This window comes from Pseudomonas sp. R1-18 (assembly GCF_051132095.1).
Taxonomy (GTDB): Bacteria; Pseudomonadota; Gammaproteobacteria; order Pseudomonadales; family Pseudomonadaceae; genus Aquipseudomonas.
Window position 1 is genome coordinate 3,669,478 of record NZ_CP071658.1, and the last position, 57,671, is coordinate 3,727,148.

At 62.2% G+C, this 57,671-nt stretch carries 50 protein-coding genes (2 of these 50 only partly in view); 20 read left to right on the top strand and 30 right to left on the bottom strand.

Annotated features, from left to right (window positions below; genetic code table 11):
- From map to J3P77_RS16830, 7 genes are all read left to right on the top strand, one after another.
- Nucleotides 1-614: the 3' portion of a type I methionyl aminopeptidase gene (map, locus tag J3P77_RS16800; protein WP_434677715.1), read on the top strand. Its footprint begins 172 nt before the window's first position; the window shows 614 of its 786 coding nt (coding positions 173-786); the start codon falls outside the window, past its left edge; its stop codon occupies nt 612-614.
- 57 nt (nt 615-671) lie between these two features.
- Complete coding sequence (locus J3P77_RS16805; protein WP_434677716.1) at nt 672-3,371, top strand: [protein-PII] uridylyltransferase; 2,700 nt, start codon at nt 672-674, stop codon at nt 3,369-3,371.
- A gap of 62 nt (nt 3,372-3,433) precedes the next feature.
- On the top strand, nt 3,434-4,624 hold the full coding sequence (dapC, locus tag J3P77_RS16810) for a succinyldiaminopimelate transaminase (protein WP_434677717.1): 1,191 nt from the start codon (nt 3,434-3,436) through the stop codon (nt 4,622-4,624).
- Between the two features lie 276 nt (nt 4,625-4,900).
- On the top strand, nt 4,901-5,251 hold the full coding sequence (locus J3P77_RS16815) for an ArsC family reductase (RefSeq protein ID WP_434677718.1): 351 nt from the start codon (nt 4,901-4,903) through the stop codon (nt 5,249-5,251).
- A gap of 45 nt (nt 5,252-5,296) precedes the next feature.
- On the top strand, nt 5,297-6,331 hold the full coding sequence (gene dapD / locus J3P77_RS16820) for a 2,3,4,5-tetrahydropyridine-2,6-dicarboxylate N-succinyltransferase (RefSeq protein WP_434677719.1): 1,035 nt from the start codon (nt 5,297-5,299) through the stop codon (nt 6,329-6,331).
- Between the two features lie 59 nt (nt 6,332-6,390).
- Nucleotides 6,391-7,596 (top strand): aminotransferase class V-fold PLP-dependent enzyme, encoded by a 1,206-nt coding sequence (locus J3P77_RS16825; RefSeq protein ID WP_434677720.1) that lies wholly within the window; start codon nt 6,391-6,393, stop codon nt 7,594-7,596.
- A complete protein-coding gene (locus tag J3P77_RS16830) occupies nt 7,593-8,000 on the top strand; it encodes a SufE family protein (protein WP_434677721.1) in 408 nt (135 codons plus the stop codon). The genes J3P77_RS16825 and J3P77_RS16830 overlap by 4 nt, the downstream gene beginning before the upstream one ends.
- On the opposite strand, the gene tcdA is transcribed toward J3P77_RS16830, so the two are convergent.
- Entirely contained in the window at nt 7,991-8,836 is an 846-nt protein-coding gene (tcdA, locus tag J3P77_RS16835) for a tRNA cyclic N6-threonylcarbamoyladenosine(37) synthase TcdA (RefSeq protein WP_434677722.1), read from the bottom strand. The two genes, J3P77_RS16830 and tcdA, sit on opposite strands and share 10 nt — an antisense overlap.
- A gap of 198 nt (nt 8,837-9,034) precedes the next feature.
- Between tcdA and dapE the strand changes: the two genes are divergently transcribed.
- From dapE to J3P77_RS16865, 6 genes are all read left to right on the top strand, one after another.
- The gene (gene dapE, locus J3P77_RS16840) at nt 9,035-10,186 is read left to right on the top strand and encodes a succinyl-diaminopimelate desuccinylase (protein ID WP_434677723.1); all 1,152 of its coding nucleotides are present in this window, start codon (nt 9,035-9,037) and stop codon (nt 10,184-10,186) included.
- Nucleotides 10,186-10,995 carry a putative RNA methyltransferase gene (locus tag J3P77_RS16845; protein ID WP_434677724.1) on the top strand — a complete coding sequence of 270 codons (810 nt, stop codon included), beginning with the start codon at nt 10,186-10,188 and terminating at the stop codon, nt 10,993-10,995. Before dapE ends, J3P77_RS16845 begins: the two co-directional genes overlap by 1 nt.
- Nucleotides 10,996-11,014: 19 nt before the next feature.
- A complete protein-coding gene (locus J3P77_RS16850) occupies nt 11,015-11,392 on the top strand; it encodes a hypothetical protein (protein WP_434677725.1) in 378 nt (125 codons plus the stop codon).
- Between the two features lie 459 nt (nt 11,393-11,851).
- A complete protein-coding gene (plsB, locus tag J3P77_RS16855; protein WP_434677726.1) occupies nt 11,852-14,347 on the top strand; it encodes a glycerol-3-phosphate 1-O-acyltransferase PlsB in 2,496 nt (831 codons plus the stop codon).
- A gap of 62 nt (nt 14,348-14,409) precedes the next feature.
- A complete protein-coding gene (locus tag J3P77_RS16860) occupies nt 14,410-14,814 on the top strand; it encodes a YbaY family lipoprotein (protein ID WP_434677727.1) in 405 nt (134 codons plus the stop codon).
- Nucleotides 14,815-14,885: 71 nt separating this feature from the next.
- Nucleotides 14,886-15,575, top strand: a complete 690-nt coding sequence (locus tag J3P77_RS16865; protein WP_434677728.1) for a DUF4197 domain-containing protein — start codon at nt 14,886-14,888, stop codon at nt 15,573-15,575.
- 464 nt (nt 15,576-16,039) lie between these two features.
- Here J3P77_RS16865 and J3P77_RS16870 read toward each other — a convergent pair whose 3' ends face one another.
- Both J3P77_RS16870 and J3P77_RS16875 read right to left on the bottom strand, forming a co-directional pair.
- Nucleotides 16,040-19,108 carry an efflux RND transporter permease subunit gene (locus J3P77_RS16870; RefSeq protein ID WP_434677729.1) on the bottom strand — a complete coding sequence of 1,023 codons (3,069 nt, stop codon included), beginning with the start codon at nt 19,106-19,108 and terminating at the stop codon, nt 16,040-16,042.
- A 4-nt stretch (nt 19,109-19,112) separates the two neighbouring features.
- The gene (locus tag J3P77_RS16875) at nt 19,113-20,213 is read right to left on the bottom strand and encodes an efflux RND transporter periplasmic adaptor subunit (RefSeq protein ID WP_434677730.1); all 1,101 of its coding nucleotides are present in this window, start codon (nt 20,211-20,213) and stop codon (nt 19,113-19,115) included.
- Between the two features lie 91 nt (nt 20,214-20,304).
- Here J3P77_RS16875 and J3P77_RS16880 point away from each other — a divergent pair, with 91 nt between their 5' ends.
- Nucleotides 20,305-20,937: a TetR/AcrR family transcriptional regulator gene (locus tag J3P77_RS16880; RefSeq protein ID WP_434677731.1), complete on the top strand. Its 633-nt coding sequence runs from the start codon at nt 20,305-20,307 to the stop codon at nt 20,935-20,937.
- A 13-nt stretch (nt 20,938-20,950) separates the two neighbouring features.
- On the opposite strand, the gene J3P77_RS16885 is transcribed toward J3P77_RS16880, so the two are convergent.
- Complete coding sequence (locus J3P77_RS16885) at nt 20,951-21,745, bottom strand: class I SAM-dependent methyltransferase (RefSeq protein WP_434677732.1); 795 nt, start codon at nt 21,743-21,745, stop codon at nt 20,951-20,953.
- 96 nt (nt 21,746-21,841) lie between these two features.
- Between J3P77_RS16885 and J3P77_RS16890 the strand changes: the two genes are divergently transcribed.
- The gene (locus tag J3P77_RS16890; RefSeq protein WP_434677733.1) at nt 21,842-22,468 is read left to right on the top strand and encodes an energy transducer TonB; all 627 of its coding nucleotides are present in this window, start codon (nt 21,842-21,844) and stop codon (nt 22,466-22,468) included.
- On the opposite strand, the gene J3P77_RS16895 is transcribed toward J3P77_RS16890, so the two are convergent.
- The 7 genes from J3P77_RS16895 to ppc all read right to left on the bottom strand — a co-directional run bounded on the left by J3P77_RS16895 (nt 22,465) and on the right by ppc (nt 29,746).
- On the bottom strand, nt 22,465-23,154 hold the full coding sequence (locus J3P77_RS16895) for an extensin-like domain-containing protein (protein WP_434677734.1): 690 nt from the start codon (nt 23,152-23,154) through the stop codon (nt 22,465-22,467). The genes J3P77_RS16890 and J3P77_RS16895 overlap by 4 nt on opposite strands.
- 2 nt (nt 23,155-23,156) lie before the next feature.
- Nucleotides 23,157-23,990, bottom strand: coding sequence for an isocitrate lyase/PEP mutase family protein (locus J3P77_RS16900; RefSeq protein ID WP_434677735.1), 834 nt, complete (start codon nt 23,988-23,990; stop codon nt 23,157-23,159).
- A 51-nt stretch (nt 23,991-24,041) separates the two neighbouring features.
- Entirely contained in the window at nt 24,042-24,911 is an 870-nt protein-coding gene (locus tag J3P77_RS16905) for a DUF72 domain-containing protein (protein ID WP_434682041.1), read from the bottom strand.
- The gene (locus J3P77_RS16910; protein WP_434677736.1) at nt 24,908-25,219 is read right to left on the bottom strand and encodes a hypothetical protein; all 312 of its coding nucleotides are present in this window, start codon (nt 25,217-25,219) and stop codon (nt 24,908-24,910) included. The genes J3P77_RS16905 and J3P77_RS16910 overlap by 4 nt, the downstream gene beginning before the upstream one ends.
- A gap of 199 nt (nt 25,220-25,418) precedes the next feature.
- Nucleotides 25,419-26,093: a tRNA (adenosine(37)-N6)-threonylcarbamoyltransferase complex dimerization subunit type 1 TsaB gene (tsaB, locus tag J3P77_RS16915; RefSeq protein ID WP_434677737.1), complete on the bottom strand. Its 675-nt coding sequence runs from the start codon at nt 26,091-26,093 to the stop codon at nt 25,419-25,421.
- An 89-nt stretch (nt 26,094-26,182) separates the two neighbouring features.
- Nucleotides 26,183-26,830: an adenylate kinase gene (gene adk, locus J3P77_RS16920; protein WP_434677738.1), complete on the bottom strand. Its 648-nt coding sequence runs from the start codon at nt 26,828-26,830 to the stop codon at nt 26,183-26,185.
- A gap of 279 nt (nt 26,831-27,109) precedes the next feature.
- Nucleotides 27,110-29,746 carry a phosphoenolpyruvate carboxylase gene (ppc, locus tag J3P77_RS16925; protein WP_434677739.1) on the bottom strand — a complete coding sequence of 879 codons (2,637 nt, stop codon included), beginning with the start codon at nt 29,744-29,746 and terminating at the stop codon, nt 27,110-27,112.
- Nucleotides 29,747-29,982: 236 nt separating this feature from the next.
- Here ppc and J3P77_RS16930 point away from each other — a divergent pair, with 236 nt between their 5' ends.
- From J3P77_RS16930 to J3P77_RS16940, 3 genes are all read left to right on the top strand, one after another.
- Nucleotides 29,983-30,327: a pilin assembly protein gene (locus J3P77_RS16930; RefSeq protein ID WP_434677740.1), complete on the top strand. Its 345-nt coding sequence runs from the start codon at nt 29,983-29,985 to the stop codon at nt 30,325-30,327.
- A 275-nt stretch (nt 30,328-30,602) separates the two neighbouring features.
- Entirely contained in the window at nt 30,603-31,016 is a 414-nt protein-coding gene (locus J3P77_RS16935; protein ID WP_434682042.1) for a DUF4398 domain-containing protein, read from the top strand.
- 55 nt (nt 31,017-31,071) lie between these two features.
- A complete protein-coding gene (locus tag J3P77_RS16940) occupies nt 31,072-31,854 on the top strand; it encodes an OmpA family protein (protein ID WP_434677741.1) in 783 nt (260 codons plus the stop codon).
- Nucleotides 31,855-31,943: 89 nt separating this feature from the next.
- On the opposite strand, the gene J3P77_RS16945 is transcribed toward J3P77_RS16940, so the two are convergent.
- From J3P77_RS16945 to J3P77_RS17020, 16 genes are all read right to left on the bottom strand, one after another.
- Nucleotides 31,944-32,243: a hypothetical protein gene (locus tag J3P77_RS16945; RefSeq protein ID WP_434677742.1), complete on the bottom strand. Its 300-nt coding sequence runs from the start codon at nt 32,241-32,243 to the stop codon at nt 31,944-31,946.
- 238 nt (nt 32,244-32,481) lie between these two features.
- Nucleotides 32,482-33,360 (bottom strand): alpha/beta hydrolase, encoded by an 879-nt coding sequence (locus J3P77_RS16950; RefSeq protein WP_434677743.1) that lies wholly within the window; start codon nt 33,358-33,360, stop codon nt 32,482-32,484.
- A gap of 91 nt (nt 33,361-33,451) precedes the next feature.
- Nucleotides 33,452-34,729 (bottom strand): flavohemoglobin expression-modulating QEGLA motif protein, encoded by a 1,278-nt coding sequence (locus tag J3P77_RS16955; RefSeq protein ID WP_434677744.1) that lies wholly within the window; start codon nt 34,727-34,729, stop codon nt 33,452-33,454.
- Nucleotides 34,730-34,882: 153 nt separating this feature from the next.
- Complete coding sequence (lysS, locus tag J3P77_RS16960; RefSeq protein ID WP_434677745.1) at nt 34,883-36,385, bottom strand: lysine--tRNA ligase; 1,503 nt, start codon at nt 36,383-36,385, stop codon at nt 34,883-34,885.
- 91 nt (nt 36,386-36,476) lie between these two features.
- Nucleotides 36,477-37,572, bottom strand: a protein-coding gene (gene prfB, locus J3P77_RS16965; protein ID WP_434677746.1) for a peptide chain release factor 2 whose coding sequence is annotated in 2 segments (ribosomal slippage) — nt 36,477-37,499 and nt 37,501-37,572 — 1,095 coding nt in all. Because the reading frame shifts where the segments join, the coding sequence is not laid out codon by codon here.
- Between the two features lie 119 nt (nt 37,573-37,691).
- Nucleotides 37,692-38,699 (bottom strand): diguanylate cyclase, encoded by a 1,008-nt coding sequence (locus J3P77_RS16970; RefSeq protein ID WP_434677747.1) that lies wholly within the window; start codon nt 38,697-38,699, stop codon nt 37,692-37,694.
- Nucleotides 38,700-38,744: 45 nt separating this feature from the next.
- A complete protein-coding gene (locus J3P77_RS16975; protein WP_434677748.1) occupies nt 38,745-39,755 on the bottom strand; it encodes a chemotaxis response regulator protein-glutamate methylesterase in 1,011 nt (336 codons plus the stop codon).
- A complete protein-coding gene (locus J3P77_RS16980) occupies nt 39,752-42,064 on the bottom strand; it encodes a hybrid sensor histidine kinase/response regulator (protein ID WP_434677749.1) in 2,313 nt (770 codons plus the stop codon). Before J3P77_RS16980 ends, J3P77_RS16975 begins: the two co-directional genes overlap by 4 nt.
- Nucleotides 42,061-42,753 carry a chemotaxis protein CheW gene (locus J3P77_RS16985; RefSeq protein WP_434677750.1) on the bottom strand — a complete coding sequence of 231 codons (693 nt, stop codon included), beginning with the start codon at nt 42,751-42,753 and terminating at the stop codon, nt 42,061-42,063. The genes J3P77_RS16980 and J3P77_RS16985 overlap by 4 nt, the downstream gene beginning before the upstream one ends.
- Nucleotides 42,750-44,021: a CheR family methyltransferase gene (locus tag J3P77_RS16990; RefSeq protein ID WP_434677751.1), complete on the bottom strand. Its 1,272-nt coding sequence runs from the start codon at nt 44,019-44,021 to the stop codon at nt 42,750-42,752. Before J3P77_RS16990 ends, J3P77_RS16985 begins: the two co-directional genes overlap by 4 nt.
- Entirely contained in the window at nt 44,018-44,554 is a 537-nt protein-coding gene (locus J3P77_RS16995) for a chemotaxis protein CheW (protein ID WP_434677752.1), read from the bottom strand. Before J3P77_RS16995 ends, J3P77_RS16990 begins: the two co-directional genes overlap by 4 nt.
- Before the next feature lie 9 nt (nt 44,555-44,563).
- The gene (locus J3P77_RS17000) at nt 44,564-46,186 is read right to left on the bottom strand and encodes a methyl-accepting chemotaxis protein (RefSeq protein WP_434677753.1); all 1,623 of its coding nucleotides are present in this window, start codon (nt 46,184-46,186) and stop codon (nt 44,564-44,566) included.
- Nucleotides 46,187-46,392: 206 nt separating this feature from the next.
- The gene (locus J3P77_RS17005) at nt 46,393-47,130 is read right to left on the bottom strand and encodes a tellurite resistance TerB family protein (RefSeq protein WP_434677754.1); all 738 of its coding nucleotides are present in this window, start codon (nt 47,128-47,130) and stop codon (nt 46,393-46,395) included.
- 399 nt (nt 47,131-47,529) lie between these two features.
- On the bottom strand, nt 47,530-48,636 hold the full coding sequence (locus J3P77_RS17010; protein ID WP_434677755.1) for an NADH:flavin oxidoreductase/NADH oxidase: 1,107 nt from the start codon (nt 48,634-48,636) through the stop codon (nt 47,530-47,532).
- A 90-nt stretch (nt 48,637-48,726) separates the two neighbouring features.
- Nucleotides 48,727-50,442 carry a single-stranded-DNA-specific exonuclease RecJ gene (gene recJ, locus J3P77_RS17015; protein WP_434677756.1) on the bottom strand — a complete coding sequence of 572 codons (1,716 nt, stop codon included), beginning with the start codon at nt 50,440-50,442 and terminating at the stop codon, nt 48,727-48,729.
- A 52-nt stretch (nt 50,443-50,494) separates the two neighbouring features.
- Nucleotides 50,495-51,037, bottom strand: coding sequence for a YaeQ family protein (locus J3P77_RS17020; RefSeq protein ID WP_434677757.1), 543 nt, complete (start codon nt 51,035-51,037; stop codon nt 50,495-50,497).
- Between the two features lie 286 nt (nt 51,038-51,323).
- On the opposite strand from J3P77_RS17020, the gene J3P77_RS17025 reads away from it, so the two are divergent.
- Nucleotides 51,324-52,160, top strand: coding sequence for a TIGR02285 family protein (locus J3P77_RS17025; protein WP_434682043.1), 837 nt, complete (start codon nt 51,324-51,326; stop codon nt 52,158-52,160).
- Between the two features lie 198 nt (nt 52,161-52,358).
- Here J3P77_RS17025 and J3P77_RS17030 read toward each other — a convergent pair whose 3' ends face one another.
- The gene (locus tag J3P77_RS17030) at nt 52,359-52,655 is read right to left on the bottom strand and encodes a DUF3509 domain-containing protein (RefSeq protein ID WP_434677758.1); all 297 of its coding nucleotides are present in this window, start codon (nt 52,653-52,655) and stop codon (nt 52,359-52,361) included.
- 332 nt (nt 52,656-52,987) lie between these two features.
- Here J3P77_RS17030 and J3P77_RS17035 point away from each other — a divergent pair, with 332 nt between their 5' ends.
- Nucleotides 52,988-53,650, top strand: a complete 663-nt coding sequence (locus J3P77_RS17035; protein ID WP_434677759.1) for a response regulator — start codon at nt 52,988-52,990, stop codon at nt 53,648-53,650.
- On the opposite strand, the gene J3P77_RS17040 is transcribed toward J3P77_RS17035, so the two are convergent.
- On the bottom strand, nt 53,623-54,888 hold the full coding sequence (locus J3P77_RS17040) for an EAL domain-containing response regulator (RefSeq protein ID WP_434677760.1): 1,266 nt from the start codon (nt 54,886-54,888) through the stop codon (nt 53,623-53,625). The genes J3P77_RS17035 and J3P77_RS17040 overlap by 28 nt on opposite strands.
- A 95-nt stretch (nt 54,889-54,983) precedes the next feature.
- On the bottom strand, nt 54,984-57,671 hold the 3' portion of the coding sequence (locus J3P77_RS17045; RefSeq protein WP_434682044.1) for an ATP-binding protein. 867 nt of this gene lie beyond the right edge of the window; only the last 2,688 of its 3,555 coding nucleotides appear in the window; its start codon lies off the right edge, out of view; the stop codon is at nt 54,984-54,986.

Genomic DNA, 57,671 nt, shown 5'->3' on the forward strand with positions numbered 1-57,671 from the left:
CGCCGCTCAACTACAAGGGTTTCCCCAAGTCGATCTGCACCTCGATCAATCATGTGGTGTGCCACGGCATTCCTGGTGAAAAGAAACTCAAGGAAGGCGACACCCTTAACATCGACATCACTGTCATCAAGGACGGTTACCACGGCGACACCAGCCGGATGTTCCACGTCGGCAAGGTGCCGGAATGGGCCGAACGCCTGTCGCGCGTCACCCAGGAATGCCTCTATAAAGGCATCGAAGTGGTCCGCCCCGGCGCGCGTCTGGGGGATATCGGCGCGGTGATCCAGAAGCACGCCGAAAAGAACGGCTTCTCGGTGGTACGCGAGTTCTGCGGCCACGGCATCGGCAAGGTCTTTCACGAAGAACCTCAGGTATTGCATTATGGCGAAGCCGGTACTGGCATCGAGCTACTGGAAGGCATGACCTTCACCATCGAGCCGATGATCAACCAGGGCCGCGCCGACACCAAGATCCTGGGCGATGGCTGGACCGCGATCACCAAGGACCGCAAGCTTTCGGCGCAGTGGGAGCACACTCTGCTGGTGACGGCCGACGGTTGCGAGATCTTCACACTGCGCAGCGATGACACCATCGCTCGCACGTCGGCCTCGTAACGCTGGCGTACCGCTCGACATTCAGCCCGCATCGCCCGACATAAGGAAAGCTGTTCCATGCCGCAGGTGGATCCAGATTTGTTCGATCGCGGCCAGTTCCAAGCCGAACTGGCATTGAAGGCAAGCCCTATCGCTGCCTTCAAGAAAGCCATCCGCAATGCGCGGGAAGTCCTCGACGAGCGCTTCAGATCGGGCCGCGACATACGTCGCCTGATCGAGGATCGCGCCTGGTTCGTGGATAACATCCTGCAACAGGCCTGGGACCAGTTCCAATGGAGCCGCGACGCGGACATCGCTCTGCTGGCGGTCGGTGGCTACGGGCGAGGTGAACTGCATCCGTATTCGGACATCGACCTGCTGATCCTGCTGGATAATGCCGATCACGAAATCTTCCGCGACTCCATCGAGCGTTTTCTCACACTGCTGTGGGACATCGGCCTGGAAGTCGGCCAGAGCGTGCGCTCGGTGGATGAATGTGCTCAGGAAGGCCGCGCCGACCTGACCGTGATCACCAACCTGATGGAAAGCCGCACTATTGCAGGCCCCGAAAGGTTGCGCCAGCGCATGCTCGAAGTCACCAGCCCGCGCCATATGTGGCCGAGCAAGGACTTCTTTCTTGCCAAGCGCTCTGAACAGCGAGCCCGACATCACAAGTACAACGACACCGAGTACAACCTGGAGCCGAACGTCAAGGGCTCGCCTGGCGGGCTGCGGGATATCCAGACCATTCTGTGGGTCGCGCGTCGGCAGTACGGCACGCTGAATCTGCACGCCTTGGCTGGGGAAGGTTTCCTGCTGGAAACCGAGAACAATCTGCTGGCCTCCTCCCAGGAATTTCTCTGGAAGGTGCGCTACGCGTTGCACATGCTGGCCGGTCGTTCCGAAGACCGCCTGCTGTTCGACTATCAGATCCGCATCGCCGAGCTGCTGGGCTATCGCGACAACGATGCCAAGCTGGCCATCGAACGCTTCATGCAGAAGTACTACCGCGTAGTGATGAGAATCGCCGAGCTGAGCGATCTGATCATCCAGCACTTCGAAGAAGTGATTCTCGCCGAAGACGACAGCGGCACCACGCAACCGATCAACTCCCGCTTCCAGCTGCACGACGGCTATATCGAAGCGACTCACACGAACGTATTCAAGCGCACGCCGTTCGCCATGATCGAGATCTTCGTGCTGATGGCCCAGCATCCGGAGATCAAGGGCGTGCGTGCCGACACGATCCGCCTGCTGCGTGAACACCGTCATCTGATCAACGATGATTTCCGCAACGATATTCGCAACACCAGCCTGTTCATCGAGCTGTTCAAGTGCGAAATCGGCATACACCGCAACCTGCGGCGCATGAACCGGTACGGCATCCTCGGGCTTTACCTGCCGGAGTTCGGCCATATCGTCGGGCAGATGCAGCATGACCTGTTCCATATCTACACCGTCGACGCGCACACGCTGAACCTGATCAAGCACCTGCGCAAACTGCAGTACACCGAGGTCTCCGAGAAATTCCCGCTGGCCAGCAAGATCATGGCGCGTCTGCCCAAGCCCGAGCTGATTTATCTCGCCGGCCTGTATCACGACATCGGCAAGGGCCGTGGCGGAGACCATTCCGAGCTGGGCGCGGTAGACGCCGAAGCCTTCGGCATTCGTCACCACCTGCCCGAGTGGGATACTCGCCTGATCGTCTGGCTGGTGAGCAATCACCTGGTCATGTCGACCACCGCGCAGCGCAAGGACTTGTCCGACCCGCAGGTCATCCACGACTTCGCACAGTTCGTCGGCGATGAAGTCCACCTCGATTACCTGTACGTGCTGACCGTGGCGGACATCAACGCCACCAACCCGACGCTCTGGAATTCGTGGCGTGCCAGTCTGTTGCGCCAGCTGTATACCGAGACCAAGCGCGCGCTGCGTCGCGGGCTGGAAAATCCGGTCGACCGGGAAGAGCAGATTCGCCGCACCCAGAGCGCGGCGCTCGATATCCTGGTGCGCAACGGCACCGATCCGGACGATGTCGAACAGCTCTGGTCGGCGCTGGGCGACGATTACTTCCTGCGTCACACCGCGGGCGACGTGGCCTGGCACACCGATGCCATCCTGCAGCAGCCTGCCGATGGCGGTCCTCTGGTGCTGATCAAGGAAACCACCCAGCGCGAGTTCGAAGGCGGCACGCAGATCTTCATCTACGCGCCGGACCAGCATGACTTCTTCGCCGTGACCGTAGCGGCGATGGACCAGCTGAACCTGAACATTCACGACGCGCGCATCATTACCTCCAGCAGCAAGTTCACCCTCGACACTTATATCGTGCTCGACAACGACGGCGGCTCGATCGGTGACAATCCGGAGCGGACCCAGCAGATTCGCGATGGCCTGACCGAAGCCCTGCGCAATCCGGACGACTATCCGACGATCATCAAGCGCCGGGTCCCACGTCAGCTCAAGCATTTCGCCTTCGCGCCCCAGGTCACCATTCACAACGATGCACAACGTCCGGTCACCGTGCTGGAACTGCTGGCACCGGACCGTCCCGGCCTGCTGGCGCGGGTCGGCAAGATCTTCCTGGAGTTCGACCTGTCGTTGCAGAATGCCAAGATCGCCACCCTGGGCGAGCGCGTGGAGGACGTGTTCTTCCTGACCGACGCCGACAATCACCCGCTGTCCGATCCGCAGCTGTGCAGCCGCCTGCAGGAAGCCATCGTCACGCAGCTGAGCGTGGACTCCGAACCGGGCCTGGAACTGCGTATCAGCATCTGAACCTACATATCGATTCAATGGCGTCCGCCAGCGGGCGCCCCGCTCATTGAGAATCCAGCACCATGAATGACGCCATGCAACAGCTTCAGCCCTACCCGTTCGAGAAGCTGCGCGCTCTGCTCGGCAGCGTGACGCCCAACCCCGATAAACGGCCGGTGGCATTGTCGATTGGCGAGCCCAAGCACCGTTCCCCGGACTTCGTGGCAAAGGCGCTGGCCGACAATCTGGACCAGATGGCGGTGTACCCGACGACGCTCGGTATCCCGGCGCTGCGCGAAGCGATCGCCGGCTGGTGCGAGCGCCGCTTCGGCGTGCCGCACGGCTGGATCGACCCGGCGCGCAACGTGCTGCCGGTCAACGGTACGCGCGAAGCGCTGTTCGCCTTCACCCAGACGGTCGTCAACCGCAGCGATGACGGCCTGGTGGTCAGCCCCAACCCGTTCTATCAGATCTACGAAGGTGCGGCGTTTCTGGCCGGCGCACAGCCGCATTATCTGCCGTGCCTCGCGGACAATGGCTTCAACCCGGATTTCGACGCGGTCACGCCGGATATCTGGAAACGCTGCCAGATTCTGTTCCTGTGCTCGCCGGGTAACCCCACCGGCGCGCTGATCCCTGTGGAAACCCTGAAAAAGCTGATCGCACTGGCTGACGAACACGACTTCGTGATCGCCGCCGACGAGTGCTACAGCGAGCTGTACTTCGACGAAGAAACACCGCCGCCGGGCCTGCTCAGCGCCTGCGTCGAGCTGGGCCGCGAGGATTTCAGGCGTTGCGTGGTGTTCCACAGCCTGTCCAAGCGTTCCAACCTGCCGGGGCTGCGCTCGGGCTTTGTCGCCGGTGATGCCCAGATCCTCAAGGCATTTCTGCTGTATCGCACCTACCACGGTTGCGCGATGCCGGTTCAGACCCAGCTCGCCAGCATTGCAGCCTGGAACGATGAAGAACACGTACGCGCCAATCGCGCCTTGTATCGCGAGAAATTCGATGCGGTGCTCGATATCCTTTCACCTGTCATGGATGTGCAGCGCCCCGATGGCGGTTTTTACCTGTGGCCCGACGTCGGTACCGATGACACCGTATTCTGCCGCGACCTGTTCGCCGAACAGCACGTTACGGTGGTGCCGGGCTCGTACCTGTCCCGCGAAGTCAACGGTCTGAACCCGGGGGCCGGCCGTGTGCGCCTGGCATTGGTCGCACCGCTGGCCGAATGCATCGAAGCCGCTGAGCGGATTCGGGATTTTGTCAGGTAAGAGACGGGGCGGAACTGCTGCCGGTTCCCGACAGATCGCGGGCAAGCCCGCTCCTACGCCCTCCGGGCAGAGGCTGTTCGCGTCTAGTATGAAATCTGCTTTTGATTCTGCCCGAAGGGCGTGGGAGCCAGCTTGCCGGCGATGGGCCGCAGAGCGGACCCCAACCCTTGATGAAATGCAATGCTGCCCATTCAGCAGCCTAAGCCGCTCACCCGTGGCATAATTCGTGGCCGTTTTCACAACCGCCTCAAAGGGAGCAGACGAGTGGCAACCGACATGAACACGTTGCACCTTTACGGAATCAAAGCGTGCGACACGATGAAAAAGGCTCGCACCTGGCTCGATGAAAACGCCGTGAGCTACGATTTTCACGATTACAAGACCCAAGGCATCGACCGTGAGCACCTGAATCGCTGGTGCGATGAACACGGCTGGCAAGTGGTGCTGAACCGCGCCGGTACTACGTTTCGCAAACTCGACGACGGACAAAAGGCCGATCTCGACCAAGCCAAGGCAGTAGAACTGATGCTGGCGCAGCCTTCGATGATCAAGCGCCCGGTGCTTGATCTTGGCGACCGTACCCTGATTGGTTTCAAACCCGACCTGTATTCAGCGGCCATTCGATAAGCCCGCGCGCTATCGAAGGCCCCCAAATTCGCAAGAGGTATATGCATGTCCACTTCCCTGTTCAGCCTGGCGTTCGGCGTCGGCACTCAAAATCGTCAAGGCGCCTGGCTTGAAGTCTTCTACGCCCAACCGCTGATCAACCCGTCAGCCGAACTGGTCGCCGCCATTGCTCCGGCACTGGGTTACGCCGGTGGCAACCAGGCTATCGCCTTCACCAGTGATCAGGCTTCAAAGCTGGCCGAAGCCCTGAAGTCGGTTGACTCCACACAAGCAGCGCTGCTGACCCGTCTGGCCGAGAGCCACAACCCGCTGGTCGCCACGCTGCTGGCCGAAGACGCTCCGCTGACCTCCACACCCGAGGCGTACCTCAAGCTGCACCTGCTGTCGCACCGCCTGGTCAAGCCGCACGGTCTGAACCTGGCCGGCATCTTCCCGCTGCTGCCGAACGTCGCATGGACCAGCCGGGGCGCCATCGATCTGGCCGAGCTGAATGAGCGTCAGCTCGAAGCGCGCCTGAAGGGCGAATTGCTGGAAGTCTTCTCGGTGGACAAATTCCCGAAAATGACCGACTACGTGGTGCCAAGCGGTGTGCGCATCGCTGACAGCGCGCGCGTGCGCCTGGGCGCTTACATTGGCGAAGGCACCACCGTGATGCACGAAGGCTTCGTCAACTTCAACGGCGGAACCGAAGGCCCAGGCATGATCGAAGGCCGCGTTTCGGCAGGCGTGTTCGTCGGCAAGGGTTCGGACCTGGGCGGCGGCTGCTCGACTATGGGCACCCTGTCGGGCGGCGGCAACATCGTCATCAAGGTTGGCGAAGGCTGCCTGATCGGCGCCAACGCCGGCATCGGCATTCCGCTGGGCGACCGCAACACCGTCGAAGCGGGCCTCTACATCACCGCGGGCACCAAGGTGGCCCTGCTGGACGAGAACAATGCGCTGGTCAAGGTCGTCAAGGCCCGTGAACTGGCTGGCCAGACCGACCTGCTGTTCCGTCGCAATTCGCAGACTGGCGCCGTGGAATGCAAGACCCACAAGTCTGCCATCGAACTGAACGAAGCTCTGCACGCTCATAACTGATGCCGTGTGCGGGTTCGCGGCTGCCAGCCTCGGACCCGCTTCAACGATCCGGATGAACAATGCCCCTCTTCTCTCCATGGCGCGCTGACTTTCCTGCCATCGACGCCCTGCAACGGCAAGGCCAGACCTATCTGGACAATGCCGCCACCACGCAAAAACCCCAGGCATTGATCGATGCTCTGGTTCATTACTACGCCAGCGGCGCCGCCAATGTGCATCGTGCGCAGCACCTGCCGGGTGCTCACGCCACTCAGGCGTTCGAAGACAGCCGCAGAAAGGTCGCTCACTGGCTCAACGCCGATGACTCTGGCCAGATCGTCTTTACCCACGGCGCCACCGCTGCGCTCAATCTGCTCGCCTACGGGCTCGAACATGAGTTTGTCGCCGGCGACGAAATCGTCGTCAGTGCGCTGGAACATCACGCCAACCTGCTGCCCTGGCAACAACTGGCGCAACGCCGTGACCTCAAGCTGGTGGTGCTGCCCGTAGGTATCGACGGGCTGGTGGACCTGGATGCCGCCGCCACTTTGATCGGCCCACGCACGCGACTGCTGGCGGTCAGTCAGTTTTCCAACGTGCTGGGCGCCTGGCAACCGCTCACCGCGCTGCTGACACTGGCTAAAGCCCAAGGCGCGTTCACCGTGGTGGATGGCGCCCAGGGCGTGGTTCATGGCCGGCAGGACGTGCAGGCACTGGGCTGCGACTTCTATGTATTCTCCAGCCACAAACTGTACGGCCCCGACGGCCTTGGCGTTTTGTACGGTCGCAACGAAGCGCTGCCTAGCCTGGCCCACTGGCAGTACGGCGGGGAAATGGTGCTGACGGCGGACTTCCACCACGCAAAGTTTCGTCCGGCGCCGCTGGGTTTCGAGGCTGGCACGCCGCCGATTGCCGGTGCCATCGGCCTGGGCGCGACGCTCGATTACCTCGACAGCCTCGACGCCCCGGCAGTGGCCGAACATGAGTCGCGACTGCACCGCTATCTGCTTGAAGGCCTGCAACAGCGTGAGGGCGTGAGGATTCTGGGCGCGCCCGAACTGGCGCTGGTCAGCTTTGTGGTGGACGGCGTGCACAACGCCGATCTCGCGCATCTGCTCACTGACCAGGGCATTGCTGTGCGCGCCGGGCATCACTGTGCAATGCCGCTGTTCAAGAGCCTCGGTTTGACGGGTGCGCTGCGCGTTTCGCTGGCGCTCTACAACGATGCGGACGATCTGCAGCGTTTCTTCAGCGCACTGGATCAGGGCCTGGAGTTGCTGCGATGAATTTGCCCACCGATGCGCAAACGGCGCTGGACACCTTCTCCCAGCCGCAGGGCTGGGAGCAGCGGGCACGTTTGCTGATGCAATGGGGCGACCGTCTGCCGCCGTTGAGCGACGGTGAAAAGACCGATGAACATCTGGTTCACGGTTGCGAGAGCAAAGTCTGGTTAGTGGGCGATATCGTTGACGGGCACTGGCAATTCCGCGCCGCCAGCGATGCGCGGCTGATTCGCGGGCTGGTGGCGCTGCTGCTGGCGCGGGTCAATGGTCTGTCGGCTGCTGACCTTGATCAGGTGGACCTGCCTGACTGGTTCCAGCAACTGGGCCTGGCCCGGCAGTTATCGCCGTCGCGCAGCAACGGCCTGAATGCCGTGCTGCAGCGCATGCGCGAAATGGCTCAGGCCTGAGCGCCAGCCGCCGAGGTTGAAGTCTCAGTAACCGGTTTTACACGCTCGGACGGGCGACGGGTACCCGCCACCAGCTTGTCGATTGCCCGGGTTGCCGCGACCATGCCGAATGTCGCGGTTACCATCATCACCGCACCGAACCCGCCTGCGCAGTCCAGCTTGACACCTTCGCCGACAAAACTCTTCTGCAGGCAGATCCCGCCATCCGGCTTGGGGTAGCGCAACTGTTCGCTGGAAAACACGCACGGCACGCTGTAATGCCGATTGGGCGTGCGCGAAAATCCGTACTCGCGACGCAGCGTCGAGCGCACCTTGGACGCCAGCGGGTCGTTGAAAGTACGGTTGAGGTCGGCGATCTGAATCAGGGTCGGGTCGATCTGCCCGCCTGCGCCGCCGGTGGTCACCATCTGGATCTTGCGCCGCTTGCACCAGGAAATCAGCGCCGCCTTGGCGTTGACGCTGTCGATGCAATCGAGCACGAAGTCCAGCTCGGGCGTGATGTAGTCGGCCATGGTTTCGCGGGTCACGAAATCGGTTACCGGATGCACGATGCAATCAGGATTGATCGCGCGGATCCGCTCGGCCATGACCTCGACCTTCGGCCGCCCGACGGTGCTGTCCAGCGCATGCAGCTGACGGTTGCTGTTGCTGACACAGACGTCGTCCATATCGAACAGCGAAATTTCGCCAACCCCGCACCGCGCCATCGCCTCGGCCGCCCATGACCCGACGCCACCGATACCCACTACCGCTACATGCGCGGCGCGCAGGCGAGCCAGCCCTTCGTCACCATACAAACGGGCGATGCCTGCGAAACGGGGATCTGCTGTGCTCATGCTCGTTGCCTCTGATGCGGCGGAAAAACCGGCGCGCATTATAGGCCGTCGGGCCCCTCGAAGCACCCTCACGTAACGGCAATCGGTCTGAAAGCCATGCCCGCTACCGCCATCGTCATATCAAGGCCTTAGTCTCGGCATTTTGCTTTAAGATATCCGCCCTTTCGCGCCCAAAGCCTTGCTATCGGAGTTCTGTACATGACGGCCCCAGCCGACCTATCGCCCACCCTTCAACTCGCCTGCGACCTGATCCGTCGACCTTCGGTAACGCCGGTCGATGCCGATTGCCAGACTGTAATGATGCAGCGTCTGGGCGATGCCGGGTTCAAGCTTGAGCCAATGCGCATTGAGGACGTGGACAATTTCTGGGCGACTCATGGCAGCAGCGATGGCCCGGTGCTGTGTTTCGCGGGCCACACCGACGTAGTGCCGACCGGCCCGACCCACGCCTGGCAGAACGACCCCTTCGACGCCTTGATCGATGAACATGGCATGTTGTGCGGTCGCGGCGCGGCGGACATGAAAGGCAGCCTGGCGTCCATGCTCGTGGCGTCGGAGCGTTTCGTCACCGACTATCCGGACCATAAAGGCACCGTGGCGTTTCTGATCACCAGCGATGAAGAGGGCCCGGCGCACCACGGCACCAAGGCGGTGGTCGAGCGACTGGCCGCACGCAACGAGCGTCTGGACTGGTGCATCGTCGGCGAGCCTTCAAGCACTACGCTGGTGGGCGACGTGGTGAAAAACGGTCGTCGCGGTTCTCTCGGCGCGACCCTGACCGTACGTGGCAAGCAGGGCCATGTGGCCTATCCGCATCTGGCCAGGAACCCGATCCATCTGGCCGCTCCGGCGTTGGCCGAACTTGCCGCCGAGCACTGGGACGCCGGCAACGCGTTCTTCCCACCGACCAGCTTTCAGATTTCCAATCTCAATTCCGGTACCGGCGCCACCAACGTCATTCCGGGCGACCTGGTCGCAGTATTCAATTTCCGCTTCTCCACCGAGTCGACCGTCGAAGGATTGAAGCAGCGGGTCGCGGCGATTCTCGACAAGCATGAGCTGGACTGGACCGTGGAGTGGGCGCTGTCCGGCCTGCCTTTCCTGACCGAACCCGGCGCTCTGCTGGATGCGGTATCGGCCAGCATCAGGGCGGTTACCGGTCGCGAGACTCAGGCGTCTACCAGCGGCGGCACGTCCGACGGTCGTTTCATCGCCACGCTCGGCACTCAGGTCGTGGAACTGGGCCCGGTCAATGCGACTATCCATCAGGTCAACGAGCGCGTACTGGCCAGTGACCTCGATGTGCTGACCGAAATCTACTACCAGACCCTGGTCAAGTTGCTCGCCTGATGCTCACCTGTCCGATCTGCTCAGCCCCGCTCGCCACGGTCGACAACGGCGTGGCCTGCCCGGCCAATCATCGCTTCGACCGGGCGCGCCAGGGTTACCTGAACCTGCTGCCCGTGCAGCACAAGAACAGCCGCGACCCCGGCGACAACCAGGCGATGGTCGAAGCACGGCGTGATTTTCTCAACGCCGGGCACTACGCGCCCGTGGCCCGGCGACTGGCCGAACTGGCCGCCGAACGCGCGCCCGCGCACTGGCTGGACATCGGCTGCGGCGAAGGTTACTACACCGCACAGATCGCCGACGCATTGCCGAACGCTGACGGTTACGCGCTGGATATCTCCCGCGAAGCCGTCAAGCGCGCCTGCCGCCGCAACCCCGGCCTGACCTGGATGGTCGCCAGCATGGCTCGTGTTCCGCTGCCCGATGCCAGCTGCCAATTCCTGGCCAGCGTATTCAGCCCGCTGGACTGGCAGGAAGCCAAACGCCTGCTGACGCCCGGCGGCGGGCTGATGCGGGTCGGCCCGACCAACCAGCACCTGATGGAGCTGCGTCAGCGTCTGTACGATGAAGTGCGCGACTACGCCGACGACAAGCACTTGGCGCTGGTGCCTGAGGGCATGCAGCTGCAACACAGCGAAACCCTTACCTACACGCTCAAGCTGATCGACGGCCAGTCGCGTGCCGACCTGTTGGCGATGACCCCGCATGGCTGGCGGGCCAGCGCCGAACGTCGCACCGCCGTGATCGAACACCCCGGCCCGTTCAAGGTCACCGTATCCATGCGCTACGATTATTTCGTGCTGCAATAAGCATTCAAAAGAGGCACCCATGCGCCAACCCGATATCGAGATTTACCTGAAGGATGAAGACGTCGACCACAAGGCCATCGCCCAATGGCTCGACGGAGCCCTCGGCCCGTGCAGCGAATGGACCCAGAAAGGTCAGACCTGGAAGTGCAAGGCCGGCAACGTGCCTGTCACCTGGCTGCCCAAGGCTGTCGGCAAATGGAACAGCCTGTATCTGGAAAGCGACCAGACGCCGTGGGACGACGACATCGCCTGCGCTCGCGCCGCCTTCGCTGCCCTGAACGTCGAAGTGCGCTGCGCACCGGGCACCTGGGTCGAAGAGGAAAGCGACGACACCGCCGACCGCTGGATGCGCATCAGCGCCGATGGCGAAGAAGAGATCACCTGGCGGACGTCGTAATCGGGGCGCCCGGCCTGACTTATCGCGCAGGCTGATTTTGCTGCCCCTCCTCTCCCACCGCCGTCTGTGGGAGTCAGCTTGCTGGCGATCTGGCGCGTAGCGGCAGCAGTCGATTCATCGCGGCTATCGTGGGAGGGAGCTTGCTCGCGACGACGATTACGCGGTTAGCCTGATTCGCTGGCGGGATCTGCTGCCCCTCCTCTCCCACCACCGTCTGTGGGAGTCAGCTTGCTGGCGATCTGGCGCATAGCGGCAGCAATCGATTTATCGCGGCTATCGTGGGGGAGCTTGCTCCCAACGACGATTACACGGTTAGCCTGATTCGCTGGCGGTATCTGCTGCCCCTTCCCGAACAAGCGGAGTGCCGCCCGGCCCGCGCAGCATTTTTTGCCGATCCCCACGCGATACGTCACACTGACGCCCTCTGGGGCGCTCGCCCTTTCATCCAGCAGAAACCGTATGACTCGTTCCCCGTTCCGTCGCCTTGTGTTCGGCACCCTGCGTCGCTTGCTGTACCTCTGGGTTCGCTCGGAAACCATCAACCAATCGTCTTTCACCCTGAATCTGGACCGCAGCCGGCCCGTGTTCTATGCCCTGCAGTCGCCCGCGATCAGCGACCTGGCGGTGCTGGACGCCGAATGCCGCAAGGCCGGACTACCCCGGCCGGTGCTATCGGTCGCGGTCGGCGAAATGATGGAGCCAGCGGCGTTTTTCTACCTGACGCCGGAGCCGGACTGGCTCGGCCGCCATGACAAGCGCGGCGCACCGCCAACGCTGGAACGACTGGTCGCCGCGGTCGCGCAGAACCCTCAGGAAGACGCGCAGATCATTCCGGTCAGTGTGTTCTGGGGCCAGTCACCCGACCGGGAATCGAGCGCCTGGAAGCTGCTGTTCGCCGACAGTTGGGCGGTTACCGGCAGGCTGCGCCGGCTGGTGACCATCCTGATACTGGGCCGCAAAACCCGCGTCCAGTTCTCCGCGCCCATTCACCTGCGCGAACTGGTCGACCAGAACAAAGGCTACGAGCTGACGCTGCGCATGACCCAACGCCTGCTGCGCGTGCATTTCCGCAACCTGAAAAGCGCGGTGATCGGCCCGGACGTCTCACACCGCCGCAACCTCGTCGAAGGGCTGCTCGATGAGCCGCTGGTCAAACAGGCGATTGTCGAAGAGTCCGAGCGCGAGAGCATTCCCCAGGAAAAGGCGCGTGAGCAGGCCCTGCGTTATGGCAATGAGATTGCCTCGGATTACACCTACTCCGCGATCCGTTTCCTCGAAGTGGTGCTGAGCTGGTTCTGGAACAAGATCTACGACGGCATCAAGGTCAGCCACATCGAGGGCGTCCAGGAAATCGCGCCGGGGCACGAAGTGATCTACGTGCCATGCCACCGCAGCCATATCGACTACCTGCTGCTCTCGTATCTGCTGTTCCGCAACGGTCTGACCCCGCCGCACATCGCTGCGGGTATCAACCTGAACATGCCGGTGATCGGCAGCCTGCTGCGGCGCGGTGGCGCGTTCTTCATGCGTCGGACATTCAAGGGCAACCCGCTGTATACGGCGGTATTCAACGAATACCTGCATACCCTGTTCACCAAAGGCTTTCCGGTCGAATACTTCGTGGAAGGCGGTCGCTCGCGTACCGGGCGCATGCTGCAACCCAAGACCGGCATGCTGGCCATTACCCTGCGCAGCTTCCTGCGCAACTCGCGAATGCCGATCGTGTTCATCCCGGTCTACATCGGCTATGAAAGGGTTCTGGAAGGCCGCACTTATCTGGGCGAACTGCGTGGCGCAGCCAAGAAGAAGGAGTCAATCTTCGACATCTTCAAGGTCATCGGCGCGCTCAGGCAGCGCTTCGGCCAAGTTTCGGTCAACTTCGGCGAGCCCATCAAGCTGGCCGAGTTTCTAGATAACGAGCAGCCGGACTGGCGCGCTCAGGAACTGGCGCCGCAATATCGTCCGCAATGGCTCAGCGAAGCCACCAATCGCCTCGGCGATCGCGTTGCCCAGCATCTGAACGAAGCGGCAGCGGTCAATCCCATGAACCTGGTGGCCATTGTCCTGCTTTCCACGCAGAAGCTGGCGCTCGACGACCAGGCGATGGAGCGCGTTCTGGATCTGTACCTGACGCTGCTGCGCGCGGTGCCCTACTCGCCGCACACCACGCTGCCGGACGGCAACGGCCGGGAACTGATCGAGCACGTCAAGGGCATGGACCTGCTGGCGGAACAGAAGGATGCGCTGGGCAGAATTCTGTACCTGAACGAACAGAACGCAGTGTTGATGACCTACTACCGCAACAACGTGCTGCATATTTTTGCGCTGCCGTCGCTGCTGGCCAGTTTTTTCCAGAGTACGTCGCGGATGTCCCGTGAGCACATCCTGCGCTACACCCGCGCGCTCTACCCGTACCTGCAATCGGAACTGTTCATCCGCTGGCCGCTGAACAAGCTGGACGAGGTCGTCGATCAGTGGCTGGCTGCATTTGTTGAACAGGGCCTGCTGCGCAAGAAGGGCGATGATATTTATGTGCGCCCTGAACCGAGCTCCCGGCAGTTCGTGCTGCTGACCCTACTGTCCCGGGCCATCGCCCAGACCTTGCAGCGGTTCTACATGGCGATAGCGCTGCTGCTCAACAGCGGACAAAAGACGCTCAGCGCCGAAGAACTGGAAGATCTCTGCACGGTCATGGCGCAGCGCCTGTCGATCCTGCACGGGCTCAATGCGCCGGAATTCTTCGACAAGAGTCTGTTCCGCCACTTCATTCAGACGCTGCTGGATCTGGGCGTATTGCGCAAGGACGCTGCCGGCAAGCTGAGTTATCACCCGCTGCTCGGTGATCTGGCCGAAGGCGCTGCCAAGCGGGTGCTGCCCGCGGAAATCCGCCTGTCTATCCGCCAGGTCGCACTGCATCAGAACGAAGTTGTAACCGAGGCAGATCCCGCAGGCTGAATGCGTTAAATTCCGCCGACCACGCCGGGCACCTTCCGGCGTGGCTGATACGGAGATCTCCCATGAAACGATTCGCCCTCATCCTCGCAAGCGCCATGCTTGGCGCCTGCAGCGTCGCGCCACCCTCCAAGGCCAACCTCGACGGCGAGGTTTTTTACCTGCAGCGCTCGGCCCTGCCGCCCAACGCGGTGCTGAGTGTCAGTTTGCAGAATGTGTCGCGCGCCGATGCCGCCGCGGTGGTGCTTGCCCGTGAAAGCGGTCCGATCAAGGGGCAGGTGCCGCTGCCCTTCCATTTGCAATATGACCCTCGACAGGTCGAGCCCGGACACCGCTACGCAATCAGCGCACGCATCGAGGCCGACGGAAAAGTGCTGTTCACAAATGCCGCGCAAGTCCCGGTCCGACTCGACGGCACCGATCCGCAGCCGCTACGCGTCAGATTGAACCCGGCGCGCCTGCTTCCCTGATACCCTCTCTCCACCGCGCCGTCTGCATTGTGCGGCGTTGCGGTTTTGATCCCTCTGAAAAGGATGCTGTCATGCTTCGCCTTTCGTTTACCTTTGCCGGTCTGTGCGCAGGCCTGCTGCTGTCGGCCAACGCTTTCGCGCTGTCATTGGCAGACCTGTCTCAATCGGACGCCACCGGCGGCCTCAAGGACGCGCTGACCCAAGGCGCTCAGGTCGCGGTCAAACAGCTCGGCGTGCCGGGTGGTTTCAATAATAACCAGGACGTGCGCATCGAACTGCCGGGCAAACTGGGCAAGGTCGCCAAGAAGATGAAACAGTTTGGCATGGGTGCTCAGGTCGATCAGCTGGAAAGCAGCATGAACCAGGCGGCCGAGGCGGCTGTTCCACAGGCCCAGGCGCTGCTGGTGGATGCGGTCAAGAAGATGAGCGTGGCCGATGCCAAGTCTATTCTCAACGGGGGCAAGGACTCGGCGACTCAGTACCTGAACACCAGCAGCCGCGAACAAATCCGCGCTAAATTTCTGCCCATCGTAAAACAGGCGACCGACAAGGTCGGCCTGGCCCAGAAATACAACGCCTTTGCCGGGCAAGCCGCCACTCTGGGCGTGCTGGATGCAAAAAGCGCCAACATCGAAAGTTACGTGACCGAGCAGGCGCTCGACGGGCTGTTCGAAATGATCGCCAAACAGGAAGAAAGCATCCGCGCCAACCCGGCCGCCGCGGCTACCGGCCTGGCGAAGAAGGTGTTTGGCGCGCTGTAAGAGAGGGAGCCTGCTGGCGGCAGCTTCCGTTCAGCCTGCACAAGCGTGTGATCCACACTGGCCCTCGCCAGCAAGCTGGCTCCTACAAACCAGTGAGCACCGCCATCCCTGTGGGAGGGAGCTTGCTCGCGACAGCTTTCTTACAGCCTGCACAAGCGTGTGATCCACACTGGCCCTCGCCAGCAAGCTGGCTCCTACAAACCAGCGGTCACTGCCCTCTCTGTGGGAGGGAGCTTGCTCGCGAGAGCTGTATTTCAGCCTGCACAAGCGTGTGATCCACACTGGCCCTCGCCAGCAAGCTGGCTCCTACAAACCAGTGAGCACCGCCATCCCTGTAGGAGCTAGCTTGCTGGCGAGAGCTGTATTTCAGGCTGCACAGGGCTGTAAACCGCACTGGCCCTCGCCAGCAAGCTGGCTCCTACAAACCGGTGAGCACCGCCGGGCCTGCTCCATCCATGCAGGCACTAAGGGCGCTCGGCTTTCTCTACCCTGAACCACGCCGCATACAACGCCGGCAGGAACAGCAAGGTCAGGGCGGTGGCTACGATCAGGCCGCCCATGATTGCCACGGCCATCGGGCCGAAGAACAGGCTGCGGGACAAGGGGATCATCGCCAGCACCGCCGCCAGTGCGGTCAATACAATTGGCCGGAAACGCCGCACCGTGGCTTCGATGATCGCTTGCCATTGATCCAGCCCCGCAGCGATGTCCTGTTCGATCTGGTCCACCAGGATCACTGAGTTGCGCATGATCATCCCCGACAACGCAATCGTGCCCAGCATGGCCACGAAGCCGAACGGCTGATTGAAGATCAGCAGGAACAAGGTCACCCCGATCAGGCCCAGCGGCGCGGTGATGAACACCATGAACATGCGCGAGAAGCTGCGCAGCTGGATCATCAGCAGAGTCAGCACCACTACGATGAACAGCGGTACGCCCGCATTGACCGAGTCCTGCCCACGGGCCGAGTCTTCCACCGTGCCGCCAACTTCCAGTAAGTAGCCGTCCGGCAGTTCAGTGCGGACGGGTTCGAGGATCGGGAGAATCTGCTGAACCAGCGTCGCCGGCTGTTGCTTGCCGTAGATGTCCGCCCGCACGGTCACGCTTGGCAAGCGATTGCGGTGCCAGATCACACCTTCTTCAAAGCCGTATTCGAGGGTCGCGATCTGCGACAGCGGCACGCTGGTGCCGTTGCGGGTGGCAACGGCCAGGCTCGACAGCGCTCCGAGTTGCTCACGCTCATCACGAGTGCCGCGCAGCAGGATTTCGATCAGCTCGTCGTCCTCGCGAAACTGGCTGACGCTGGAGCCGGTGAGCGAATTGCGCAGCAGGGCCGACAGGTCCGCCGTAGTCACGCCCAATGCCCTTGCCCGGTCCTGATCGATGTTCAGATTCACGACTTTGCTCGGCTCTTCCCAATCCAGATGCACATTGGACACGTGCGGGTTCTCGCGCACCTTATCCTGCACCTTGCGCGCCAGTGCTCTGACCACCTCGATGTGCTCACCGGTGACCCGGAACTGCACCGGATAGCCCACCGGTGGCCCGTTCTCCAGACGCGTGACACGGGAGCGCAGGGTCGGGAACTGCTCGTTAAGATGGGGGATCAACCAACTGCGCAGCGCCTCGCGGTCCTCGATGCTTTTACTCAGCACTACGAACTGGGCGAAGCTGGGCGCTGGCAATTGCTGATCGAGCGGCAGATAGAAGCGCGGCGAGCCGGTGCCGACATAAGCCACATAGTTGTCGATGCCCGGATGGTCCTTGAGCATCTGTTCCAGACGTTTCACCTGCTCGGCGGTATTGGTCAGCGACGCGCCTTCCGCCAGTTTGAGGTCGACCATCAATTCCAGCCGGCCCGAGGCGGGAAAGAACTGCTGCGGCACGAAACGGAACATCAGTACCGACAGTACAAACAGCGCAACGGTGGCGACGATTACCGTCTTGCGGCGTCGCACGCACCAGCCGACCAACGCGCGGACCCTGCTGTAGAACGGCGTGCCGTATGGATCATGCGCGGCGCCGCCGTGGCGTTGTGCATGGCGTTTGGCCAAGTCCGGCAACAACCGGTCGCCCAGATACGGCACGAACATGACGGCGACTATCCAGGAAGCCAGCAGCGCCAGCGTTACTACCTGGAAAATCGATCGGGTGTACTCGCCGGTACTCGACAGCGCCGTGGCAATCGGCAGGAAACCTGCGGCAGTGATCAGCGTGCCGGTAAGCATCGGGAACGCCGTGCTGGTCCATGCGAAGCTGGCAGCCTTGAGCCGGTCGTAACCCTGCTCCATTTTGATAGCCATCATTTCGACGGCGATGATCGCATCGTCCACCAGCAGACCGAGCGCCAGCACCAGCGCGCCAAGAGAAATCTTGTGCAGGCCGATTCCCAGGTAATACATCGCCGCGAAAGTCATCGCCAGAACCAGTGGAATGGCCAGTGCGACGACCATGCCGGTGCGCACGCCCAGCGAGAAAAAGCTGACCAGCAGCACGATCACCAGCGCCTCGACCAACACCTGGACGAACTCGCCAACGCCGGTTTTCACCGCTGCGGGCTGGTCCGACACCTTGCGCAGCTCCATACCGACCGGCAGGTTCTTTTGCAGCCGTGCGAATTCTGCTTCCAGCGCCCGCCCGAGAATCAGGATGTCGCCTCCGTCTTTCATGGCGACCGCCAGACCGATGGCGTCTTCATTCATGAAGCGCATGCGCGGCGCCGGCGGGTCGTTGAAGCCGCGATGCACATCGGCCAGATCGCTGATGCGCAGCGTGCGGTCGCCCACCTGAATGGGAAAGCCGCGGATTTCATCGACCGTCTGAAAGCGCCCGCTGACACGCAGTTGCACCCGCTCACTGGACGTCTCGAAGAAGCTGGCCGAGGTCACTGCGTTCTGTGCTTCGAGAGCCTGTTGTACTTCCTGCAAGGGCAGGCCGAGCGTCGCCAGCTTGACGTTGGAAAGCTCGATCCAGATCTTTTCGTCCTGCAGGCCGATCAGCTCGACTTTGCCCACATCCTTGACCCGTTGCAGCTGAATCTGGATGCGGTCGGCGTAATCCTTGAGGACGGCGTAATCGAAGCCCTGCCCTGTCAGCGCGTAAATATTGCCAAACGTGGTGCCGAACTCGTCGTTGAAAAACGGGCCTTGCACGCCAGGCGGCAATGTGTGGCGAATGTCGCCGATCTTCTTGCGGATCTGATACCAGAGCTCCGGCAGGTAAGCCGAGAAGATCGAATCGCGGGCAACGAAGGTCACGGTCGATTCGCCCGGTCGCGAAAACGAAGCGATGCGCTCGTATTCGCCGGTTTCCATGAGCTTCTTTTCGATGCGGTCGGTGACTTGCCTTGCGACTTCTTCAGCGCTTGCGCCAGGCCACATGGTGCGGATCACCATCGCCTTGAAGGTGAACGGCGGGTCTTCGCTTTGCCCCAGTTTGCTGTAGGAGAGCGCGCCGACGGCGGCCAGCACAATCATCAGGTACAGCACGACCGCGCGGTGACGCAGCGCCCACTCGGAGAGGTTGAAGTGCATCGGCCTACTCCTTGGCGGTCAGCTTGATGGAACGGTTACCACGATCCACCGGCCGGATGACCTCGCCTTCGCGCAGCACATGCACCCCGGCGGCGACGATCCAGTCGGTGCTGCTCAGACCTTCGAGCACCGGCACCGACTCTTGGCCGTAAGGCCCCAGCTGAACGGGAATGCGCTTGACGGTATTGTCGGGGTTGACCCGCCAGACATAGCTGACGCCCTGCTCAGCCGTGACCGCCGACAGCGGTACGGCGAGCGGCACCGCGCGCTCGCCGGCAATGAACACCCGGGCACTCTGGCCAAGTTCGGCCGGGGCCTGGGTAGTCGAGAAGGCGATGCGCGCGGCAAAGGTCCGCGAGCGCGGGTCGGCGGCCGGAGACAGTTCACGGATGCGCCCCGGAAAACGCTGGCCCGGCTGCGTCCACAACTCGACCGCGACCGTCTGGCCGATCCTGAAACGAGTGAAGTGCTGCTCCGGCAGGTTGATGGACACCTCGCGCTCGCCATCGGCTGCCAAAGCGAAGACGGTCTGTCCTGCGGAGACCACCTGACCCACCTCGACCAGGCGCTTGGCGATCACGCCGTTCTGCGGAGCGCGCAGCACGGTATAGCCGGTCTGATTGGTGGCGACGTTGAGTTCAGCCTTGATCTGCTGCAGTCGTGCTTCGCCAGAGCGATAGAGGTTTTCGGCGTTGTCGTATTGCGAGCGGCTGACCATCTGCCGGTCCAGCAAAGTCTTGTAGCGATCCCGTTCGGCGCGCACCAACTGCAGATTGGCCTGCGCGGCGGCGACCTGGGCGCGGGTGGCTTCCAGTTGCATGCGCACATCCTGCGCATCCAGCTCGGCCAGAGGCCGGTCGGCCTTGACGCGCTCGCCCTCCTCGACCAATCGTTTGCTGACCTTGCCGGCAATACGGAAGGCCAGCTGAGGCTCGAATCGCGCGCGTACTTCACCGGAATAGCTGTCCATCGATTGCGATGAAGGGACAGGCTGCACGACCATCGCCGGTCGCACGACAACAGGCGCCGCAGCCTCCTGGCCGCAGGCGGCCAACAGTGAGACCAGACACAGGGGCAGGACGAGGGACCGGGCATGGCGCAGCATGGTATGACCTTCGCAAAATCGGGCTTGGAATAATTGTACTGGCGAGTATATTAAAAATTACCAAACTCACCAGTACATTATTCAGACGCATATGCCCGATCTCTCACCAGTCACCGGCCCCGGCCGTCCCAAGGATCTGGAAAAGCGCAAAGCGATTCTGGAATCGGCGAAAAACCTGTTCATCCGCCAGGGCTACGCAGGCACCAGCATGGACGCCATTGCCGCCGAGGCCGGGGTATCGAAACTCACGGTATACAGCCACTTCAACGACAAGGAGACGCTGTTTTCCGCAGCCGTTGTCGCCCGTTGCGAAGAGCAGATGCCAGCGCTGTTCCTGTCACTGGGTGAAGACTTGCCCCTGGAAACGCTGTTGCTGAATATCGCGCGCGGGTTCCAGACCCTGACCAACAGTCCCGAGTCGCTGCAGCTGCATCGCCTGATGGTCGCGCTCGGAACGCAGGACCCAAAGCTGTCGATGATCTTTTTCGAGGCGGGACCTGAGCGCATCATCGGCGAAATGGAGCGGTTACTGACACGCGTCGCCGAGCGCGGCGAGCTGCGCTTCGCTTCTGCCAGAACCGCCGCCGAGCACTTTCTGATTCTGGTCAAGGGGGTGTGCAACTTCCGGTTACTGGTCGGCTGCGGCGAACTGCCCACTCCGGAAGCCGCCGAGCGTCATGTGCGAGAAGTCGTGGAGTTGTTCATCCGCGCCTACCAGCCGTGAAGCCCGGCCGTGTTCAATCGCCAGCCTTGGGCTTGAGCGCCTTTTTCGGATAGATGTCATAGCGGCTGGACTTGCCGTCCAGCACGTGACCCGGTTTCGGCCCGTCGATACATGGCGCCTTGCGCGGGCGCTTGACCACTACACGATGGGTTGCAAGGGCCAGCGCCGCTTCCAGCAAGGCCGGTGCATCCATGTCGTCGCCCACCAGCGGGCGGAACAGGCGCATTTCTTTTTTGACCAGAGCGGTCTTCTCCCGATGCGGGAACATCGGGTCGAGATAGATCACCTGCGGCGCCTCGCCTTGCCATGCGCGGATCAGCTCGATGGCATTACCAGTCAATAGCCGCATCCGACCGACGATGTCGCTCACTTCGCTGTCATGGCGACCGCGAGCAAGGCCGTCTTCCAGCAGCGCCGCAATGATCGGCTGACGCTCGATCAGGCTCATCTCGCATCCCAGGCTCGCCAGTACAAACGCATCCTTGCCCAGCCCCGCCGTCGCATCCAGTACCCGAGGCCGCACGCCGGGTTGAATGCCGACCGCCTTGGCGATCATCTGGCCACTGCCGCCGCCGAACAGCCGGCGATGCGCCGCCGCGCCTTCAACGAAATCCACACGCACAGGGCCGGGCGCATCGTCGGCCAGCTGCTGCAGCTGCAGGCCGTTGTCCGTGACTTGCAGAGCAAAGTCGGCCTCATCGTCCGCCAGCGGCAAGCCCAGGCGCCCCGCCCAGTCCGCCGCCTGTTCCTGCGCACCGACAGCCACGGCCTCGACCCGGACGCGGTTGCCTGATTGCTGCTCACTCATGAATTACACACACTCAAAAAATGTTAATGATTGGCGAAAGCTGCCGATAAACAAGTATCCGGTATTTTGCCAGACCCAAGGTCAGTACTGATCGTCATGTCAGACATTGTTCAATCACCCATCGGCTATCTGTCGCACGCAGGCGACTACAGCATCCGCAACAGCCGCACCCTCGGTGGTGTCACGCAGCTGTGGTCGGACGCGTTTGCCCGGGCGATGGCAGAGCAGATTGGCGATGGTACGCAGCTGGGCGCAGAGCCGGCAGCCGTTGAAGAGGTCGACGTAGAGACCGGTGAACCCGTCGCAGGCGCCAGAACGCTCAGCCAGATCGTCGAGCAGCGGACCTGCCCGGTCACCGACACCGAGGTCAAGCCGCCAGAGCCGTTGTTCCTGCCGATTGCCGAATTCGAACTCGACCTGCTGCCGCCACCTGCGGAACCGTTCAGCATGAGCGAGATGATCGAGCAACAACGCGCCCTGGAATTCGAAAGCAACTGGGTTCGTCCTACCGTCCTGAACCCTTATGACGACAGCGTCAACCCAGGCCCCGGTCCGCACCCGCGTCCACTGCACCTGCCAATCGCCGAATTCGAATGGGAGCTGGCTGACAAGCCCGCGCTGCCATTGGATGAGGCCACCATCGCGGCCCAGCAGCGCCAGTTCGATTACGACGTCGTCTGGGCTCGCCCGCTGATCGCCCACAATCTCCGTCTGGCCGCCTAACGGCAAACCTGCCAGCGACCCATGTCGACATGAAAGTGGTTGCGGTGGGCCGCGTTGTATTCCGGCCCCAGCACCGTACTGAACTGTTTGCAGGCGCCATCGCGCACTTGCCTCAGAAAACGCCCCTTGTCGCCATTGTCTGTCCAGTCACCGAGCACGCTGATCCTGCGCCCGTCAGCCAGACGAAAGCCGGCGATATCCAGTGCGTTGGCGCTGGCGTGCTGGCTCAACCGACCGTCGGCCCGATTGTAGATATTCCGGCAGGCGAAACTGCCCAGATGATCGATGCGTGTCACGCGCTGGCCGAATACCGCCTGTGCTGCGGGTTGCAGCGTATGAATATCGAACAGCACATAAGCGACCGCCAGCGGGCAACTTGCCAGAAAACTGCTGCTCAAGGCCACGTCACCACCCTGCACCCGTAACGTGTTCTGGAGCGGACATTTCGCAGAGGCATCACTGTCGGCCTGACGACTGAAGCGCAGGCCTGAAGATGCCAACGCCTGATCGCACAGCGCCGGATCACTGGACAGCCGCGACAGTTTGAACGGGGTCAACAGATTCGGCTCGGCCCGTACGTCCAGCGGTGCCCATGGATTCCATCGCGGCGGAACGTCGATCCAGCCACGCCAGACGGCCAGGCCGACGCCCGCGCACAGCACCACAAACAGCAGAAACCACCGCATCTTCAGCCCTTGAACAGGTCATTGAGCTGGTCGAAAGGCAGCGCCTGACCGGCATAGTTGAAGGTCCCGTAATTGCGGATTTCTTCAGCGGCGCGGTACAGCCCGCCGAATGCCGCCCGCGCCAGGGACGAGCCGACACTGATGCGTTTGACGCCGCAGTCGGCAAGCTCCGCGACGGTGAGCGTCACACCGCCCAGCCCCATCAACACGTTGACCGGCTTCGGTGCGACAGCGCGGACGACGGCGATGACTTCTTCGCGAGTCCGCAATCCGGGCGCGTAAAGCACGTCGGCACCGGCATCGGCGTAGGCTTCGAGGCGACGTATCGTGTCGGCCAGATCCATACGACCGTGGAGCAGATTTTCTGCACGAGCAGTCAGCAAAAAAGGAAACGGCAACTGATGCACCGCGGTGGCTGCCGCCCTGACCCGCTCCACCGCCAGGTCAAAGTCGTAGATGGGCTTTTCCGCCCGTCCAGTGGCGTCTTCGATGGAGCCGCCGACGATGCCGGTGGCGGCAGCCAGGAGCAGGGTCTCGGCGCAACCTTCCGGGCTGTCGGCAAAACAGTTTTCCAGATCGGCCGCGACCGGCAGTTCAGTGGCGGCGGCGATTACGGCGGCGTTGGCCAGAGTTTCCTCGCGACTGATAGCTCCTTCCGCGTCGGGACGACCCAGACAGAACGCCAGGCCTGCGCTGGTAGTCGCCAGCGCTTCGAAACCGAGCGAAGCCAGCAACTGTGCAGAGCCGGCGTCCCAGGGGTTGGGGATGACAAAAGCACCGTCGCGCTCATGCAAAACCTTGAACGCTTGAGCGCGGAGCAGTTGTTGCGTGTCCATGGCAATCTCCGAGTCCTGATGTGAGCCGCTATAAGCCCACATTTTCCGACCTCAGAGCAAGCCCAACTGCTCCGCTTGCGGGCCACGATCCAGAACAGGGAGCGGCGGCAAGCCCGGCAACCGAGCCATCAACTGTTCATGGAAACGCTGCGCAAGCTCAGGCGCGAGGTGGTTGTCAGGCGTGTGCGCAAACACGTACGGCGTGCGCCCTTCTTCGATCCACGCCGCAACTTTCTCGACCCACTGCGCCAGAAAAGGATCGTTGGCAGCAAGCTCGGGATGGCCGATGAAGCGCACATGAGGAAACTGCGTGAGCGCGAACGGACGCGGCGGCAAGCGCGGCTTTCTGGACTGCGCATCGAGCACGGCAGGATCATCCGAGGTGCAGCTGAACAGCGCACGGGAATCCAGGCAGATGCGCTCGACCCCGCGATCCATCAGCAGCCGGTTGAGGGCGCGCTCTGCCTCGCCTTTCTGAAAGAACTCCAGATGCCGCACTTCCACGGCCAGCGGGCGTTGCAGTTCGTCGATGAACCCTGCGAGTTCACCAAGCCTGTCCGGCGAAAAACCCGCCGACAGTTGCAACCAGAAAGGCGTGACACGTTCGCCCAGTGGCGCCAGCAGGCGTACGAATTCCTCAGCCGCCGCGAGGTGCAGACGCAGATCGCCGTCATGGCTGATGTCGCGGGGAAACTTGGCGGTAAAGCGAAAACCGGCTGGCATCAATTCAGACCAGCGCTCAACGGTGCTTGGCTTGGGACGTGCGTAGAAAGTGGTGTTGCCTTCGACCACGTTGAATACCTGAGTGTAGAGACTCAGGAAATCCGTGGAGCGAGCGTCAGCCGGGTAGAACGAATCACGCCAGGCGTTCTCGTTCCAGGAAGGGCAACCAATGAAGTACGGAAGGCTGGACACGGTCAGACGTGAAGATCGAGCCCCGAAACTTCCAGGTCCCAGTCAACGAAGCTGGCGGTGGTCAGGTAACTGGCCAGCGCGTTGGCGACACGGGTGCTCATCGAGCGCGGGAAAATGATGTCTTGCGGACGAGCAGGCACATTGGCGGTTGCGCCAAGCTGTGCATCGCCGGCCTCACGGCGCGAAGCCTGGGCTGACGGTGGAAGCTCCGCATCGTTTTCGATTTCCTCGAATGTACCCTCGACAATGGCCGGGGATTTTCGCGGCTTTCGATTGACTGGGTATGAGCGGTTGGTAGGTCCGTCTATGCGCATCGCTTTCTACTCGGCTTCTTGTAGTGGCAATTTAACGTCACTGCTCAGGAATCCGCAAACGCCTGAACGATAACTAGACCACACATATTGCAAATTGTTTTAGCCGACCGGCGCAATCTGCAAATTTGGCGATGAAAGGTAGATGGCAAATTGGTATTTATGCAGGAGCCCCCGGGCTGACGGGCTCCCGACAGGGCTGTCAGCGAGCCTTGGGCGTCGCAACCTTGTCCCGCAGATAAACAGGCTGTGCGTCATCGGCAACCACAGCTTCGCCACGCTGCCAGGCGAAAGTCGCCAGCGTCAGGAGGTCTTGCGCATGGGGCAGCAGGCTTGCGTCGTAGCTCGACGGTTTGACCGGGATGCGTTCGGCGTAACCCCAACCGGTGCCGGAACCGAACCACTCGCCGCTGGCATCTTCCGGCAGGCCAGCCTGTTCGGGCGCCACCACGGCTTCGTTGCCGACCAGCCGCATTTCACCCGCCGTCTCGCGGTAGCAGCCCCAATACACTTCATCCATGCGCGCATCGATGGCACTTGCAACCTGGCGCACGCCTTGTTCGCGAAAGGCGCGCTGCGCCAACGCAGCAAGGTTCGAAACCGGCAGCACCGGGCGATCCAGCGCGAAAGCCAGGCCCTGCACCACGCCGATGGCGATACGCACGCCGGTGAACGCGCCGGGGCCACGGCCAAAGGCGATTGCGTCCAGAGCCGACATGCCGATGCCGGCCTCGGCCAGCAGGACCTTGATCATGGGCAGCAGTCGTTGGGCGTGCAGACGTGGAATCACCTCATAGTGGCTCAGCACTTTGCCGTCATGCAGCAAAGCGACCGAGCAGGCTTCAGTGGCGGTGTCCAGGGCCAGCAAGGTGGTCATCGATGTATCCGTCGTGATGGAAAAATGTGACGCAGTATAAATGACAAATGGCCCGCAAGCGGGCCATTGTCGAACGATGCGCGGCAGCTTCAGCTCAGTGCGGCAAGAACCTTGGCGGTGATGGTCTCGACCGAACCGACTCCGGCAATATGGCTGCACTTGGGTTTGCCGTTCTTGCGGCTCAGCTCGCTGTAGAACTCGACCAGCGGCTTGGTCTGCGAATGGTAGACGGACAGACGATGACGCACGGTTTCTTCGATGTCGTCCTTGCGCTGTACCAGCGGCTCGCCGGTCACATCGTCGACGCCTTCGATCTTCGGCGGATTGTGCTGCACGTGGTAGATACGACCCGAGCCTTCATGCACGCGACGGCCCGACATGCGCTGGACGATTTCTTCGTCGTCAACTGCGATTTCAAGAACGTGGTCGATTTCCAGGCCCGCTTTGAGCAGCGCCTCGGCTTGCGGGATAGTGCGCGGGAAACCGTCGAACAGCACGCCATTGACGCAATCAGGCTGAGCCAGACGGTCCTTGATCAGGCCGATGATCAGATCATCGGAAACCAGGCCACCAGCGTCCATGACGCTCTTGGCTTGCAGGCCCAGCTCGGTGCCTGCCTTGACTGCAGCGCGCAGCATGTCGCCGGTCGATACTTGCGGGATGCCGAATTTTTCAGTGATGAATTTTGCCTGAGTACCTTTACCGGCCCCGGGAGCTCCCAGCAGAATCACGCGCATCGTCATGCTCCTCAAACTTTTCTTATGGACATAATCGGATTCGCCGCTTGGCCAATCTAAAAAATGAATCAGGCCAATAGGCCAAAAGGCTGACCAAGATACACAGCAGACTCAGGCCGCACAAGCCGCCAAAAGTCGCAGGCCCCCAAGGCGCGCAGGCCGCGCGCCCAAGGGTTCCGGCGTCAGGACCGGACCAACCGTTTCAGCAGGCTAGCCTGCAAACCTCGCCCTCGCCGCCCGCCGAATCAAAAAATGCGCGGCCGGGCGAACGGTCCGCTGTCAGCCTGTATTGCGCAACCCGGCGGCGATCCCCGCCACCGACACCAGCAACGCCAGTTCCAGAGGGCTGTCGAGGCTCGCTTCGCGGTTGCGCGAACGCGCCAGCAGTTCTGCCTGGAGCAGGTGCAACGGGTCGAGGTAGGTGTTGCGCAGGCTGATGAATTCGAGCGTCGCGGGGCTGTGAGCCAGCAAACGGTCCTGGCCGGTGAGGCCGAGCACCACGGCGCAGGCCTGCGACAATAGGTCGCGCAGATGCGCACCCAAATGTTGCAGCTGCGGGGCAACCAGACGCTGATCGTAAAGCCGCGCAATGTCGGCGTCGGCCTTGGCCAGGACCATTTCCAGCATGTCGATACGGGTGCGGAAGAACGGCCAGCGCTCGCGCATCTGCGCCAGCAGGTCGCCTTCGCCACGTTCCAGTGCCTGACCCAGAGCCTTCTCCCAGCCAAGCCACGCCGGCAGCATCAGGCGCGTCTGGGTCCAGGCGAAAATCCACGGGATCGCGCGCAGGCTTTCCACGCCGCCCTCGCGACGCTTGGCCGGGCGACTGCCCAGCGGCAAGCGACCCAGCTCCTGCTCCGGCGTAGCCTGGCGGAAGTATTCGACGAATTCGGGATGTTCGCGAACCACAGCGCGGTAAGCGCTCACGCCGTCTGCCGCCAGCTGGTCCATCATCGTGCGCCAGGACGGCTCAGGCGGCGGTGGCGGCAGCAAGGTTGCCTCCAGTACCGCCGCCAGATACAGGTTCAGGTTCTGTTCGGCGATGTCCGGCAGGCCGAATTTGAAACGGATCATTTCGCCCTGCTCGGTAGTCCGGAACCGTCCGGCCACCGAGCCGGGCGGCTGCGACAGAATCGCGGCATGCGCCGGGCCGCCGCCGCGACCGACTGTTCCGCCGCGACCGTGGAACAGCAGCAGTTCGACCTGCTGCTCGCGGCAGATTTCCACCAGTCGCTCCTGGGCGCGGTATTGCGCCCAGGCGGCGGCTGTGGTGCCAGCGTCCTTGGCCGAATCCGAATAGCCAATCATGACTTCCTGCGGGCCGTGCAGGCGTGACCGGTATCCGGGCAGTGCCAGTAACTGCTCGATGACCGGCCCGGCATTGTCCAGGTCGGTCAGCGTTTCAAACAGCGGCACCACGCGCATCGGCCGCAACAGCCCGGCCTCCTTGAGCAGCAGCTGCACGGCCAGCACGTCCGAAGCCGCGCCCGCCATGGAGATCACGTACGAGCCCAGCGACGCCGCAGGTGCCGCAGCCACTTCCCTGCAGGTCGCCAGCACTTCCGCGGTATCGGCAGCCGGCTGGAAATGCGCCGGCAGCAGCGGCCTGCGGCTGTTCAGCTCGCGCAGCAGGAATTCGATACGGCTTGGTTCGTCCCATTCGTCATAGCGACCAAGCCCGAGATAATCGGTGATTTCGCTCATGGCCGCGCTGTGTCGCGTGGAGTCCTGGCGCACGTCGAGACGCACCAGAAACAGCCCGAAGGTCACGGCGCGGCGGATGCAGTCGAGCAGCGGGCCATCGGCAATCACGCCCATGCCGCATTCATGCAGCGACTGATAGCACAACAGCAATGGATCGAGCAGCTCACGGTTGTCCTGCAACACTGCCTCGGGCGCAGGCTGCGTAGTCGTCAGCGAGGCGTTGGCCCAGTTGCGCGTGGCTCGCAGACGTTCACGCAAGCGCTTGAGCTCGGCCCGATAGGGTTCGGCGCTGTCGCCAACGCTGGCGCGCAGCGCGTCGCTGGCCTGCTGCATCGACAACTCGGCGGCGAGATTGTCCACGTCACGCAGGTACAGATCAGCCGCCATCCAGCGTGCCAGAAGCAAGACTTCCCGGGTTACCGCGGCCGTGACGTTGGGGTTGCCATCGCGGTCGCCGCCCATCCACGAAGCGAAGCGCACAGGCGCTGCCTCCAGAGGCAAATGCAGTCCGGTGGCGGCTTTGAGCGCCTGATCGGCGCGGCGCAGGTAAGCGGGGATGGCGTGCCACAACGAATGCTCGATGACGGCGAAACCCCACTTGGCCTCGTCAACCGGCGTGGGCCGGGTCCGGCGGATTTCTTCGGTGTGCCAGGCCTCGGCGATCAAGCGCTGCAATCGTGAAGTGATCTGCTCGCGTTCAAGGCTGTTGAGGTCTCGATGATCGAGGGCGGCGAGCTGAGCGGCGATGGCGTCATACTTCTGGATCAAGGTCCGGCGCGCTACTTCGGTGGGATGCGCGGTCAGCACCAGTTCGATGTCGAGCTTGCCCAATTGTCGGGCCAGCGCATCGGACGAGTGGCCGGCTTCCTTGAGGCGTTTCAGCAGCTCAGGCAGCACACGGGACTCGAACGGCTGGGGCTGCGCGTCGTCTCGGCGCCGCATCAGTTGATACTGTTCGGCGATGTTAGCCAGGTTGAGGAACTGATTGAAGGCTCGGGCGACCGGCAACAGCTCGTCGTCCTGCAGGCTGTCGACACTGGAGCTCAACTGCTCCGCGCCCTGTGCCGAGCCGCGCCGACCCGCCTTCGCGCCCTTGCGTATGCGTTCGATCTTGTCGAGAAATTCGACCCCGCGTTGCTCCCGGATCGTGTTACCCAGCAGTTCACCCAAGAGGTGAACGTCTTCGCGCAGCCGCGCATCGATATCAGCCATCGGTCCCTCTCCCGTTTTTGTCTGGGGCTTTGTGCAGCCAGATCACCACGACTGAACGCCTGAATGCAAATCGGCTCTACCCAACAGTGTTTCCACAAGCTGGCGCTGCGGCAGATCCGCGCAATCGTGCAGCGATTCTCACGCCAGTCCAATCGCGAGACTAGTCTGATCCTTGGGCTTCACGAAGGCTCACGACTCGAACAAACCCGCCATAAGCGAGTAATCAAGAGGTCCACATGAAAATCCGCGAGCTTGCCGAACACTGGGAACACAACGCGACGGGTCGCCTGACCCAGACGCCTTACGCGATTCACCTGGATCTGGAGTCTGCCGCCAGACTCTCTGCACTGTGCGAAATGTATCCCAGGCATCACCCCGAAGAATTGCTGGGCGAACTGATCGGCGCGGCGCTCGAAGAGCTCGAAGCCAGCTTTCCGTATGTGAAAGGCCAGCACGTGATCGCAACCGATGAAGAAGGTGATCCACTGTACGAGGACATCGGCGCCACGCCGCGCTATCTCGCTTTGTCGAAGCGCTATCTGCACGATCTGGCGCAAAAGCAGGACGCGTCCGAAGGCTGATCTTCAGCTCCATATGGCGATTGACTTACAGCCTGCGCTCCCCGGTTACGCGGTAAGCCACGCTGGATCGCGCGCCAAGGATCAAGCGCCATGTTCATGGCCCACGCATATCGAGTGCCAGGAACCTGAAGCACATCCGAATGAACTATTCAAAAACCATGCAGGTCCGAGCTTTTAGCCATCACAGCAAGCCCGTGCGACGACAGAGGCCTCTACCCTTCGCCGGCGAGCCAAGAAGAATGACTGTCATGGATAATCTCGTTTGGAGTCAGACAATGGAGTTGATCACGATGAACACCCCTACTGCCAACACCAAGTCTACAGGCCTGCGCGGGCTCAAGCTGGCCGCGCTGGCTCTGGGTTCCACTTTCATCCTGGCTGGCTGCGCCGGTAATCCGCCGAGCGAGCAGTACGCGGTATCTCAATCGGCCGTCAACAGCGCGATCAGCGCCGGCGGTGTTGAATTCGCGGCGGTCGAAACCAAGGCTGCTCAGGACAAGCTGAAAGAAGCCGAACTGGCCATGCAGGAAAAGCATTACGACCAGGCGCGCAAACTGGCCGAACAAGCCGAGTGGGATGCTCGTGTAGCTGAGCGCAAAGCCCAGGCCGCCAAGGCTGAAAAAGCCGTGCAGGACGCTCGTCAGGGCGTCAACGAACTACGTGAAGAAGGCCTGCGTCAGGTGCAGTAAGCGCCCCGGCCTCCGTTTTTCATGCATCGGTAACTGATTAAAGGACGACTTTATTATGCGCAAACAAGTAATGATCCCTGCCCTGCTGGCCATGAGCGTTGCCCTGGCCGCATGTGCCACCAAGCCTAACCCGAATCTGGAACAGGCTCGCAGCAACTACACCGCGCTGCAGACCAACCCTGAAGCGACCAAAGTCGCCGCCCTTGAAACCAAGGACGCCAGCGAATGGCTGGACAAGGCTGACAAGGCTTTTCGCGACAACGAAGACGAGAAGAAAGTCGACCAGCTGGCCTACCTGACCAACCAGCGCATTGAGCTGGCCAAGCAGACCATCAATCTGCGCCTGTCCGAAGCCCAGCTGCAAAACACAGCGGCAGAACGCGCCAAAGCGCGCCTGGACGCTCGCGACGCGCAGATCGCTGCCCTCAAGAACACCCTGAACGCCAAGCAGACCGAACGCGGTACGCTGGTGACCTTCGGTGACGTGCTGTTCGACTACAACAAGGCCGAACTCAAGCCGGGCGCCCAGGGCGATATCGCCAAACTGGCCTCGTTCCTTCAGGAAAACGCTGACCGTAAAGTGATCGTCGAAGGCTACACCGACAGCACCGGCTCTGCGACCTATAACCAGTCGCTGTCCGAACGTCGTGCCAACTCGGTGCGTGCTGCGCTGGTCCGCATGGGCGTAGACCCGACTCGTATCGTTGCTCAGGGTTATGGCAAGGAATATCCGGTTGCCGATAACACTAGCAACTCCGGCCGCGCCATGAACCGTCGTGTGGAAGTGACCATTTCCAACGACAACCAGCCAGTAGCACCACGTTCTTCGATGAAGTGATCGGCTGAGCTACACCCCGAGCCCCGTCTGTGTCATGCAGGCGGGGCTTTTTCATGAGTGCTCGCCTGCATCTTTCAGACCGGCCAGGTTTACCCTGCGCACCTCACCACCTGTTTGCGCTCATTGACCAACACGCCCGACAGGCCTTTCTGCTTCGTATCGAAAAGCACCAGCACGCCATCGATGCACTGCGCGATCTCGGCGGCGGGGCTCAGGCTCGCGCGATAGTCTTCGCCCGGAATGGTCTTGAGCATCGTGAACTGGTTCAGCAGCAAGGCATCCTGCGGACGGGCGAAGTGCAGATAGCCGTAGTACCACAGGCAGCCGACGGTCATGACGATAGTGCCGACGCCGGTGAGGATCATGGGAATAAGGTTGCGTTCTGTCATGGTGTGCTCAGTTTGTGCTCTCTATCGCAGAAGTGCGCTTGCCCTCGACCTTTGTTCGGATACTACATTCTGCCTTGCCTGCACGAGCGATATCGCGGGCAAGCGCGCTCCTCGGGGCTAGGGCACATTTTGATGTGGGAGCCAGCTTGCTGGCGAAGCGGATGGCGGTGGTTCACCTGACCGAGCGCGCCGCCTGATTCTGCTGCCGCTACGCGGCAGATCGCGGGCAAGCGCGCTCCTACGGCGTCGGGTAGTTGGGCACTTCGGCCAGGCGTCGCAGGCCATTGAAGTGCTGTGGGTCTTCCAGATAGCGCATTATCACCTGACGCCAGGTAGAGTCGGCGAAGGTTTGGACGTGGCCACCGCGAGTCAGTTGCAGCACCCTTGGCGGCGGAGCGGCCTGGTAAAGCCGGATGCCGTTATCCAGCGGCACCAGCGTGTCGTCCATGCTCTGGAATATCAGCATGGGCGTGCCGGCCAGTCGGGAAAGCCCGTTGATTGCGCTTTCTCCGTCCGGAATCAGCCACGACAAAGGCGTTTTCAGCGGCCAGGTCAGCCATGACGTACCCAACGCATAGCGCGCTACATCGCGGTAACTGGCGGGGGTGCCATCGAGAATCAACGCTTTGAGATTCGCGCGCTGCCGCGGATGCTCCGCCAGGTAATGCACCGCCAGTGCACCACCGATGCTCTGGCCCAGGACCACCAACGGTTTGCCCTGCACTTCCGGCGCCTGGTCAAGCCAATCGAACGCCGCTTGAATATCCTGATAGATCGCCGGCAAAGCCGGTTCGCCTTCGGAGCGTCCGTAACCGCGGTAATCGAGCATCAGCACCTGATAGCCCTGCTCGGGCAACCACCAGCTGCCGCCCAGGTGCCAGGAAAGATTGCCGCCGTTGCCGTGCAGGTGCAGCACCGTGCCCTTGACCGGCACACCCGCTTTCGCAGGCAACCACCAGCCGTGCAGACGGGTTCCGTCCGCCGCCACCAGATTCACGTCGCGGTACTCGAGGCGGGCTTTATCGGGGGTGAACGGCAGGCCGGGTTCGGGGTAGAACAGCATCGAGCTACAGCCGGTGAGGCTGAGGAACAAGATCAGGATACCGAGCAGCTTCAAGGAGCGTTCCTTTTTGATCACCATCACTGTGGGAACAGGTTTGTAGGAGCGCCGCGCGGTCCGCTCCTACAAGTCTACCGGCCTGCAAGGCCTACAGGATATTGGAGTAATCCGCTTCGATCCGGTCCAGGCTCAAGTGGTTGAGGAAGTTGGAGAAGCACATCCAGGCTGATAGCGCGTTCATGTCGCGGAATTGGTCGGGCAGGTATTTGGGCGCGACCACCAGCCCTTCGTCCACCAGTTGGCGCAGAGTGCGCATGTCTTCCAGCGTGGTCTTGCCGCAGAACAGCAGCGGAACCTGTTCGAGCTTGCCCTTGCGCACGGCCAACTGAATGTAGTTGTAAACCATGATGAAGCCCTTGAGGTAGGACAAGTCTTTGGTGAACGGCAGCCCGTCGGGGACTGAGCCACGGAATACGCGGCTGGCGTTGCCGTAGCTTTCGGACATGCCGAAACCCTGATCGCGATAGAAGCCGAACACATCGAGAAAATCGGCGCCCTCTTCGGCCATATGAATGGCACGGGTGCGGTTGGTCAGTTTTCGCAGGCGGCTTGGATAGGACGCGAAAGCGATGACTTCCATCAGAATCGCCAGGCCTTCCTGGGTCACGGTCGAAGACGGCGGTCCCTTGGAGAGGAACGTGCAGATCGGCTGGTTCAGGCCATTGAGGGTGGTGCCGACATGCACCAGCCCTTCGTGGACTTCCAGCGCGCGGACATCACGCTCGTTGAACATCGCGTCGCTGCGGATCTTGATGTAATCGGCACCCGCCGCCGCGTCCGCGACGATACCGTCGGACTCAAACACACGAATGGTTTCCTCGGCCTCGCCGAACACCCGGTTCAGACGGCTCTGCAACAGCGCGACGGCTTGCTTGGCAGTCAGCTCCTTGGGCTCGTCCTTGAGGTCGCCGCGCCCGGCAATATTGTTCAGGTAATCGGAGAGCATCAGCCCCAGATCAGCCAGGGTCGGGTCACCGGCATGAAACGCATCCGATGCGGCGCCGTACAGCTCCTGGGAGATCAGCCCGAAATCCGCAGTGCCGCGCGCTTCGAGCATACGAACCACCATGCGGTATTCCTTGCACATGCGACGCATGATCTGCCCGACCGGGTTGAATTGCCCCAGCTGCCGGGTGATATCACGTTCGATGTTCTGGAATTCCTGCTTGAGATTGCTGGAATCGAAGCCCAGCGGGCGGTTGTCGTAATAAGCACGGTCCACGGCAGGCAGTGCCTTGCCCTTGGCGGCCAGAAACTCCTTGCGGACGCTATCGTCCCATTTCACCGCATCCAGCACGCGGATCGGTGTCTGGGCTGCCACGATTCGATCCGATAAAGCACGAATAGTCTGCTGGTACTCGTCCACCCGTTACTCCTTGGCTGGGGGCTGTCGCCCTGATATTCCGTCCGGCGGCCGAGCCCGTCAACACTTGCGCTGCATGACGGCGGTCGCGGCCAGGGTGGCTGGACCGTCCGCCACAAAAAAGCCGCCCTGGATGGGGCGGCTCTTGTGGACCGGTTACGCCTGTGGACGCATGTGCGGGAACAGGATCACGTCGCGGATAGACGGCGCATCCGTCAGCAGCATGACCAGACGGTCGATGCCGATGCCCTCGCCCGCTGTTGGCGGCATGCCGTATTCCAGCGCGCGAACGAAGTCGGCGTCGTAATGCATGGCTTCGTCGTCGCCGGCGTCCTTGTCGGCTACCTGCGCCTGGAAACGTTCGGCCTGATCTTCCGCGTCATTGAGCTCGGAATAGGCGTTGGCGATTTCGCGGCCGCCGATGAACAGCTCGAAGCGGTCAGTGACATTCGGATTCTCGTCGTTGCGACGCGCCAGCGGCGAAACCTCGAACGGATACTGGGTAATGAAGTGCGGCTGCTCCAGCTTGTGCTCGACCAGTTCTTCGAAAATCATCACCTGCAGCTTGCCCAGGCCTTCGAAGCCCAGCACCTTGGCACCCGCCTTCTTGGCGATAGCCCGCGCGGTGTCGATGTCCTGCAGATCGGCGGCGCTGATTTCCGGGTTGTACTTGAGGATCGAGTCGAACACCGAAAGGCGCACGAACGGCTCGCCAAAATGGAACACCTTGCCCTGGTAAGGAACGTCGGTGGTGCCCAGAACCAGCTGAGCCAGTTCGCGGAACAGCTCCTCGGTCAGGTCCATGTTGTCTTCGTAGTCCGCGTAGGCCTGATAGAACTCAAGCATCGTGAACTCGGGGTTGTGGCGGGTCGAGACGCCTTCGTTGCGGAAGTTGCGGTTGATCTCGAACACGCGCTCGAAACCGCCGACTACCAGACGCTTGAGATACAGCTCCGGAGCGATGCGCAGGAACATTTCCATGTCCAGAGCATTGTGGTGGGTCTCGAACGGCTTGGCTGCCGCGCCGCCAGGGATGGTCTGCAGCATCGGCGTTTCGACTTCGAGGAAGTCGCGCTTCATCAGGAAGCTGCGGATGTGAGCGATGACTTGCGAACGCACGCGGAAAGTGTGGCGCACGTCTTCGTTGACGATCAGGTCAACGTAACGCTGGCGATAGCGCTGCTCGGTGTCGGTCAGGCCGTGGTGCTTGTCCGGCAGCGGGCGCAGCGACTTGGTCAGCAGACGCACGTTGGTCATTTCGACGTACAGGTCGCCCTTGCCGGAACGCGCCAGAGTACCTTCGGCGGCAATGATGTCACCCAGGTCCCAGGTCTTGACCGCGGCCAGAGTCTCTTCTGACAGAGTCTTGCGGTTGACATAGACCTGAATGCGGCCAGTCATGTCCTGGATGACCATGAACGAACCGCGGTTGAGCATGATGCGACCGGCTACCTTGACCGGAATCGCCGCCTCGGCCAGTTCTTCCTTGGTCTTGTCGGCGTATTGTTTCTGCAGGTCATTGCAGTAGCTGTCACGACGGAAGTCATTGGGAAACGGCTGGCCCTTGGCGCGCTCGGCTGCAAGCTTTTCCTTGCGCAGCGCGATCAGGGTGTTCTCTTCCTGTTGCAGGGCTTGCGGGTCGAGTGGTTGATCGCTCATGTCTTTAGAAATTCCATCACAGGTTCGTTGCCCCGGCCCGCGGCCGGGGATCGCGGGCAAGGCGGATCACCGCCCGCCCGCATCGCATGTCTTACAAGCCTTGTTTCAGGCTTGCCACCAGGTATTCGTCGATATCGCCGTCGAGCACCTTGTCGCAGTCGCTGCGCTCGATATTGGTCCGCAGGTCCTTGATGCGCGAGGCGTCGAGAACGTAGGAGCGGATCTGATGACCCCAGCCGATGTCGGACTTGGTGTCTTCCAGCGCCTGGGACGCGGCGTTGCGCTTCTGCACTTCCTGCTCGTACAAACGGGCCCGCAGCATTTTCATGGCGGTGTCCTTGTTTGCGTGCTGGGAACGCTCGTTCTGGCAGCTGACCACGGTGTTGGTCGGAACGTGGGTGATACGAACCGCCGAGTCGGTGGTGTTGACGTGCTGACCACCGGCACCCGAGGATCGATAGGTGTCGATGCGCAGGTCGGACGGGTTGATATCAATTTCGATGTTGTCGTCGATTTCCGGCGAAACGAAAACCGCCGAGAACGAGGTGTGACGACGATTACCGGAGTCGAACGGGCTCTTGCGCACCAGACGGTGCACGCCGATTTCGGTACGCAGCCAGCCGAAGGCGTATTCGCCCTTGATATGCACAGTCGCGCCCTTGATCCCGGCGACTTCACCGGCGGACAGTTCCATGATGGTGGCATCGAAACCGCGCTTGTCGGCCCAGCGCAGGTACATGCGCAACAGGATGTTGGCCCAGTCCTGTGCTTCGGTACCGCCGGAGCCGGCCTGGATATCCAGATAAGCGTTGTTCTGGTCCATGTCGCCGCTGAACATGCGGCGGAATTCCAGCTTCTCAAGCAACTCACGCAGGCGCTCGACTTCAGCAGCCACGTCATCGACGGCCGCCTGGTCTTCTTCCTCGGCGGACATCAGCAGCAGGTCCTTGGCATCGGCCAGACCCGCCGTCATGTCGTCGAGGGTTTCGACGATCTGCGCCAGGGCTGCGCGTTCACGGCCCAGGTTCTGAGCGTACTCAGGGTTGTTCCAGACGCTGGGGTCTTCGAGCTCGCGGTTTACTTCGGTCAGACGATCATGTTTGTGATCGTAGTCAAAGATACCCCCGAATGGATTCGGAGCGCTCGGACAGGTCCTTGATGCTGTTTAGGATCGGGTTGATTTCCATGGTGGGCAGCACTCGCAGGCGAAAATTTCAAAGCCGACGAGTATACCCCAGTGACGCGGACGAAAGCAGCCCGTTGGGCAGGCGTTGTGATAGCCACGTGAAACACCCGGAGCGGGCTGTCATCCGCCGACCATGACTTGATTGCGGCCGTTGTTCTTGGCCTGGTACAGCCCCTTGTCGGCGTCGAGAATCAACTGGCGGCAGTTCATGCCGGGCTGTGGGGTCATGGTCGCGACGCCGATGCTGACGGTGAGGCTCGAACCGGGCGCGGGCGCGATATGCGGAATGTTCATGCCCAGGATGCTCTGGCGCAGCTTTTCGGCCAGCAGCCGTACACCGCCTGGCGAGGTGTTCGGCAGCACCAGGGCAAATTCCTCGCCACCGTAGCGCGCCGGCAGGTCCGATGGACGACTGCAACTGGCGCGAATCGCCGTCGCCACCTGACGCAACGCTTCATCACCGTCCAGGTGGCCAAAGCCATCGTTGTAAGCCTTGAAGTAATCGACGTCGATCATCATCAGCGACAGCTGGGTCTGCTCGCGGGTCGCCCGGCGCCATTCCAGCTCCAGGTATTCATCAAAGTGCCGGCGGTTGGACAAGCCGGTCAGGCCGTCCGAGTTCATCAGCCGCTGCAGCTTAAGGTTGGTGTCGAGCAGTTGCTGCTGGCTAACGCGCAATGCCCGATAGGCTTCGTCGCGCTGCAGCAGGGTCATGTAAGACCGCGAATGGTAGCGAATGCGCGCTACCAGCTCGATGTTGTCCGGCAGCTTGACCAGGTAGTCGTTGGCGCCCGCCGCGAAAGCCGCACTCTTGATCAGCGGGTCTTCCTTGGTGGAAAGCACAATGATCGGGATATCGCGCGTCAGCGGGTTGTTGCGGTATTCGCGCACCAGCGTAAGCCCGTCCAGCCCCGGCATGACCAGATCCTGAAGAATCACGGTCGGCTTGATCAGGATGGCCTGGTCGATGGCCTGATGCGGATCGGCGCAGAAGTGGAAATCGATGCCGCTTTCGTCGGCCAGCCCACGGCGGACCGCTTCGCCGATCATCGCCTGATCGTCGACCAGCAGCACCATCGCCGCATCGTCGGCGACGAGCTTGGGTTCATCGAGTTGCAAGTCATGCATGAAGCATCTCCTGGACACCGGCGGGCGGTGATTTCACCTGGAAAATCATTGAGCGAATGCCTCTATCAACCGAGGCGCTATAGTCGGCAGCGGTTTGATCTCGACGGCGGCGGCAATGGCGGCGGCGGCCTTGGGCATGCCATAGACCGCACAGCTGGCCTGGTCCTGCGCGATGGTCAGGAAGCCCTGTTCGCGCAGCGTCTTGAGCCCTTGTGCACCGTCGCGCCCCATCCCGGTGAGCAGAACTCCCACCGCATCGCCAGTCCAGAAGCGCGCCACGCTTTCGAAAAAGACGTCGATTGAAGGCCGGTAGATTTCATTGACCGGTTCAGCCGTGTACGCAAGCGTACCGTTCTTGAGCAACCGGATGTGATGGTTGGTGCCCGCCAGCAGCACCGTGCCCGGTTGCGGCTGCTCGCCCTCGCGGGCCAGGCGCACCGGCAGGCCCGACACTGACGCCAGCCACTCGGCCATGCCTGCGGCAAACACCTGATCGACATGCTGGACCAGCACAATCGCCGCCGGAAAATCCTTGGGCAGCCCTTTGAGTAATACTTCCAGCGCCGCCGGCCCACCGGCTGACGAGCCGATGGCAACAAGGCTACCGCGTTTCGACGGCGCGCGTTTCGGCGCGCCGAGCACCGGTTCATGAGCGGTACGCTGGCCGATCAGCCATTCCACATTGAGGATCTTGCGCAGCAGCGGCGCGGCGGCTTCCCTGGGGTTGCCCGAGCCGATGGCCGGCGTGTCGACCACGTCCAGCGCGCCGTGGCCCATCGCCTCGAACACCCGGCGCACGTTCTGCTCACGGTCGACGGTGACCAACAGGATGGCGCACGGCGTTTCGGCCATGATGCGACGCGTTGCCTCGACGCCATCCATGACCGGCATGATCAGGTCCATCAGGATCAGATCGGGCATCTGCTCGGTGCAGCAGGCGACCGCCTCGGCGCCGTTGGTCGCGACCCAGATGATCTGATGCGCGGGCTCGAAGGCCAGCGCCCGGCGCAACGCCTCTACCGCCATGGGCATATCGTTAACGATGGCAATTTTCATCCCTGGGCATCTCCAATGAGTTCCGCAACCGCATCGAGCAAGGCATCGTCGTGAAAACTGGCCTTCGCCAGATAGTAATCGGCGCCGGCATCCAGGCCGCGACGTCGGTCTTCTTCGCGATCCTTGTAGGAAACGACCATGACCGGCAAAGACTGCAAGCGCGTATCACGGCGCAGCAGTGTCACCAGTTCGATGCCGTCCATGCGCGGCATGTCGATATCGGTGATCAATAGATCGAAGTCTTCGGCACGCAAGGCATTCCAGCCATCCATGCCGTCCACCGCAACCGCGACCTGATAACCACGCCCGACAAGCAACTTGCGCTCCAATTCGCGAACCGTCAACGAGTCATCGACCACCAGGATTCTTTTGCGCGCGACCGCGCCGGCCTGTCGGTCGCGGCGGTCGATGCGTTCCAGCCGCCCGGTATTGAGCAGTTTTTCCACCGAGCGCAGCATGTCCTCGACGTCGATGATCAGCACCACCGAGCCATCGTCCAGCAGCGCGCCGGCCGAGACGTCCTGAACCTTGCCCAGCCGCGCGTCCAGCGGCATCACCACCAGAGTGCGTTCGCCGATAAATCGCTCCACTGCCACGCCGTACACCGCATCCCGCTCGCGGATCACCACCACCTTGAGCGCGGCGTCCGGGTTCTGGCTGGGCGGGCGGTGCAGCAGCTGGCTGGCGGAAACCAGCCCGACGTGTCGCCCGTCGTGCCAGAAATGCTGGCGGCCTTCCAGCTGCATGATGTCCTCGGGTTGCAGGTCGCGCATGTGTTCGATATGCGCAAGCGGAAAGGCGTAGGCCTCGCCGCCGACTTCGACGACCAGACTGCGCACCACCGACAACGTCAGCGGCAGTTCGATACGAAAGCGGCTGCCCTCGCCCGGCCACTGTTCCAGCTCGACGCTGCCGTGCATCTGCCGAACCATGTGCTGCACTGCGTCAAGCCCGACGCCGCGGCCGGAAATCTGCGTGACTTTGTCGCGCAGGCTGAAACCGGGCAGAAACAGAAAGCTGAGCAGTTCTTCTTCACTCAAAAGCGCCGCCGTTTCAGCAGGCGACAGGCTGCGCTCGACGATGTTGCGCCGCAGACGCTCCAGATCCACGCCACCGCCGTCGTCACTCAGTTCGACCACCAGCAGTCCGGCATGATGCGAGGCCCGCAGGCGAATCAGGCCTTCCGGCGACTTGCCGCGGGCGATGCGTTGTTCCGGCAGCTCGATACCGTGGTCCACGGCGTTGCGCAGCAGATGGGTGAGTGGCGCTTCGAGTTTTTCGAGCACGTCACGGTCGACCTGAGTCTTATCACCGTCGATCTGCAAACGCACCTGCTTGCCCAACTCACGCCCCAGGTCCCGCACCATCCGAGCCTGACCGGCCAGCACGTCGGCAAAAGGACGCATGCGGCAGGCCAGCGCGGTGTCATACAGCAGTTGTGCGCGCTGGCCCGACTGCCAGCCAAACTCATCCAGCTCGGCGGTCTGTTGCATGAGCATCTGCTGAGCCTGGGACAACAGGTCGCGTGCTTCATCCAGCGCTTTCTGCGCTTCGGCACCTGCGCCGGTGCCGCCGAGGCTTGCGCTCACGGCTTCCAGCGCGCGGTCGCTGCTGGTCTGCAATCGCTTCAGACGCTGCATCCCCGCCAGCAATGGCTTCAGACGCTGAGTATCGACCAGCGCCTTGCTCGACAGATCGAGCAGGCCGTTCAGCCGCTCGGCGGTGACGCGCAGGACTCGCTCGTTGCCGTCAGCCGCGCGTTGCTCGGCGGGCCGGGCAGGCCCGGACTCTGGCTGAGCCGTTGCCGGGGCCGGTTCCGCTTGCACGGCGTCGACCTGCGCCTGCGGCTCTGGCACCGGCGGCTCCGCAAGCAATGGGTTCACCCAGGGGACGCTGACCGAACGGGCACTCCCCACGCCGGTCGCCAGCAACGCATTGAGTCTTTCAACGTAAGAGTCGATATCGCTCGCACCGACAGCGTTGTCCCCAGGCGTTGCAATGCGCATCAACAGGTCGGTGCCCGACAGCAGCGCATCGATATGCTCGGGCTGTAGCAGCAATCGGCCTTCCTGGGCGCTGACCAGACAGTCTTCCATCACATGGGCGACGCTGACGCCCGCGTCCACGCCGACGATCCGCGCCGCGCCCTTAAGCGAGTGCGCGGCGCGCATGCAGGCTTCCAGCTGGTCGGCCTGGGTCGGGCTGCGTTCCAGGGCCAGCAGACCGGCGCTGAGCACCTGAGTCTGGGCTTCGGCTTCCAGCATGAACAGTTCGAACAGCGAGGCGTCGCGCATTTGATCGGGTGTCATGTGAGGCTCCGGTGGACCGCCGACAGCAGCTCGTATTCATCCAGTAACCGAAGGCTGCGGTCTTTCCATTGCAGCACGCCCCGAGTGAACCGCGCATTGGCGTGGGTGCCGGACGCCGAGGCGCTGTCCAGCTCACGCTCGTCCAGCGCATGGATGCCATCCACTTCGTCGACCGGCACCACCACAGGCCCGCCGTCCGCGGCAAGAATCAGCATGCGCGGCACCACCCGACCCGAGTCGCCCGGCGAAGAGTCGCCGCCGTCGAGCCCCAGCAACTCGACCAGCGAAATGCAGGGCACCAGCGCTCCGCGCACATTGGCGACCCCGAGCAACGCGCGAGACCGCTGATGCGGCAATGAATGGATCGCCTGACTCGACGCCACCTCGGACAGGCTGCGCGTTGCCAGTGCCAGCCATTCCTCGCCGAGGCGGAAGACCAGCATCGAGCGGGTCTTGATATCGTGGCGCAGTTCGGTGACCTGAATCTGCTCGCGGTAATCCTGAGCCAGCGAGTAACGGTCCAGCAGCCGGGTAGCAGCCGCCGAATACACCGCGCAATTGCGGCAATGAATGTGGTCTTCCAGCAACGGACAGGAACGGTCACCGTGGATACCGATGCGGTTCCAACAGTCGTCGATGACTTCGGCGTCGTCGCGGGTAAGGCCTGAGAGGCTGACCGGTCCGGTCATCGGTGACCTCCTTGCTTGTCGGCACCACGCGCCGCGCGGTCCTGCAGACGCCGCGCTCCGGCAGCGTCACCTCGCGCGGCAAGCAGCGCCGCCAGTTGTGCCAGTGACTCGGCGTGCTGTGGCTCCAGATACAGGGCCTTGCGGTAAAACCCTTGCGCCTCGCTGGCATTGCCTTCCACTTCGCTGAGCAGTCCGAGCCAGTAAAACACCGCGGCGACCGGTGCCTGGTCGCGCAGATAGCGCTCGCATTCGGCCCGGGCGTCGGCGGTACGGCCCTGATTGGCCAGACTGGCGATGTTCGACAGCAATGCCACGGTGCTTTCTTTGCCGGATGCAGGGGCAACCGAGTGTGGAGCCTGTCGCGGCACCGGACGCAATGGCGCGGGTGCGGGCCGGGAAACGGGAATGCGCGAACTGTTAAGGGCTGTCGGCGCGGCGAACCGGACAGACGTGCTTTTCATCGCAGGCTTGTCGAGCGGCGCATGCCTGAACGCAAACGACTGCGCGATGCCAATCGAGTGCATGCCGATGCTCGCCAGCAGACTGCCCTCAGCGGGACCGATGAACAGCACGCCGTCCTGATGGGTCAGGCGCTTGAGCACCTCGAACACATGCTTTTGCGTCGGCTGATCGAAATAGATCACCAGGTTGCGGCAGAACACGAAGTCGTAGGCGGCACGCGACGCCAGAGCGGGATCTAGCAGATTGCCCGGCTGAAAATTCACCCGCTCGCGCACCCGGTCGGCGATCTGGAAGCCTTGGCCGGCGGATGTGAAATAGCGATCGCGAAAACTCAGATCGTGACCACGAAACGAATTTTTGCCATACAGTCCGCGCTGAGCGCGACCGATGGACAAAGGGCTGATGTCGATGGCATCGACCGTAAACTGCTGCGCGCTCAGTTGCGTGTCGAACAGGGCCATGACAATCGAATACGGTTCCTCTCCGGTCGAACAAGGCAGGCTGAGGACGCGCAACGGCCTCGCGTTGCCCAATGCGGCCAGGCGCGCGGCTGCCAGCTTGCCGAGGGTGGCGAAGGATTCGGGGTAACGGAAGAACCAGGTTTCAGGCACGATGACTGCTTCGATCAACGCCTGCTGTTCGGTTGTCGAGCCAACCAGCAGTTGCCAGTAAGCATCGCTGTCGACCGCACCCGAAGCGCTGCGGCGCTGGCGTACCGCGCGTTCGACAATCGCTTCACCTACCGAAGCGACGTCCAGGCCGATGCGTTCCTTGAGAAACCCGAAAAAGCGCGAATCGTCGTTCACAGCGCGTCCTCCAGCTGCCCGGGATCAAGCGGCGGCACCGGGTACAGCAGCTCGCGCACCGGCTCGCTGAGCAGTTCCTGGACGTTGATCCACTGCAGAAGGCCGCGTGCATCTTCGCGTACCGGCCCGAGGTAAGGTGCAAGGCGGTTGTCCAGGCCGTACGCCTTGAACTCCGAAGCGGGACAACGCAAGGTTTCGGTCGCCTGTTCAAGAATCAGGCCGAGCATCTGTGCGGGATGACGGTCGTCATGCCGGTAGTGGACCAACACCATGCGGGTGCTGGTGCGGGCTTGCGCAGGCTGACCGCAGTTGAGCGCGCTGATGTCGATTACCGGCACGATCTCGCCCCGGTGCGCGAAGATTCCGGCGACCCAGTGCGGCACCTGGGCAACGGCCTTGAGCTTCACACGCGGAAGGATCTCAGCGATTTCGGTCGCTTTCAGCGCATAGCGGTCCTGCCCGATGCGAAACAGCAGGAACAACGTATCCGGAACCTGCGCCGGTGCGTTGCGTTTCGCCGAGTGGTCCGCCATTGCCGCGGCTCAGACCTTGAAACGCGATACGCCGCCGCGCAACCCGACCGCGACCTGACTCAGCTCGTCGATGGCGGAGCTGGCTTGACGCAATGAGTCGACGGTCTGGCTGCTGGCATCGGCCAGTTGCACCAGCGCCTGATTGATCTGCTCGGCACCGGTGGCCTGCGCCTGCATCCCCTCGTTGACCATCAGCACGCGCGGTGCCAAGGCCTGAACCTGATGGATGATCTGCGACAGCTGTTCGCCGACCTGGGTGACTTCGAACATGCCGCGACGCACTTCTTCGGAAAACTTGTCCATGCCCATGACCCCGGCGGACACCGCCGACTGGATCTCGCGGACCATCTGTTCGATATCGTAGGTGGCTACCGCAGTCTGGTCGGCCAGACGCCGCACTTCGGTGGCAACCACTGCAAAACCGCGCCCGTACTCACCGGCTTTCTCGGCTTCGATGGCGGCATTGAGCGACAGCAGGTTGGTCTGATCGGCGACCTTGACGATCGTCACCACCACCTGATTGATGTTGCCAGCCTTCTCGTTGAGGATCGCCAGCTTCGCGTTGACCAGATCGGCCGCGCCCATCACCTGGTGCATGGTGTCTTCCATTCGCGCCAGCCCTTGCTGGCCGGAGCCGGCCAGGGTCGAGGCCTGATCGGCGGCGCTGGTGACTTCGGTCATGGTGCGCACCAGATCGCGAGAGGTCGCGGCGATTTCCCGCGACGTAGCGCCAATCTCAGTGGTGGTCGCCGCCGTTTCGGTAGCGGTTGCCTGCTGCTGACGCGACGTGGCAGCAATCTCGGTGACCGCAGTGGTGACCTGCACCGATGATCGCTGTGCCTGGGACACCAGCGTATTGAGGTCGGTCATCATGTCGTTGAAACCGGTTTCAACCGCATTGAACTCGTCGTTGCGGTCCAGCTTCAGGCGCGAACTCAGGTCACCGGTACGCATGACGCCCAGTATGCCAACGATCCGTTCCATGGGGGCGATGATCGAGCGCATCAGCAGCAGACCGCAGGCCGCGGCGGCCAGTACGGCAATCAACAGCGAGATGATCATGCTGATCTTGGCGCCGAGCACGGCGTTGCCGATGCTTTCAGTGGCGCGGTCTGCAAGTTGCTTGTTGGCGACGATGATGTCGTTGAGCTGACGACGGCCCTCGGTCCATATCGGGTTGAGCTGGTCGTAGAATTCGGCCCGGGCGGCGGCGTAGTCGCCTCGTTCGTAGGTGCTGTGTACGTCGGCGAGCAACCGGGAATAGGTTTCGCGGCGCTTCTCGAAGATAGCGAAGTCGGCTCTGTCAGCTTCGTCGAAGATCGACTGCTTGTAGCCGTCCATCTGCGTCTGCAGATTTTCCTCGAAGCCGGCGAACTGGTCCTTTTCCTGCCTGGTCAGGGCCCGCGCTTTGCCCTCACCGATCAGCTCAAGCGTGCGAATGTAGCTCTCGCCCCAGGCGCTGCGCACCAGCGTGCTGTAGTAGACACCGGGCAATGCATCAAGACGGACCTGTTCTTCGCTGGTCGCGATCGACAGTAAACGGGAGTAAGACACCACCACCATCAGCAGCATGATCGCGATGATCACGGCGAAGCTCGCCAGAATCCGTTGGCGCAAGGTCCAGTTCTTCACGGTCAGCCCTCAAGAGTTCAACACCGCCCGCTGGCCGTGTTCAAGAAGCGGACCGACAGACGGCCCAAGCGGCGTGAGTATAGCCCAGCCAGATGTCCAGAAGTGCGGCAATTCCGCGCGAACAGAAGGGGAATATTGGGGAGAAAGAGGTCTGGTAGCAGGTCTGCAGGCGCCCGAACCTTGCTGCAGTCAGGCGCCTGAAGAGATTATTGAGCGTCGCGAACCTGGCTTTCCAGTTCGGCCTTGAGGCCGGGCTCCAGCTTGAGTTGGCGAGCCAGCTCGTCGAGGTATGCGCGTTCCATGAAATGCTCCTGATCCACCAGCATCAGACTGGCGATATACATTTCGGACGCCATTTCCGGAGTCGTGGCCGCGCGGGCGACTTCGGCCGGGTCCAGCGGTTTGTTCAGTTCGGCGCTCAGCCAGCTGGTTAACTCCTGGTCGGTGCCCAGCCTGGAAAACTCGCCTTCGATCAATTGCCGCTCGCGGTCATCGACATGGCCATCGGCCTTGGCCGCCGCCACCAGCGCTCGCAGAATAGCCTGGCTGTGCTCCTCAGCCTCGCTTTCCGGGAGACGGTCGATGGTCTGCGGCTCACGCTGGGCGGTCACACCTTGATTGGCTTGCCAGTTGTTGTAAGCCTTGTACGCCAGCACACCCAGCGCCGCCAGCCCACCGTAGGACAGCGCCTTGCCGCCCATCGAGCGGGAGCCTTTGCCCCTGAGCAGGCTCATCGCCCCTGCCGCGAGCGCTCCGCCACCCGCACCGGACAACAGACCGCCCAGACCGCCGCTTGCCGATTTCGACCCGCCCAGAAGACTACCTAATCCGCCCATCAGCGAATCGCTACCCGCAGATCGATTGCCCGGCTTGCCGCCGGCCTTGTCCTGCAACATCGACTGCCCGGACTTGAGCAATTGGTCGAGTAAACCGCGAGTATTCATAGGAAACCTCCACAAGGTCTGTCAGATGATTCATTGACCAGCAGGGTAAGGAAATTTCACGAGCGAGCGACGAAGGGTGTGCTTCGGGATGTTGCAGCGCCGTTGCGTTGGACACGTTGTTTTTTCGAGATGTACCGGCTTTGCTGCCGCTACGCGCCAGATCGTCGGATTGCCGCCCACAGCGAGCTGGCTTCCACAGGCCGGCGCAACTCGATCTTTGTAGGAGCCAGCTTGCTGGCGAAGCGGCGTGGCAGGCAAAGACGTCATGGATGTGCCTTCTTTGCTGCCGCTACGCGCCAGATCGCAGGCAAGCCAGCTCCTACAAAAGCTGCGTCATGTGCGGACCTGTGGGAGCCAGCTTGCTGGCGATGAGGCCGCCTCGCGCGGCCTCGGTTCGGATCAGTCGCGCAGATCAGACTCGTGGATCGGCTGGTCGCGATGCGTGGCTCTCTGGTACTGCGCCGGCCAGGTCGCCTTGCGGCCGCCGAGGTCGTCGTCGGCATGCAGTGGCCAGTACGGATCGCGCAGCAGTTCGCGGGCCAGCAGGATGATGTCGGCCTGCCCGGTGCGCAGAATGTGCTCGGCCTGTGCCGGGTCGGTGATCATGCCGACCGTGCCGGTGGCGATACCGGATTCCTTGCGCACGCGCTCGGCAAAGCGCGTCTGATAACCAGGGCCGACCGGGATTTCCGCGCTCGCCGCGGTGCCACCCGATGACACGTCGATCAGATCCGCGCCCAAGGCTTTGAGACGACGAGCCAGTTCGACGGTTTCGTCAGGGTTCCAGCCGTCTTCCACCCAGTCGGTGGCCGACACGCGGACGAACACGGGCAGCTCGTCAGGCCAGACTTCGCGAATCGCCTCGGTCACCTGCAACGTCAGGCGGATGCGATTTTCGAACGAGCCGCCGTACTGATCGGTGCGCTGGTTGCTCAGCGGCGAAAGGAACTGGTGCAGAAGGTAGCCATGCGCGGCATGCACTTCGACCACCTTGAAACCGGCGGTCAACGACCGGCGCGCTGCGTCGACGAACGCCTGGACCACGTCCTGGATCTGGCTTTCGCTCAACTGGACCGGCACGGTGTGCTGTGGATCGAAAGCAATCGCCGAAGGGCCGACCGGCGTCCAGCCACCTTCGCTTTGCGGCACGCTGCCGTGCTTGCCCACCCACGGCCGCCAGGTGCTCGCTTTGCGTCCGGCGTGGGCCAGTTGAATACCCGCCACCGAACCCTGAGCGGTAATGAAGCGGGTGATGCGTTGCAACCCTTCGATCTGCTCGTCTTTCCAGAGCCCCAGATCCTGCGGGGTGATCCGGCCGTCATCGGTGACCGCCGTGGCCTCGGTGATGACCAGCCCTGCCCCGCCCACCGCCCGGCTCCCCAAGTGCACCAGGTGCCAGTCGTTGGCCAGGCCGTCGACGCTGGAGTACTGGCACATCGGTGATACGGCGATGCGATTGGGTAGAGTCAGTTGGCGAAGGGTGTAGGGTTCAAGCAGCAGGCTCATGGCAACCTCTCAAGTTGAAAATCAGGCGTCCGGATTCTTTTTTCGTAGACAGAGCCTAGTCGACAACTCGAAAGACAGCGGGGTTCCGGCTTATCGCGGCGCGATATGGGCCACTAGCAATTGCACGGTTTCATTGCCCCGAAACTCGTTCAAGTCGAGCTTGTAAGCCAGTTCGACCCAGCGAATATTCGGGTTGGGCCAGACATCGCGGTCGACGCCAAAGGCAATGGCCTCAAGCTTCACGGTGCCGCACTCGGTCTTGAGCACCATCTTCAGGTGGCGCTCGCCCACAATCCGCTGCTCCACCAGCTGGAACACCCCGTGAAACAGCGGCTCGGGAAAGTGCTGACCCCATGGCCCCGCGTTGCGCAGTGCGCGGGCCAGTTCCAGGTGGAACTCCTCGACTGCCAGCGAGCCGTCGGACAGCAGGCGTCCGGTCAGGTCTTCTTCGCAAAGCTGGCGCCGCACTTCGGCGTCGAACGCCTCGGCGAACGCCGGAAAGTTTCCCTCGGGCAACGAAAGACCCGCTGCCATCGCGTGCCCGCCGAACTTGCTGATGAGGTCGGGATGGCGCGCCGCAACCGCGTCCAGTGCGTCGCGGATATGAAAACCCGGTACCGAACGCGCCGATCCTTTGAGCACACCCTCGCCGGCGCTGGCAAACGCGATGGTCGGGCGGTGATAACGCTCTTTGAGGCGCGAGGCCAGGATGCCGATCACGCCCTGATGCCACTGGGCGTCGAACAGACACAGCCCGAACGGCATCGACTCCACAGGCAGATCCTTGAGTTGCGCCAGCGCTTCGCGCTGCATGCCTTGCTCGATGGACTTGCGATCCTGGTTCAGCTCGTCCAGCTGCACGGCCATTTCCCGTGCCAGCACCGGGTCATCGCAAAGCAGGCATTCGATGCCCAGGCTCATGTCATCCAGCCGGCCAGCCGCGTTCAGGCGCGGGCCGAGGATGAAACCCAGATCGGTCGAGGTGATGCGTGACGGTTCACGACGCGCAACCTCAAGAATGGCGCGCAAGCCCGGACGCGCACGACCGGCGCGGATGCGCATCAGGCCCTGATGGACGAGGATGCGGTTGTTGGCGTCCAGCGGCACGACGTCTGCAACGCTGCCCAGCGCCACCAGATCCAGCAACTCGCCGAGGTTGGGCTGCGGACGCTGGTTGCGCTCGAACCAACCGATGTCACGCAGGCGTGCGCGCAACGCCATCAACACGTAGAAAATCACCCCGACGCCGGCCAGCGACTTGCTCGGAAACTCGCAGCCCGGCTGATTCGGATTGACGATGGCATCGGCTGCCGGCAATTCTTTGCCCGGCAAATGGTGGTCGGTCACCAGCACGCTCAGCCCCGCGGCCTTGGCCGCCGCCACGCCCTCAACACTGGAAATGCCGTTGTCGACCGTAATCAGCAGCTGCGGTGTGCGCTGCAAGGCCACCGCGACGATCTCCGGCGTCAGCCCGTAGCCATACTCGAAACGATTGGGCACCAGATAGTCGACATGCGCAGCCCCGAGCAAACGCAGGCCCAATACGCCGACGGTGCTTGCCGTGGCGCCATCGGCATCGAAGTCGCCGACGATCAGCATGCGCTGGCGTTGCTCGATGGCGGTCACCAGCAGCTCGACCGCCGCATCGATGCCCTTGAGCTGCTGATAAGGGATCAGGCGCGCCAGGCTCTTGTCCAGCTCGGCCTCGCTGGCCACGCCTCGGGCGGCGTACAGGCGGGTAAGCAATGGCGGCAGGTCGCCAAGAAACGGCAGGGTGTCAGGCAACAGACGGGGTTCGATGCGCATGCGGTTCAGCAGATTCTCTGTGTCGATTCATTGAGGTGGGTCGTGCGGTTGATCAGCCGCGCTCGCCCGCAAGCCATTGCAGCTGGACTTCATGCTGCCCGCGATCATCAGTAACGAATACGGTCCCTTCGCTGATCATCACGTCCCACTTGATAACGCGCGGCATGTCCCTGGCCAGGACTTCGAGCACTTCCTGAGGCACGGCGGCGATATTAACGTTCTTCAGGTTCTTGACCGCCGGAACCACTTTGCCCTCCCAGACCCTCAGGCTGCCATAGGCCAGGAGGCTGGTGCGCTCGGTACGACGCGAGCACCAGGTCAGACGATCGGCATCGGGCTGACCTACTTCAATCCAGTGCAGAACGCGGTCATCCAGACTTTTTTCCCACAATGCGGGCTCGTCTACTTCAGACAAGCCGCGACCGAACGATAACTGTTCGTTGTACCAGAGCGCATAGGCCAGCAGACGCACGGTCATGCGCTCTTCGGTTTCGGAAGGATGACGGGCGATGGTTTGTTTGACGCTTTCATAGACCCCACGATCGAGATCGGTAAGGTTGAGTTCGAATTTGTAGGTCGTGGAAGGCTGGGCCATGAACGGGCTCTGGAGTGCGAGGAAAGGCGGCAAGTCTACCCGATGCTGGCGCGCCGAACGACCTTGGCGGAGCAACGGCGACGCAAACCCTTGACCGATCCTCCTTGCAGAAGATATTTGTACTCACGCATCGGGCCGCATTGCGGGATTCACCAATCTGTAACGCCTTGCGCAGAGCATCAGCGCAACGCGCGTGCAACCTGAAAGCTCGATGACTTCAAGGGATGAAAAACAGCATATGCCTACCCGAACCTTGAAATCTGCGCACGTCGCTCTGAGCGCATGGCTGGCCGCGCTTGTGTTGTGTACCGTGCCGGGCGCTGGCCAGGCCAGGGAAACGCTGACCTGGCTGATACGCGATCTGCCGCCGTCGACGATTTTTTCCGGCCCTCAGCAAGGGCAAGGTGCAATTGACCGCCTGATGCCGCTGCTGACCGCGCGCATGCCCGAGTACGACCATGTACTGATCCGGGTCAACCGCGCGCGCTCCACGCAAATGCTCATGGAGCATCCGTCCAGCTGTGACCCGACGTTGATGTGGACTGCCGAACGGGCCAGAAGCATCGCGTTTTCGATTCCGGTGTACATGCTGCTCAGCAGCGGACTGGTCGTGCGCAAGACTGACCTGCAACGCCTGGCCGATTTCATGGATGAAGGGCGGGTCGACCTGCGTCGGCTGCTGGAGGCACCGGGCTTCAAGGTGGGTGTCGTGGCGCAACGCAGCTACGGGCCTCTGGTCGACGAGATCATCAGGCACAGCAACCCCGATGCACTGAACCTGCACTACGGCAGCGAGGCCATCGGCAGTCAGTTGCAGATGGAACGTCTGGGGCGATTGCAGGCCTTGATCGGCTTCTGGCCTGAAGTGCGTTATCAGGCCGTAGAGCAAGATCTGCAATTGAGCGAGCTGGCGTTTCTGCCGATCAAGGGCAACCCCGCCTATCAATACGCGCACATCGGTTGCTCCGGCACACCTGAAGGCCGGCGCGCCATTCAGATCATCAACCGCGAGATGCGCGAACTGCGTGAAAGCGAGCTGATGGGGTTCTATGCCCAATGGCTGGCGCCGGAAGAACGCTCCCGATACCTGGAAGACGCCAGGGCATTTTTCGACAAACACTGAACGGCCGGATCGCAACGTCGACGCTCAGATCGGTCGTTATACCGAACAAAAGAAACCCCGGGCAGCGGGGAATCTGCCCGGGGTTAACAGGACCGCCAGCCTCGTGGCAGTTCCGCACGGCAGCCTCCGAATCGTCGGAGCACAACGATCGAACCTGCCGTGATCATACGAACGCCGAGGCCGGATCAGATTCCGTCTTCAGCCAAATGCGGGAGCCGCGGCAAACGCCTGGCCCAGCGCAGCATTACGGGTGGCTGCGATGACGCAGGGTTCGATGCGGCCTTCGGCGACCATCAGGTCCCGGTGCAGACCATCGACCACATCGGTCAGCTGGCGCTTGTCGCGCAATTGATCGGCGCTGAAACTGCGCTCGATCACAATGGCACCGGCTGCATCTCTCAGGGTCACCAGACGTTCGCCCCGTGAACCTTCAGGCCCGAGGCTGGCCTGGTAAGGAGCCAGCGCTTCGCTTAGCAGTAAGCTGATATTTTCCATCTAGATCACCACTCAACAGTTTGAATGCAAAGGTGCTAATCACTGACCGCGCGCACGAGCAGAAAGTTCTCGCCGGCTGGGCCAATTCGTCGCACCTGTCCTGATTTCGAGGATGCCTGTGCAATGTGACAGGGAAAAAACCGAGAGCTGATTCCCCTGCGCAACCCTGAGCGCGCGATCATTCACAACCGGCCCGTCAGCCACTACACAAATTGTAGGAATGTTCAGCGCTCGCTCCTGCCAGATCCTACGGATCACCTGCTTCGCCAGCGCATGGCTAAACAGCCGGATCAGATGCATTACCATGGGTCACCCTTCAACGGAGCAGTACCATGAGCTCATCCCTTGATCGTCCCATGCGCGTTGTCCTGGCGGATGACCATCCCATTTTCCTGATCGGCCTGCGCGTGGTCATCGAACACGGCGATGCGGCTCGGGTCGTGGGCGAGGCGAGCACTCCAGATGAGCTATTGCAGGTACTCAGGGAGCAGGACTGCGATGTGCTGGTCACCGACTTCATGATGCCCGCGCAACAGCAGAGTGACGGCTTGCGTCTGCTGCAGAGAATTCAGCGCGACTTTCCGACATTGCCGGTGATCGTCGTCACGACCCTGAGCAACGCCGGTCTGTTTCGCGCGATGCTCGACCTCAATGTGCAGGGATTGCTGAGCAAGGCCAGTGTCGCGGGTGAACTGCCGGCAGCGATTGAAAGTGTGCGCCGCCGCCAGGTATTCATTGCCGACTCGGTGCAGCGCGTGATGCTCCAGGCGCAGGAGTACGGCTGCGACCGGTTGGTCGCGCCGGAGCAGCTTTCGCCCAGAGAGCTGGAAGTGGTACGCCTGTTGGCGGCCGGCAAGGCGGTCGGCGAGATCGCCAGCCAGTTGAATCGCAGCAAGCAGACGGTCAGCAGCCAGAAGGTCAGCGCGATGCGCAAACTGGGGCTGGCCAACGAAGCCGCGCTATTCATTTACTTGCAGGAGCATGGTTTGTCCTGAGCGATTGCCTCAGTGGCGGCAGGCCTGAAGGCCAGCCTTTCACGCTCCGCCAGCCAACGCCTCAGGTCCGTTTCAGCCATCGGCCGTGCAATGAAATAGCCCTGCACGGCCGGGCTGCCCAGCATCATCACGCTGTGGAAGTCGTCCAGGGTTTCCACCCCTTCGACGACCACGTCCAGCGCCAGACGGCGAGCCATGAACATGGCCGAGGCGACCACTGCGGACTTGCGCGCGTCCTCCGCCATTCCGCGCACGAACTGGGCCGGGATCTTCAGCTCGTTGAAGGGCAATTGCAGCAGTCGCTGGATATTCGATGCGCCGGTACCGAAATCGTCGATCGACACCCGGCAACCCTGCAGGCGCAAACGCAGCAAGCCTTCCAGCGCTGCGGGTCGAGACGCCTCTGCGGGGTGTTCGAGGATTTCCAGGGTCAGCGCGCTCGCTGGCACATCGTGCTCGGCCAACAGCGTCAGCACGCGCGCCGCGAACCCTGGCTGGTCCATCACTTGCGGAGCAATGTTCACCGCAACGGGCATGGGTTCGCCACGCTGGTGCGCGGTAGCCGCGGAAAACTTCAGAGCCTGTTCCAGTACCCGCCAGGTCAACGGCGCCAGCAGCCCTCGCCGTTCCAGAGCGTCCATGAACCGCCCGGGCCCAAGCAGTCCGAACGCCGGATGCTGCCAGCGGACCAACGCTTCGACGCCGAGCACATCGCCATCGAGGTTGACCTTGGGCTGGAAATGCACAATCCATTGATCGGCGAGCGCCTTCACATCGACTGGCCCGTCGAACAGCTGCGTAGCGCTTAATGGATGCGAGTGCGGCTCAGGGCTGTCTTGCGGTGTCTGCTGCACGCGCCACCGCCAGGTAGCGAGCAACTCGCTCAGCACCGTCGCGCAAAGTGGCTTCTGCAAGCAGCAGAGTACTTCAAGGCCCTGCCGTTGCGCCAGCTGGCCTACGCCCTCAATCACATCCGCAGCGGTGCTGCTCAGCACCACCAGCGCTTGGGCCTGACCGGTTTCGGCCAGGTGACGAATGAAGTCCAGACCATCCGGACCGTCCATTTGCAGATCGCAGATAGCGATGTCGACGCTTCCGCGCTTGTCCAGCGAACACTTGGCAGCGTCGACGCTATCGGCAGTCAGCACGTCGTATACATGATTGGCATTGAGCATCTGGTGCAGTGCCATCATTTGAAACGGGTGATCCTCTAGAATCAGGACTTTGGGTGAACGCACGGTCGGGCCTACTGAGTGGCGGCTGGCTGAAGCCGCGCACTCTAGCCAACTGTTCAGTGCTGCCCCATAGGACAAGTCCGAAACCTGACAGGCACTCAACTCTGGGTCGTCGGCATCCGGTTCAGGTGCGGTTCGATGTCAGCCTGAAGCCCGGCGATGGCATCCGCGAGAGTGGCCCAGCGCTCGGCCAGACTGGCTTCACGTTCTTCCTGCACTTCAGCGTCGAGCGCGGCGCAGGCACGGGCCAGCGGCGCCGCATCCACCAGACACGCCGCGCCCTTGAGACGATGCAACGCGGCGCTCAACGTTTTCCAGTCAAGGGCAGCGACTGCGTCGCTCAACACGTCGTGTTCGTGACTCAGGTTTTTCCACAGCTCCGCCAGCAGCCGCTGCATCTGCTCCGGATTGGCCTGTGTCATCCGCCGCAAGGTACGGATATCGAAAAGACGTTCGCGGACCACGCGGGCCAGCTCGGTTGCCAGGCGCTCCAGCGACAGCGGCTTGATCAGCAGACCGTCCATGCCGACAAGCTCGCAGCGCTCCCTTTCATCGTTCATCGCATTGGCGGTGCAACCGATCACAGGACAATGCTCGCGCGTTTCCTGCTCCTCGATTCCCCGGATCGCTTCGGTCAGGGCGTAGCCACTGACGCCTGGCATATTGCAGTCGGTAATGACCGCGTCGAAATCCTGTTGCCGCCAGGCGTGCAACGCGGCTTCGCCACCGCCAACCGGTACCACCTGGTGCCCGAGGAATTCCAGCTGGCGGGTCAGCACCAGCCGGTTGGCGGACAAGTCGTCGGCCACAAGCAGGCGCAGCGCTCGCTGCTCAGCTGGTGGCTGCCACTGCTCAGCCTGATGAGCCGGCGTCTGGGTCACGCGAGCGAGGGCCAGCTCGATCACTGCTTCGGTGCCCTGCCCCGGTTCGCTGCGCAAATCCAGCTGACCTTTCATCAGCGCAACCAGTTGCCGGGAAATACTCAGCCCCAGGCCAGTGCCTCCGTAGCGAGCCGCGGTGTCGTCGCTGCCTTGGGTGAATGGCTGAAACACCTCGTTCAAGCGATCGGGGGCAATGCCTGGACCGGTATCGCGCACGCTGATCCGCAGCCGCGAAGACTGCTCTGTTGTCTCAAGGACGTTGACGCACAGGGTCACCCCGCCCTGCCCGGTGAACTTCAGGGCGTTGCCGAACAGGTTTTGCAAAACCTGGCGCAGGCGCAGCGGATCAAGCCAATAGAGGCCCTGCGCGCGCTCGTCGAACTCCAGACGCAGGTCCAGCCCTTTTTCCTGCGCAACCGCCGAGAACAGCCGAACCACCCCTTGCAGAAAATCGTGCAGCGGCGTCACGGCCAGTGCCAGCTGCATGCCTCCGGCTTCGATCTTGGCAAGGTCCAGGCTGTCGCCGATCAAGGCGACCAGTTGCTGCGCGGACGCGTGCGCAACCCGCAGGTTTTCGGAAGGCGCCTGACCAGAGCGCAGCGCCTGTTCACACTCCAGTTCCAGCAGACCGATGATTGCGCCCATGGGCGTGCGAATTTCGTGGCTCATGGTGGCCAGAAACGCACTCTTGGCCTCGTTGGCCTGATCGGCGTGACGCAGCGCCTGTTCCAGTTGAGTCGCGAGTTGCTTGCGCTCGGTGATATCCACCCAGCCCCCCAGCAGCCCTTGAAGCTCGCCATCAGCGGCAAAGAACGGAACCGTCCATTGCCAGGCATCGACACGCTTCCCGTTCAGCTCCATGGATCTGTCGGCGAAAACCGGACAGCGGTCTGCCAGCAGCTTGAGGTAGTCGCTGTGCATCTGTTCGGCAACCGGGCGAGGAATCAGATCGACGTCGATCAACCGGCGGCCGTTCATCTGCTCGAAGCTGACGCCGAAACTGTCCTCGTAGCTGCGATTGCAAGACACCAGACGACCCTTGAGGTCGCGCACATAAATCGGCGTCGGTATCCCGTCGAGCAGCGCATGTTTGAACGCGAGCTGGTCATTGAGCTGCTGTTCGGCCTCCAGACGCTGGCGGATCTGCACCTTGAGCCGGCTGCTCCACAGCAGCGATACAAACCCGACCAGCACCGCCACCGCCAGAACCCAGAACACCCATTGAGGAATGCGGCTCCAGAGTGAAGGCTGCGGTAAGACCGCGCCCAGCCATTTCATGCGGATGGAGCGCATTTCGGCCACCGGAAACTCTTCGAGCGCCTTGTTGAGGATGCTCAACAACTCTGGCTGGGATTTGATGACCGAGAACCGGTCGGGCGACCATTTCCCATCGACGCTGCGGCCGACCTTGAGTTCGCCCGGCGGGTACAGATAGGCACCGGCTTCATTCTGGATCGTCGCGTCTGCTTCGCCGCTTTCCACCAGTTGACGAGCTTCGTCGTAGGTGGCGACCAGCCGCAACCGCACCTGTGGGTGCTCACGCCTGATGGAGTCCTCCAGTGCATGCCTCGCGGGCAGGGCCAGTACCTTACCGCTCAGGTTATTCAGCGACACCCTGGCGTTGCTGCCTGCACGCACGACGAACACCCAGCTGTTACCGCCGAACGAGTAGGTAAAATCCAGAAAGCGCCGACGGTCCGCGTTTTCCGCCAGGGTCGTGTTCATGTCCGCTTCCCCGGCCTGAAGCAAGGCAATGCTCGCCTGGGTGGACGGCGCCTCCTTGTAGACGAACCGCAAGCCGGTCATGCGTGAAATTCGCGCGATGATATCCGTGTTCAGTCCGACCCAGGTTCCGTTCTGGTCCTTGTAGATGTAAGGCGGCTGCTGCGTGGTCGCGATGGTCAC

Bases quoted from the DNA above. Each gene is read 5' to 3' on its own strand.
- J3P77_RS16805 (WP_434677716.1), top strand. From the start codon at position 672: ATGCCGCAGGTGGATCCAGATTTGTTCGATCGCGGCCAGTTCCAAGCC.
- dapC (WP_434677717.1), top strand. From the start codon at position 3,434: ATGAATGACGCCATGCAACAGCTTCAGCCCTACCCGTTCGAGAAGCTG.
- J3P77_RS16815 (WP_434677718.1), top strand. From the start codon at position 4,901: ATGAACACGTTGCACCTTTACGGAATCAAAGCGTGCGACACGATGAAA.
- dapD (WP_434677719.1), top strand. From the start codon at position 5,297: ATGTCCACTTCCCTGTTCAGCCTGGCGTTCGGCGTCGGCACTCAAAAT.
- J3P77_RS16825 (WP_434677720.1), top strand. From the start codon at position 6,391: ATGCCCCTCTTCTCTCCATGGCGCGCTGACTTTCCTGCCATCGACGCC.
- J3P77_RS16830 (WP_434677721.1), top strand. From the start codon at position 7,593: ATGAATTTGCCCACCGATGCGCAAACGGCGCTGGACACCTTCTCCCAG.
- tcdA (WP_434677722.1), bottom strand. From the start codon at position 8,836: ATGAGCACAGCAGATCCCCGTTTCGCAGGCATCGCCCGTTTGTATGGT.
- dapE (WP_434677723.1), top strand. From the start codon at position 9,035: ATGACGGCCCCAGCCGACCTATCGCCCACCCTTCAACTCGCCTGCGAC.
- J3P77_RS16845 (WP_434677724.1), top strand. From the start codon at position 10,186: ATGCTCACCTGTCCGATCTGCTCAGCCCCGCTCGCCACGGTCGACAAC.
- J3P77_RS16850 (WP_434677725.1), top strand. From the start codon at position 11,015: ATGCGCCAACCCGATATCGAGATTTACCTGAAGGATGAAGACGTCGAC.
- plsB (WP_434677726.1), top strand. From the start codon at position 11,852: ATGACTCGTTCCCCGTTCCGTCGCCTTGTGTTCGGCACCCTGCGTCGC.
- J3P77_RS16860 (WP_434677727.1), top strand. From the start codon at position 14,410: ATGAAACGATTCGCCCTCATCCTCGCAAGCGCCATGCTTGGCGCCTGC.
- J3P77_RS16865 (WP_434677728.1), top strand. From the start codon at position 14,886: ATGCTTCGCCTTTCGTTTACCTTTGCCGGTCTGTGCGCAGGCCTGCTG.
- J3P77_RS16870 (WP_434677729.1), bottom strand. From the start codon at position 19,108: ATGCACTTCAACCTCTCCGAGTGGGCGCTGCGTCACCGCGCGGTCGTG.
- J3P77_RS16875 (WP_434677730.1), bottom strand. From the start codon at position 20,213: ATGCTGCGCCATGCCCGGTCCCTCGTCCTGCCCCTGTGTCTGGTCTCA.
- J3P77_RS16880 (WP_434677731.1), top strand. From the start codon at position 20,305: ATGCCCGATCTCTCACCAGTCACCGGCCCCGGCCGTCCCAAGGATCTG.
- J3P77_RS16885 (WP_434677732.1), bottom strand. From the start codon at position 21,745: ATGAGTGAGCAGCAATCAGGCAACCGCGTCCGGGTCGAGGCCGTGGCT.
- J3P77_RS16890 (WP_434677733.1), top strand. From the start codon at position 21,842: ATGTCAGACATTGTTCAATCACCCATCGGCTATCTGTCGCACGCAGGC.
- J3P77_RS16895 (WP_434677734.1), bottom strand. From the start codon at position 23,154: ATGCGGTGGTTTCTGCTGTTTGTGGTGCTGTGCGCGGGCGTCGGCCTG.
- J3P77_RS16900 (WP_434677735.1), bottom strand. From the start codon at position 23,990: ATGGACACGCAACAACTGCTCCGCGCTCAAGCGTTCAAGGTTTTGCAT.
- J3P77_RS16910 (WP_434677736.1), bottom strand. From the start codon at position 25,219: ATGCGCATAGACGGACCTACCAACCGCTCATACCCAGTCAATCGAAAG.
- tsaB (WP_434677737.1), bottom strand. From the start codon at position 26,093: ATGACCACCTTGCTGGCCCTGGACACCGCCACTGAAGCCTGCTCGGTC.
- adk (WP_434677738.1), bottom strand. From the start codon at position 26,830: ATGCGCGTGATTCTGCTGGGAGCTCCCGGGGCCGGTAAAGGTACTCAG.
- ppc (WP_434677739.1), bottom strand. From the start codon at position 29,746: ATGGCTGATATCGATGCGCGGCTGCGCGAAGACGTTCACCTCTTGGGT.
- J3P77_RS16930 (WP_434677740.1), top strand. From the start codon at position 29,983: ATGAAAATCCGCGAGCTTGCCGAACACTGGGAACACAACGCGACGGGT.
- J3P77_RS16935 (WP_434682042.1), top strand. From the start codon at position 30,603: ATGGAGTTGATCACGATGAACACCCCTACTGCCAACACCAAGTCTACA.
- J3P77_RS16940 (WP_434677741.1), top strand. From the start codon at position 31,072: ATGCGCAAACAAGTAATGATCCCTGCCCTGCTGGCCATGAGCGTTGCC.
- J3P77_RS16945 (WP_434677742.1), bottom strand. From the start codon at position 32,243: ATGACAGAACGCAACCTTATTCCCATGATCCTCACCGGCGTCGGCACT.
- lysS (WP_434677745.1), bottom strand. From the start codon at position 36,385: ATGAGCGATCAACCACTCGACCCGCAAGCCCTGCAACAGGAAGAGAAC.
- J3P77_RS16970 (WP_434677747.1), bottom strand. From the start codon at position 38,699: ATGCATGACTTGCAACTCGATGAACCCAAGCTCGTCGCCGACGATGCG.
- J3P77_RS16975 (WP_434677748.1), bottom strand. From the start codon at position 39,755: ATGAAAATTGCCATCGTTAACGATATGCCCATGGCGGTAGAGGCGTTG.
- J3P77_RS16980 (WP_434677749.1), bottom strand. From the start codon at position 42,064: ATGACACCCGATCAAATGCGCGACGCCTCGCTGTTCGAACTGTTCATG.
- J3P77_RS16985 (WP_434677750.1), bottom strand. From the start codon at position 42,753: ATGACCGGACCGGTCAGCCTCTCAGGCCTTACCCGCGACGACGCCGAA.
- J3P77_RS16995 (WP_434677752.1), bottom strand. From the start codon at position 44,554: ATGGCGGACCACTCGGCGAAACGCAACGCACCGGCGCAGGTTCCGGAT.
- J3P77_RS17005 (WP_434677754.1), bottom strand. From the start codon at position 47,130: ATGAATACTCGCGGTTTACTCGACCAATTGCTCAAGTCCGGGCAGTCG.
- J3P77_RS17010 (WP_434677755.1), bottom strand. From the start codon at position 48,636: ATGAGCCTGCTGCTTGAACCCTACACCCTTCGCCAACTGACTCTACCC.
- recJ (WP_434677756.1), bottom strand. From the start codon at position 50,442: ATGCGCATCGAACCCCGTCTGTTGCCTGACACCCTGCCGTTTCTTGGC.
- J3P77_RS17020 (WP_434677757.1), bottom strand. From the start codon at position 51,037: ATGGCCCAGCCTTCCACGACCTACAAATTCGAACTCAACCTTACCGAT.
- J3P77_RS17030 (WP_434677758.1), bottom strand. From the start codon at position 52,655: ATGGAAAATATCAGCTTACTGCTAAGCGAAGCGCTGGCTCCTTACCAG.
- J3P77_RS17035 (WP_434677759.1), top strand. From the start codon at position 52,988: ATGAGCTCATCCCTTGATCGTCCCATGCGCGTTGTCCTGGCGGATGAC.